We start from the raw sequence: 56,603 nt of genomic DNA, 5'->3' as shown, positions 1-56,603 counted from the left end.
TCTATGCCGAGGGCAAGGTCGGGCGCGAGGAACTGTTGGCAAGCGAGATGGGCAGCTACCATTCGCCCGGCACCTGCACCTTCTACGGCACCGCCAATTCGAACCAGATGATGATGGAGATGATGGGTCTCCACATTCCCGGCGCGGCTTTCGTGCCGCCGGGCGCGAAGCTGCGGCAGGAGCTGAGCCGCAAGGCGACGCATCGCCTGACCGAGATCGGCAAGTCGGGCGAAGATTTCCGCCCGCTGGGCCGCGTGGTCGACGAAAAGGCGATCATCAACGCGGCCATCGGCCTCCTCGCCACAGGCGGTTCGACCAATCACGCGATCCACATTCCCGCCATGGCCCGGGCCGCCGGCATCAAGTTCGACTGGACCGACCTTGCCGAGCTGTCGAGGGCCGTGCCGCTGGTCGCACGCGTCTATCCCAACGGATCGGGCGACGTGAACCATTTCCACGAAGCGGGCGGCATGGGTTATGTCATCGGCACGCTGCTGGACGAGGGGCTGGCGCATGGCGACATCCTCACCGTCGCGGGTGGCGGCTTCGAGATGTACAGCCGCGAGCCCGTCATGGATGGCGACGCGCTCACTTGGCGCGATCCCGGCCCGAGCGGCGACACCGAGATGCTGCGCCCGGCTTCCGAGCCGTTCGAGGCCGATGGCGGAATGCGTCTCGTCGAAGGCAATCTGGGCCGCGCCTGCTTCAAATCCTCCGCGGTCAAGCGCGAGCGCTGGACCATCGAGGCGCCGTGCCGGATCTTCGAAGACCAGCCGAGCGTCAACGAGGCGTTCAAGAAGGGCGAACTCGACCGCGATGTGGTCGTGGTGGTCCGCTATCAGGGACCGCGCGCCAACGGCATGCCCGAACTCCACAAGCTCACCCCCGCCCTCGGCGTGCTGCAGGACCGCGGATACCGCGTCGCGCTTGTCACCGATGGGCGGATGTCGGGCGCGAGCGGCAAGGTTCCGGCCGCGATCCACTGCACGCCCGAAGCCTTGGGCAGCGGACCGCTGGCAAAGCTGCGTGACGGCGACATCGTTCGCGTCTGCGCCGAGACCGGCACGCTCTCGACCACCGCCGATCTCGACACCCGCGAGCCGGCGCCCGAGCCGCAGGCCGACAGCGGCATGGGCCGCGAATTTTTCGCCATGTTCCGCAGCAACGCCGACGGCGCCGAACAGGGCGCCTCGTCGATGCTGGCCATGGCGGGATTGTAAGGAATGACGAGGCTCGCAAAGAGCCCGAGGGGAGAATGATGGAACTGGTAAGCGTCGATATCGGCGGAACGCACGCGCGCTTCTCGATTGCGACCATCCACGAGGATGGCACGATCACGCTGGATGAGCCGGAGACGATCCACACCAAGGATCACGCCAGTTTCCAGACCGCGTGGGAAGATTATCGCGACCGCAAGGGCGGCAGCCTGCCTTCGCGCGTGGCCATGGCGATTGCCGGGCCGGTGGGCGGCGATGTCATCCGTTTCACCAACAACCCGTGGATCATTCGCCCCGCGCTGGTGAAGGAAAAGCTCGGCGTCGAGAGCTATTGCATCGTCAACGATTTCGAAGCGGTCGCCCATGCGGTGGCGCGGGTCGGAGACGACCAGTTCATTCACCTGACCGGCCCCGACAAGCCGCTTGCCCCGACGGGCCGACTCAGCGTGCTCGGCCCCGGCACCGGGCTTGGCGTCGCCCATCTCTATCGCGAACCCGACGGCACCTACCGCGTGTCGGCGACCGAGGGCGGGCACATCGATTTCGCCCCGCTCGACAGCATCGAGGACGCGATCCTTGCCCGCCTGCGCAAGCGCCACAACCGCGTCTCCATCGAGCGCGTGGTGTCCGGCCCGGCGATCTCCGACATCTACCAGACGCTCGCCGCGATGGAGGGCAAGCCGGTCGCCGAAGAGGACGATATCGCCATCTGGACGCGCGGGCAGGAGGGCAGCGACAGCCTCGCCGCCGCAGCCGTCGACCGCTTCTGCCTTTCGCTGGGCAGCGTGGCAGGCGACATCGCGCTTGCGCAGGGCGGTTTCGGCGGCGTCGTGATCGCGGGCGGGCTCGGTTACCGCATACGCGAGACGCTGGTGAAGTCGGGATTTGCCGAACGTTTCAAGGCCAAGGGCCGCTTCCAGGAGCTGATGGCGTCGATCCCCGTCAAGCTCATCACCCATCCGCAACCGGGCCTATTCGGCGCGGCTGCCGCCTATGCGAGGGAACACGCATGACCCATATCGCCGACATCATGCAGACCGCGCCGGTCATTCCGGTGATCGTGGTCGACGAGATGGAACACGCCGTGCCGCTGGCTCGCGCTCTAGTCGCAGGCGGATTGCGCGTGCTCGAAGTCACCTTGCGGACCCCCGCCGCGCTTGATGCGATCCGCGCGATGAAAAAGGTCGACGGAGCCATCGTCGGCGCGGGCACCGTGACCAATCAGGAAGAGCTGGCCGCTGCCATCGACGCAGGCAGCGAATTCATCGTCTCGCCCGGCCTTACCGAGCCGCTCGGCAAGGCGGCGATCCGCGAAGGCATCCCCTTCCTGCCCGGCATCGCCAACGCTGGCGACATCATGCGCGGGCTCGATCTGGGCCTCACCCACTTCAAGTTCTTCCCCGCCATGGCCGCGGGCGGCCTGCCTGCCCTCAAAGCGCTCGCTGCGCCCTTCGGCCAGTGCCGCTTCTGCCCGACCGGCGGGATCACACTGGAGAACGCGCCCGACTGGCTCGGCTTCGATCCGGTGTTGTGTGTCGGCGGCAGCTGGGTCGCACCCCGTAGTGCGGTGGATGAGGCAGCGGTCGAAAAGGTCGCGCGCGAGGCGGCAGCGCTGGGCGGTTAACCCGTCCTTCGCGGGTTTTCGGGAGCGAAGGTCCATACGACATCGTCGCCGACGACGCGCCGGGCCTGAATCCCGCCAATATTGACCGGGCGCTCGTCGAGCAGTTCGTCCACCATGCGCCGCGCTTCGCTGCGGGTCAGCGTGGCGCCCAAATCTTCGCAGAACAGCTTCACAACTTCGGCAAGGAAGACCGGCCGGTCGACGCCTGAGCGCGCGAACGGGCGATAGCGATGGGGAGCGCCGTCCTCGTCTTTCGCCCGTACCCATTCTTCCAGTGCCATGCCGTCGATGTCGTCCTGCATTTCGGCGAGATAGCGGGCCGATCCGGCCAGTCCCTCGACATCGATGAAGTCCACCTCGGCCAGCCCCTTGCGCATACGCACGCGGTCGAAGCTCTCGTCGAGGTTGGAAGGGTCGGCGGCGACGGGAAAGCCGCTGTCTCGCGCGATGTCCTCCAGCGCCGACCGACGCCATGGCAGCAGTGGGCGCAGGACGATCAGGTCGCCCTCACCCAGCGACGTCGCCGCCCTTACCGCTGCAAGCCCCGATAGCCCGCTGCTGCGGTTGGCGCGCATCAGAAAGGTCTCGGCCTGATCGTCGGCATGGTGAGCGGTCGCAATGTAATCGAGCGAGCGCCGTTCCGCCCATTCCGCCAGCGCCTCGTACCGCGCGTGCCGGGCCTCGGCCTGCACATTGCCGTGCGGTATGGTCACGGAGAGTGTCTCGTGCGGCATGCCCAGCGCTTCGCAAATCCGCGCCGCATTCCGCGCCTCTTCGGCGCTTTCGGCGCGCAGTCCATGGTCGACCGTCGCTGCCTCGACGCTCCCGGGCAGCGCCTCTACCGCTAGAAGCAGGAGCGCCAGACTGTCCGGCCCGCCCGAGAACGCGATGCCCATTTTCTCGCCCTCGTCGAGCGTCCAGACGCGTGCCAGGTCCTGCCGGAACCGCTCTACCAGTTCCGGCGCCAGCGCCATCTTAGTTGCAGGTAACCTTGCTGCGCGCGGTCGCGTATTGACCCGACAAGCGGCCGGTGGCGAGCGCCGGATAGGTTTCGCCAAATTCCGACAGAGCGATGCAGGCGCGACCCGTGTCCTTCAAGGCAATCATCGCCTCGGCGAGGAACAGCAGGCTGTCCCCGGCGCGCGCACCGTTCTTGTCGGCCTGATAATTGCGCAGGAACCACGGCGCTGCCTCGGTCGGCTTGCCATCGTCGAGATAGGCGCGGCCGAGCAGGTTGCGGCCATAGCTCACACGCGAATGATTGGGGTGCTGTTCCACGAACAGGGTCAGCTGCTGCTGGGCTTCGGGAAAGAAGCCGGCGTCCCACAAGCGGAAGCCATAGGAATATTCATCGTCGCCGGCATCGCCCGTAGCGGGCTTGGTGATTGCCTGGACAGCCGCGACACGCGCCGGATCGGGGGCGGCTGCGCGGGTCGTAGCTGCGGGCGTCGCCGGCGATGTCGTGGAACTTGCCGGATTGGCGGCGGCCGAAGGCGTGTTTGCAGGAGTCACGGACGGAACAGGCGCCTTGGCGGCCTCTAGCGCCTCCACCCGTTCTTCAAGCAGGCGCATGGCGTTGGTGCCCACCTCATATTGCGCAGTCAATCGCTGAAGCTGGGTTTCCAACGCATCGAGGCGGGCGAGAATGTCGGTCACCGCCGTAGTCGATGTCGCTGCAGGCTGGGCCGGATTTGCAGTAGCTGCGGGTGCCGTGATCTGCGGCTCGAAATACCGCCCGTCGCCGCCCGGAAAGACCTTGCGCTGGAGAGCGCGGACTTCGGCTTCCAGCTTGCGGATGCGCGTTTCGTCGCTGTCCTGCGCCATGGCGGGCATGGAAGTGGCGATAAGGGCCATGGCGATCCCGCCGAGGCCAAAGGCGCGTGCGCTGCGTGCGATCATGATAGGTGCGTGCTCCCGTTTGGAGAATTCATGGTGACAGAAATGGCCTAGCCCCGCGAAGCTGTCGAGGGGATGAAAGCGGATATCCGCCGCTGGATGGAAGCCAAGATCAAGTGTCGCTGGGCGTGGCGGCGGTCGCCGGAGCAGCTTCCGCTTCGGGCTCGTCACGGGCGAGCAGCGCTTCGGCCGTTACCGGGACATCCTTCACCACCGTATCTTCCTCGGTCAGCTTGCGAACGCTGCGGCCGCCGATGGTAATGGCGAGCGCATAGGGACGCCCGGTCCAGATCTGCGGACCTTCGGCATCCTCGGGAATGGTGAAGCTGTCGCCTTCGGCCATCTGCGCTTCGAAGAGGCGCGTGCCGCTGGCGTCGTAGAACTTGACCCAGGTATCGTCCATTTCGCTGGTGAACACGACGGGGCCGCCGGTCGGCTGCGGCGCGGGCGTCGCAGCCTGCTGGGGCGCTTCGTTCGCAGCGACCTGCGCTTCGGGGTCCTCCAGCGGTGCGGGGCCAAGGCCGGGGGCGAAATAGCTCGAATAGAAGGCGTAGACGCCGCCCAGCAAAATCACGGCGGCGAGCACTGCGAACCACGCGAGGCCGCGACCGGGAACGCGTGCCGGGTCGCCCGGCTCGAACTTGGTCGGCTTCTCGACCGCGTTGGGATCGCCCTCCGCCAATTCCTCGCGCACATGGTCGAGCACGTCCTTTTCGTCGAGGCCGAGCGTGCGCGCATAGGTGCGGGTGAAGCCGATCGCATAGGTCCGCGAAGGAAGCGCGGAGAAATTGCCCGCCTCGATCGTCTCCAGATGACGCTTTGGTATGCGCGTTTCGGCAGCGACCTGATCGATGTCGAGCCCCTTGGCCTCACGCGCTTCGCGCAAGCGCTCACCAACGCGCTGTTTGGGCGCGGGCGTGTTTTCGACGATGCCGTCTTCTTCTTCCATGCGAATCCCGAATACCTGAAACCCCGCGGGTGTTCCCGCTCCGACTGGGTTTGTTGAGAAAGACGCCGGTCGCGCTTGTCAACCTGCTCGCCCCAGCCCTATGCGCGGGAAACCGACGAATTGCGCGGCAAAAGAGACGAAATCAGTCGAGATCGATGTCGTTCTTGACTGCCCATTCCGTCAGCGCAAGGCGCATGTCGAGCGGCGGGCTCATCAGCCATTGCTGCATCTGGGTCTTTAGATCGGGCAGATAGACCTTGCGCACCAGTTCCTTGATCGGGCCGACAGCTGCCGGCGTGATCGAAAACCGGGTGTAACCAAGTGCCATCAGCGCCAGCGCCTCCAGTCTGCGCCCGCCCATCTCCCCGCAGACACCGACGCGCACTTGGCTGCCCACGACCTGCTTAGAAATTCGCGCCAGAAAGCGCAAGATTGCCGGACTGAGCCAGTCGTAACGCTCGGCCAGCTTGGGATTCGCACGGTCGGCGGCGAAGAGGAACTGGGTGAGATCGTTCGTGCCGATCGAAATAAAGGAGACTCGCGGCAAAAGCAGGTCGAGCACCTCGGCGAGCGAGGGGACTTCGAGCATGCAGCCGTATTCGATCGTCTCGGGCATGAGCTTGCGCCGGTCGCGCAGCCAATCGGCCTGCTCCTCGAAAATTGCCTTGGCGGCATCGAATTCCCACGGCTCGGACACCATCGGGAACATGACCGAAAGCTTGCGGCCGGCCGCCGCCTCCAGCAGCGCGCGCGCCTGCGCCTTGAGCAGGCCGTCGCGTTCGAGCGAAAGACGCAGAGCGCGCCAGCCCATCGCGGGGTTTTCGTCCTTTTCCGCCGTATCATTGGCAAGATAGGGCACTGCCTTGTCGCCGCCGATGTCGACCGTACGGAAGACCACCGGCTTGCCATCGGCGGCATCGAGCACGTCGCGATACAGCCGCTGCTGGCGTTCGCGCGCCGGGAGAGTTGATGAGACGAGGAACTGGAATTCGGTCCGGAAGAGGCCGATCCCGTCGGCGCCGGTCAGCTGCAGCGCGCTGACATCGTCGCGCAGGCCCGCGTTCATCATCACCGTGATCCGCGTGCCATCTCGGGTGAAGGGTTCGACATCGCGCAGTTCGGCATATGTGGCGGCGCGCTCCTTGCTCTTGGCAAAGCGCGCGTCGAAGGCCTCGAGCAGCGGCTGAGAGGGACGCAGGGTGACGGTGCCCTTGTCGGCATCGACCAGCACCGGGTCGCCTTCGGACACGCGCGAGCGAACCCGCGGAACCCGGCCAAGAACTGGGATACCCATGGCGCGTGCCACGATCACCACGTGCGCCGTCAGCGATCCCTCTTCCAGCACCACGCCCTTGAGGCGCCGCCGATCGTATTCGAGCAATTCGGCCGGGCCGAGATTGCGCGCGAAGAGGATGGTGTCGCGCCGCAGCCCCTGGCTGGCCGCCGTGCCGAGCTGGCCCGAAACGATGCGCAACAGGCGGTTGGACAGATCCTCCAGATCATGCATCCGGTCGGCCAGCAGCGGATCGTCGATCTCGCGCATGCGCATGCGGGTGCGCTGCTGGACGCGCTCGATGGCGGCTTCGGCGGTGAGACCGCTGTCGATCGCCTCGTTGATGCGGCGGCTCCAGCCCTCGTCATAGGCGAACATCTTGTAGGTCTCGAGCACCTCGACATGCTCGCCGCCCTTGCCGAATTCCGGCTCGCGGCCCATCGCGTCGATCTGGTCGCGCATCTTGTCGAAGGCGCGGTAGACGCGCTGGCGTTCGGCCTCGATATCCTCGGCCACCACCTGATCGATCTCGATCCGCGGCTGGTGGAACACGGCTTGCCCTTCGGCCAGCCCTTTCACCAGCGTCAGCCCTTCGAAGACTTCGCATTCGATCGAGACTTCGTCGAGGTCGATCGCTTCCTGGTCATCGACCAGCTCCTTGTGGGCGATCAGTTCGCTCAGCACCATTGCGGTGGTCTGCAGTGCCTCGATCTCGACATCCTCGTAGCGGCGCGGTTCGACATGCTGGACGCAGAGCACCCCCACCGACCGCTCGCGGTAAACGATGGGCACGCCGGCAAAGGAGTGGAACTTTTCTTCGCCCGTTTCGGGGCGGTAAAGGAAGTCGGGATGCGCCTTCGCCTCGGCCAAGTTCAGCGTTTCGATATTCTTCGCGATCGTGCCGGTGAGGCCTTCGCCCACAGCCATGCGCGTGACGTGGACCGCCTCCGGGTTGAGACCATGGGTCGCGTAAAGCTCCAGCTCGCCATCGCGCAGCAGGTAGATCGAGCACACCTCGCTCGTCAGGCTGTCGGCAATGATGTCGACCACGCGGTCGAGTTTATGCTGGGCGTGATGACGTCCGGCCATGACCTCGTGCAGGCGCGTGAGGATCTGGCGGGCGGAAGCGGCAGCTGACATGGGGCCAGCTATAGCAAAAAGTAAGGGCAGCGGAAGCGGGGCGAACGAAGCAAATTCTGTCCGCCCCGCTAGCGCTATCGCTAGCGCGCCTCAGTTGGCGGCTATTTCTTCCTTAAGCCTGAGCTTCTGCTTCTTGAGCTGCTGGATCATCGCGATGTCGGGCGAAGGCCTTGCCTGTTCGCTGTGCAACCGGGCTTCGAGCCCTGCATGCTTGGCCTTGAGTGCGGCGACATGGGATGATTGCATAGGTTAGCTCCTTCTTACGGTTTCGACCCCGTTGGAAGCGACTCGTGCATCGCGGCACGCGCCGCCTTTCAGTATCAAACCATAGCTTGGCGAATTTACAAACCCCCGTAGAAACGCCATGCGACAAAGCGAGATACGGGGACGACGACGGTGAACGAGCAGGAACTTCGCAAGCGCCTGGAAGCGCTCAAGAGCGAGCACCGCGACCTCGATGTCGCGATCGCGGCGCTGAGCGAGGCAGGCGATGGCGGTTTCGTCGACCAGTTGCAGATCGCGCGACTGAAAAAGCGCAAGCTGCAACTGAAGGACCGGATTTCGGCGATCGAGGACAATCTCATCCCCGACATCATCGCTTGATCACCGTTCCACCACGGGACACCGCATCCGGAAACCTTGGGCTTGCGGAGCATTCGCGGTACCTTCACGTTTACGATGGATATGGACCGCACGATTCACGAACAGGTTGTCGAAGACCTCTATGCCGAAGCGCTTGCGCTAGCGGACGAGGCGCGCGCCGTGTTCGACCTCCGCGACGAGGCGAGCCATGACAACACGCCCGACGAAGTGCGTATCGCGCTTTCCATCGAAGGGCTGCGCACCACAACGCGGGTGATGCATGTCCTGGCATGGTTGCTCAACCAGCGCGCTTATCACGCGGGCGAGCTGACCAAGCTGCAATTGCTGCGCCACGGGACGCTAGGCGAAGAACGCCCCTCCGACCCGGCGAACATGGAAAAGCTGGAACTGGCAACCCGCGCGCTGATCCGCGACACCGAGCGGCTCCACGCCCGCGTCGCGCGGCTCGACGAAGAACAGCGCCAGATCGAAAGCGCGAAAGACCCGGTCAGCGACATGCAGGGCCGCATCGCGCAGGCTTTCGCCGGCCGTTAAGCGACCGATAGAGCGCGGGCGTAGCGCGCCAGCCGGTCCTTCCTAACCTCTTCTGCCATATCCGGGGTGAACACCCGCGTTTCGCCGCGCATAGCCTGCGCAGCCTCTTCCAGCGACGCATAAATCCCCGCGCCCACGCTGGCGCAAATCGCTGCGCCCAGCGCAGTGGTCTCGACGAAATCGGGACGCTCGACTTCGAGATCCAGAATATCGGCAAGGTCTTGCGCCATCCATTCATTCGCGCTCATCCCGCCATCGATCTTGAGGCTGGTCCAGGCCGCGCCGTCGCCGGCAAAGGCGGTCGCGAGGTCGTGCGTCTGATGCGCCATGGCCTCCAGTGCTGCGCGGGCAATCTGCGCCCGTCCGCTGGCGAAACTGAGACCTGAGATCACGCCTCGCGCATCGGGCTTCCAGTGCGGCGCGCCAAGCCCGGCCAGCGCAGGCACGATCACCACCTCGCCGCTGTCCTCGATGGAGCGCGCCAGTTCTTCCGTCTCCGCCGCGCTGCCGATCAGGCCGAGCTGGTCGCGCAGGTACTGGACGAGGCTACCGGCTACGAAGCAGGCGCCTTCCAGCGCATAAGTCCGCGTGCCGCTCGACTGGTGCAGCACCGTGCCGAGCAGGCGATGTTCGGAGCGCGGGATGTTCTGCCCCTTATTGGTCAGGACGAAGGCCCCGGTGCCATAGGTCGCCTTGGTTTCCCCGAAGGAGAGGCAGCCTTGACCGATCGTGGCCGATTGCTGGTCGCCCACCAGCCCCGAGATCGGAATCGCCCGTCCCAGCCACTCGGCCCCGCATTCGGCAAGCCGGCCATGCGTGTCGACGACCTTGGGAAGGCTGGCGGCCGGCACGCCGAAAAGCTCGCACAGCCCAGCGTCGAACTGCGCGCCGTCGAGCGCGAGCAGCAGCGTCCGGCTAGCGTTGCTGGCGTCGCTTACATGGGTGCCGCCCGACAGCTTGTAGACCAGCCAACTCTCGACTGTGCCGAAGGCCAGACGCCCTTCGTCGGATGCGCGCTTCACGCGTTCGTCGTGGTCGAGCAGCCAACGCATCTTGGTGCCGGAAAAATAGGGATCGAGCAGGAGGCCGGTGCGCTTTTGCACCTCGGCCTCGTGCCCCACGTCCTTCAACCGCGCGCAGAAATCGGCCGTGCGCCGGTCCTGCCACACGATTGCGCGCGCCAGCGGCTCGCCTGTCTCGCGGTCCCATGCGACCACGGTTTCGCGCTGGTTGGTGATCCCGATGGCCGCGATGGCCTCTGCGCCATCGCCGACCGCCTCGCGCATGCAGGCGAGCGTCTTGTCCCATATCTCGGCCGCGTTGTGCTCGACCCAGCCGGGCCTGGGGTAATGCTGCGTCAGTTCCGCCTGCGCAACGCGTTCCATGCATCCCGCTGCATCAAAAACCATCGCCCGTGTCGAAGTCGTCCCCGCGTCGAGGACCAGAATTTTCTCTCCCATGCGCTCCTCCCTATCGACAAGCCGCGCCATTCGCTACAGGCTTGGCCCATGGCAGGCCCTCCCCCCAAACCCTGGCCCACGGGCGAAGCGATGCAACTGGAACCGCTGGTCCGCCGCGTGCTCGCGCCCAATCCCTCGCCCTATACCTATACGGGCACGCAGAGCTATATCGTCGGCATCAGCGATGGCTGCGCGGTGATCGATCCCGGCCCGGACGAAAAGGAGCACCTGCTCGCGCTCGACGCCGCCATCGGCGAGGAACACGTCTGCGCAATTATGTGCACGCACACCCACCGCGATCACTCGCCCGCCGCCAAGACCCTTGCGGCAAGAACCGGCGCGCCCATCGTCGGCTGCGCGCCCCTGGTGCTCGACGATAGCGGTCCGCGTGCCGATGCCAGTTTCGACCGGACCTACGAACCCGACCGGGTGATGGAGGATGGCGAGGCGATGACCGGCCCTGGCTGGACTCTGCGCGCCGTGGCGACACCGGGCCATGTCTCCAACCATTTGTGTTTCGCGCTGGAAGAGAGCGGCGCGGTCTTTACCGGCGACCATGTGATGGGCTGGTCGACCAGTGTGGTGGTCCCGCCCGATGGCGACATGGCGGACTATATGGCCAGCCTCGAAAAGCTCTACGCGCGCGAGCAGGATACGGTCTATTATCCCGCCCATGGCGAGGCGATCCACAAGCCGCGCCAGCTTGTGCGCGGGATGATCGGCCACCGCCGCCAGCGAGAGAACCAGATACTGCGCCACCTTGCCGAAGGTCCGCACGAGGCAGCCGATTTCGTGCCCAAGATGTACAAGGGTCTGGACGAGCGCCTGCACGGGGCGGCGAAAATGTCGGTCACCGCCCATCTCATCGATCTGGAACGCCGCGGCATAGTGCGGCGTTCAGGCGATATATGGCAGATGATCTGAACGAGCGCGCGAACCAGGCCCACCCGAAGGCGGAACGAAGTCCTTCGCTCGCCCGCGTGCAGGCGGTTCCGTGGTTGATCGCCATAATGCTCTTCGCGCTCGCCGCATGGCTTGGCTGGCGCGCCTTCATCTACAAGGAGGAAGGCGATCCGGTGGCCAGCGCCATGCTCGCTTTCGAGAAGCAGAATTCGCTGACCGTTTTCTCCAGCCGCTTCGAAGTGGTCGCCGAAAGCGTCGACCGTCGCGGCGTGCTGAATATCGATTTGCTCGAAAGCCGCCAGGCCTCGGTCATCCCGGCGACGGTCGAATACCGGCTTGACCTCAGCAGCATGGACAGCGACCGCCTCACTTGGGACGAGGATAGCGAGACTTTGGGCGTGGTCCTCCCCGCCCTTAAGATTTCGCGCCCCAATCTCGACGAAGGCGCGGCCAAGACCTTCACCGAAGGAACCTATGTCAGCCGCGACGCCAGTGCGGACCTCGCCCGCAACAATTCGCAGCAGGCCGAGCGCAAGGCCGCTGCTTTTGCCAAGAACCCGCAAGTGCTCGCCATGGCGCGCGAGGCTGCGAAGGAGGCGGTGCGGCAGAACCTAGCCATCCCGCTGCAGGTGGCGGGGTACGGCGATGTCACCGTCGACGTGCGTTTCGATGGGGAAGCCGCACCCGAATAGCTTGCGCCTGTATTGACCTTCCCGCCATCCCGCACGATAGTCCGGCCATAACAAAAGACATCATGGTCGCTCGTTCCTGGGGGGGAGTTTACGAGAATGGCTACTAACGCCGCCGCGCCGCATGACACCGCAATCCGCGGAAATACGCGCTTTTTCACCATCATGGCCTTTGTGATGAGCTTCATCATCGTGGCCGGTTTCGTGGTCAACCTGGCCTTCGCACGCTCGAGCTTCGACGTGCCCTGGCCCTATCATGTCCACGGTATCATCTTCATGTCCTGGCTCGGCATCTATTGCGGCCAGCATGTCACCGCCTCGACCGACAACTGGTCGCTGCACGCGAAATTCGGCAAGATCGCCTATCTCTGGGTCCCGCTGATGGTCATCGCGGGCACGATGATCATGATCGTCGTCGCACGGCGCACGGGCGGCCCGTTCTTCTTTCATGTCAGCGAGTTCCTGTGGAGCAACACCTTGCTCGTCTGGCTCTTCGGCGGCCTGACCTTCTGGGCCCTCATGCGCCGCCGCTACACCGGCTGGCACCGGCGGCTGATGCTGTGCGGCATGGCAATCCTGACCGGTCCCGGTCTAGGACGCCTGCTGCCCCTGCCGCTGATGATCCCCAATTCCTGGCTCATCACGACCATCGTCACCATGATTTTCCCGGTGATCGGCATGATCGTCGACAAGCGCAAGCTGGGCCGCGTCCACCCGGCCTACTGGTGGGGTCTCGGGCTCTACATCGCGGTGTTCACCGTCTCGATGCTGATCGCCTTTTCCTCGTTCGGCATTGCCGTGACCGAGCAGGTCATTGCCGGAACATCGGGCGCAGAGCGCCCGATGGAGGCGTTCCTGCCACCCGGTTTCACCATGTAATCAGAAGTCGGGGCAAGGAACCCCCTCGCCTCGCCACCCGTTAAGTCTATAAGCGCTCACAAAGCCAACTGACGGGACAAACAATGACCGCCGAAACCAGCCTTCCGACCGGCGAAGACCTCCTCGCCGCCATCGATCGCCTCCGTAAGGAGAAGAACGCGATCATCCTCGCACATTACTACCAGAGCGCGCAGATCCAGGATCTTGCCGATTTCGTGGGCGACAGCCTCGAACTCAGCCGCAAGGCAGCTGAAACCGATGCCGACGTGATCGCCTTTTGCGGCGTGAAATTCATGGCCGACACAGCCAAAATCCTTAGTCCTGAGAAAATCGTCGTTCTGCCCGACATGGATGCCGGCTGCAGTCTCGAAGACAGTTGCCCGCCTGAAAAGTTCAAGGCTTTCCGCGAAAAGCATCCCGATCATATCGCGTTGACCTACATAAATTGTTCGACCGAGGTGAAAGCGCTTTCCGACATCATCGTCACCTCTTCCAGCGCCGAGACCATCATCAGCCAAATTCCCGAAGACCAGAAAATCATCTTCGGCCCCGACCGTCATCTGGGCAGTTACATGAGCCGCAAGTTCGGCCGCGAGATGCTGCTGTGGCCGGGCGTTTGCATCGTGCACGAGGCCTTCAGCGAGACCGAGCTCCTGAAGCTGAAGGCGCAGCACCCCGACGCCCCGATCGCCGCGCATCCCGAATGCCCGCCAACCATCGTCGAGCATTCCGATTACGTCGGCTCGACAAGCGGCATCTTGCAATTTGCAGAAACGTTTGAAGGCGACACGCTCATCGTCGCGACCGAGCCGCACATCATCCACCAGATGGAAAAGGCGCTGCCCGAAAAGACCTTCATCGGCGCGCCCGGAGCGGACGGCAACTGCAGCTGCAACATCTGCCCCTATATGGCGCTGAACACACTGGAGAAGCTCTACAAGTGTCTCGACACGCTTAAGCCGCGCATTGAAATCGAGGAAGGGCTACGGTTGAAAGCCAAGCAGAGCCTCGACCGGATGCTCGAAATGGCCAGCGGGACGATTGGCGGAGGCGATTTGGGCCGGGTTTGATGCCGAAATATCAAGTTCGGTTAGAGGGCCGAGATTTCCCAGCGCGTCTTTCCGACGACGGGAAGTGCCTTGGCTTCTTCACCACGCGCGTGGTCGAGGCTGATGATGCGGAGGCTGCTGAATGTCTCGCTGTCAATCTTGTGCGCGATGAACTCTGGGACTTAGTCGGACGGCCCCAAGAGGGCGATTCCACCTCGATGATCGCACTGGACGACATTTCGATTGTCGATGACCAGTCGGATGATGGCCCTGGTCACGGCTTCACATGGTTTCCGATAGACGAGGAAGAGTAGGCAACCCTTCCCCACCCTGCGCGTTATCCCCCTGTCCGCAATCGTAGGGGAAATGCGCGCTTTGGCTGCAACGGGGCCACTCAAAGGAATTCGCGACTGGGTGATTCACCGGCTGGTGGCCAATTACTGGTCGCTGCCGCTGGTCGCCGTGATCGCAGCGCCGCTGGTGGGGACGCTGGTGCTGTGGGCCGACCGCGCCTTTGCCGGGCGCTGGCTCTTCGAGCACGGCATCACCCTGCTTGTCGCGGGCGACACGGCGCAGGACCTCGCCATTGCCGTGGTCGGGGTGAATGTCGCCCTCCTGACGCTCTACTGGTCGGTCACGCTGATCGTGCTGACGCTGGCCACGGGCAATCTCGGCGTACGGCTAGTGGATCGCTGGCTCGACAAGGGGCTGGTGCGCCTGTCGATGGCCGGGCTGACTTTCTGCCTCATGTTCTCGATCATCGTGCTGATGCGCGTCGATCCCGAAGCGCCCTTGGCGCAAATGCCCCATTTCGCGCTGACCACGATGTTGGCCCTCGAGCTCGTCAACATCGCTATGCTGGGCGTTGCCATCCACGATCTGGGACGCACCATGTTCGTCGACCGTTCGATCGCGCATCTCGGCGCCGATGCGGGCAGCGTGGCGATCCCGATCATCGAGGGCGAGCCTTTCGACGGCGAGTGGCAAATGACCATCCCCTCCAGGCGCGAAGGCTATATCGAAGGCATCGACTTGGCCGCCATCGCGGAGGAACTGGGCGACGACCAAGGGGCCGTGCGCTTCTGCGCCGCTCCCGGCCAGCACGTGATGGAAGGCGAACCGCTGGTGCGCTTTGCCACGGCCAACCCGGACGAAGACTGCATTTACAAGGCCATACCCATCGGCGAATTCCGTTCCTCCGTGCAGTCGACCGTCTATCAGGTACGCCTGCTGGTCGAGGTCGCCGCGCGGGCGCTGTCGCCGGGCATCAACGATTTTTACTCCGCCATCGCCTGCGCCGACCAGCTCGCCGCGGCGATTTCCGGCAACGCCAGCCTCTGGGTCGAGGACGGAAAGGTAGCAGCTTGGAAGGACGCGCCGCGCTTCGAATTGCCGGGCCAGGACTTTCGCGGCCTTTTCGGCGCCCCGCTTAATCATTTCCGGCAGGCGGCGGCCGACTATCCCTCCGTTTCGATTCGCACGATCGACAATTACGCCCGGCTCTGCGCGCTCATGGCGCAGCAGGACTGTCCCGCCGGCCTGCTGCGCTACCTGCGCCAATGCGCCGAGGAACTGCGCGACCACGCTATGGCGAACGCCGAGCAGGAGATCGACCGGCGCGACATCGCCGAGGCGTTTTCCCAGTTCGACCAGCCACCCTCCAGCCTGAAGCGTGTCGCATGACCGCACGCCTTAAAGCGATCTGGGCGAGCGTAAACGCCAGCTACTGGTTTCTGCCCGCGCTGTTTTCGCTGGCCGCCCTGTTGCTGGCCAGTCTGACGATCTATCTCGACCGCAGCGGCTGGGCCGATTTCCTCAACGATGTCACCTGGCTCCAACCCGCCCGACCCGACGGGGCGAGCAATATGCTCACTGTCATTGCCGGCACGATGATGGGCGTCGCTTCCACCGTCTTCTCGATCACAATCGCCGCGGTCGCCTATGCCAGCGGCAATTACGGACCGCGCCTCCTCACCAATTTCATGGAGGATCGTGGCAACCAGTTCAGCCTGGCGACCTTCATCGGCACTTTCGTCTATTCGATCACCGTCCTGCGCACGGTGCGCGGCGAGGACGAGCGGCCCTCGAACATCGAAGACGCGGTGGCCTCCGCCCTGCCGGGCTTCGTGCCGCAACTGTCCCTGCTGGTCGCCTTCGGGCTGATGCTGCTGAGCGTGGCGGTGCTGGTCTATTTCCTCAACCACATCCCTTCCTCGATCCGGGTGAACAACGTGCTCAAGGGCATCGGCGCACGCTTGCTCGAGGAAATCGAGGAACTTTTCCCCGAGGACAACACGGGCGGACGCGCGCATTCGGCGCCTGACGGCAAGGCCATCACTGCGCGCGACACCGGCTATGTGCAGGCAATTGCCTTCAAATCGCTGGAGGAGCTGGCGAAGCGCGAGAACGGCAAGCTCAAACTGGCCGTGCGCACCGGCGACTTCGTCCATCCCGAAGTCACAATCGCCTATTGGGCGGAAATGGACGTGGTCGAAGATTGCCCCGATGACGAGGTGCGCGCCGCCTTCACGCTCGGATCGATGCGCACGCCGAGCCAGGATATGCAGTTCCTGATCGACGAGCTGGCAGAGATCGGCCTTCGCGCCCTCTCACCTGGCATCAACGACCCTTTCACCGCCGTGACTGCGGTCCACTGGCTGGGCGCGGCAACCGCGGAACTGGCGCGGCGCAATTTGACGCGCAGCTATGCGCAAGAGGATGAGGAGCCGCATCTCATCCTGCTGGAAGACGATTTCGCGCATTTCGTCGCGCGCGGTTTCGGCGCGATGCGCAGCGGCGTGGCGACCAACCGGATTGCTGCGCTGGTGACCTTCGACGCGCTGATCGATGCAACCTCGACGCTCGACGACGAGACCCGTCGCGCCATCATCATGCAGGAGGGCGACCTCCTCGCACAGCAGGCACGCGAGCACCTCGTCGGCCCTGAGCTCGAAGCCGTCGAAGCGCGATACCAGCAGTTCCTCAATCGGGTCGAGCGTTAGGCACACGTGCAGGCGGCGCCGTGCGCGCCAGCAGCAGGGCTGCGGCCAGAAGCGCCATGCCAAGTACGTCCAATGGCACCAGCCTCTCGCCGAAAACGAACCAGCCGACTGTTGCCGCCACCGCCGGCTGGGTCAGCAGGGCCATGCCGATGATCAGCGGCGGGAAGTGCTTGAGCGAATAGACCAGCAGGCCCTGCCCGATGAACTGGCTCGACAGCGCCAGCAGCAGCACCGGCGTCCAGCCCGCTTCGCCCGGCCAGACCGGCTCTCCCGCCGCGACCGCCATGCCCAGCAGCAGCGGCGACGCAACGAGGCACACCAGCAGCAGCACGCTCCACTGCCCCAGCACGCCTCGCGCCTTTTGCGCGGGCAGCAGGTAAAAGGCGTAGCAGAGCCCTGCAAAGAGGCAGAAAAGGTCGCCCACGAAGGTCGCAGTCGAGATCTCGAGGCTGCGCCCCAGCAGGATCGCCGCGCCGGCCAACGCGGCCAGCACGCCCGCGCTTTCGCGGCCGGAGGGCGCACGGCGCAGGGCGATGAGGCCCCAAAGCATGAGGATCACGCTTCCGGAATTGCCGAACAGCACCGCGTTGCCGAGCCGCGTCTCTTCGATCCCGACGTGCCAGGTGGCGATGTCGAGCGCGAAGAACACGCCCGCCACGATGGCCAGCAAAGCGAGCCGCCTGTCGAACGGTCCGGGCGCGCGGCCTCTCCACGCAAGGAAGGCAATCAACGGGATCGGGAGGAACAGCCGCCAGAAACCGGCCGACACTGGCCCCGTATCGGCAAGCCGCACCAGCCAGGGCCCGAGCGCCAGCGCGACATTGCCCGCGATCAGGGCGGCAAAGTGCCAGGCGCTGGCCTGAAAGCCATTCTTGTCCGCCGCGGTGCTTGTCTCGCCCATGACCGCCCCCTAGCTCTTGGGCCACACAAGGCAAAGGAAACCACCTTCCATGCACGAAAAACTGCTCGAACCGCTCACTCTCGGCGCCATCGAGGCGAAGAACCGGATCTTCATGGCCCCGCTCACTCGTGGCCGCTCGACCCAGCCCGGCTCGGTCCCGAACGAGATGATGGCGACCTATTACCGCCAGCGTGCGGGCGCCGGCCTGACCATTTCCGAAGCCACCGGTATTAGCGTCGAAGGCCTCGGCTGGCCCGCCGCGCCGGGGATCTGGAGCGATGCGCAGACCGAGGGCTGGAAGCCTGTCACCGAAGCCGTGCATGAGGAAGGAGGCAAGATCGTCCTCCAGATGTGGCACATGGGCCGCCTCGTCCATCCCGATTTCCTCGGCGGCATTCCGCCGGTTTCGGCCAGCGCCACCAAGGCACCGGGTCACGCGCACACTTTCGAAGGGCGCAAGGATTACGAGCAGGCGCGCGAGCTTTCGAATGGCGAGATCGCCCGCGTGGTCGAGGATTACCGCCACGCCGCCGAAAACGCGAAAAAGGCCGGTTTCGACGGCATCCAGCTCCACGGCGCGAATGGCTACCTCGTCGACCAGTTCCTGCGCGACAGCACGAACCTGCGCGAAGATGACTACGGAGGTAGCCCCGAAAACCGCACCCGTTTCCTGCGCGAAGTCCTGACCGCGCTGGTCGATGTTTGGGGCGCGGACCGAGTGGGCGTGCGCCTCTCGCCCAATGGCGAAACGCAGGGCTGCGACGACAGCGACCCGCCCGCCACCTTCGGCGCGGCGGCAAAGGTCGTCGAAGACCTTGGCCTGGCCTTCCTCGAACTGCGCGAACCCGGCCCCGAAGGCACCTTCGGTTCAACCGAAGTGCCAAAGCAGAGCCCGCTGATCCGCAAGGCCTATTCCGGTCCGCTGATCCTCAACAGCGACTACACGCCCGAACAGGCCGTGGCCGATATCGAAGCCGACCGCTGCGACGCCGTGAGCTGGGGCCGCGACTTCATTTCCAACCCCGACCTGCCCGAACGCTTCCGACTGGGCGCCCAGTTGCAGCCCAATGTCAACGTGCCGCAAAGCTGGTACCTTCCGGGCCCCGAAGGCTACATCGATTACCCGATGCTAACCAACCAGGTCGATATTGCGGCGGGATGATTCGCACCTGATCTGCGGGCGCGTGCATCCGGCTTGAGGAGATGTATCGCATGCGCTCGTGGCTTCTGGTCCCGGCGGACAAGGAAAAGGCGCTTAAGGAAGCAAGCCTCGCGCGCGCCGACGTCGTCGTGCTCGATATGGCCCGCGCCGCGAGCGACGAGGCCAAGCTCCACACGCGCCTCACCGTCCGCGACTGGCTGATGTCGCACCGCCAGCAGGTCACCTCCTCACGCGCCTTTTCGCGCTGGGTCCGGATCGGCCCCGTGTCGAGCCCCCAGTGGCGCAGCGATATTGAGGCGGCGCTGGAAGGCGCGCCCGATGGGGTGATGCTGGCCGAATGCAGCCATATCGAGGAGGTGAAGAACCTCGCCGCAGCGCTCTACGAACTCGAGGGCCGTGCAGGGATTCGCGCGAACAGCACGCGGATTGTGCCCGAACTGGGCGCCAGTCCGGTCGCGGCGCTGGCTCTGCGAGCCTTTGCCGAGGAACTGCACCCGCGTGTTTCGGGCCTGACCTGGGATCCGGCGGCGCTCGGCCGCTCGCTCGGCGCACGGCGGATGCGTGGTCCCGGCGGCCTGTGGACCGATCCGCTGGCGATGGTCCGCGCGCAGGTCCTTCTTGCCGCCCATGCGCAGGGTCTGGAAGTGCTGGAAGCGCCGTTCCGCGATCGCCGCGACGAGGAGGGGGCAGCGCGCGCCTATGCCGCCGCGCGGGCGGACGGGTTCACCGGCATGCTCGCTATCCATCCCTCGCAGATCGAAGGCATCAACGCGGCCTTCCGGCCGACCTCCGACGAAATCGCCGAAGCGCGAGAGATCGTCGGCCTTTTCGCGCTCAACCCGAACGCCGGCCAGGTCGGCTTTCGCGGGCGCCATGTCGGGCAAAAGGAACTGGCACAGGCCAAGGCCTTGCTCGGCGAGGAATAAGCGACCTATTCGCCGGACGTGTCGTCTTCCGGCGCGGGCTCTTCCGCCGCAGCGGGGGGCGTTTCTTCGGCCGGCTCGGCAGCCGCGGCAGGTTCGGCGGGTGACGCCGCCTCCCCGCCAGTCTCCCCGGCCCCGCCCGCTTGCGACGGCGATTGCGAGGTCACCGTGTCGAGCGGCAGCATGTCGTCGCTGATCGTACCGCCGAGAACTTCGCCGCGCGCATCGAGATTTTCCTCCGTGCCTTGCGGGGTTTCGGCCTGTTCGCCGCAGGCCGACAGCGCGACGCAGCAGGCTGCGACAAGCAGCGAACGGATCGGGGGTTTGCGAATCAGGGGAGACATGCGGGTTTTCCTTCGAGCGCGGAAAGGAAATCGCCCGCGCGGTTCATCAACGCCTTATCGAACTCAGGCGGCGCGATGTCGAGGCCGAGCTTGGCAAGGCTCGTCACGCCGAATTCCTCGATCCCGCAGGGCACGATGCCGGTGAAATGCGAGAGGTCCGGCGCGATGTTGACGCTGAAACCGTGCATGGTCACCCAGCGCCGCACGCGCACGCCGATCGCACCGATCTTGGCCTCGCGCCCGTCCACATCGCGCGTCCAGATGCCGATCCGCCCCTCGCTGCGCCAACATTCGACGCCGAGATCGCCGAGCGTGGCGATAACCCAGCCTTCCACCGAATGGACGAAACAGCGCACGTCCCGGCCGCGGGCCTTCAGGTCCAGCATGAGATAGCCGATCCGCTGGCCGGGCCCGTGATAGGTGTACCGCCCACCGCGCCCCGCTTCGACCACTTCGAAACGCGGGTCGAGCAGTTCGGCACCATGCGCGCTGGTCCCGGCGGTGTAGACCGGCGGATGTTCGAGCAGCCAGACCATTTCCTTCGCCTCGCCCTCGGCAATCGCGCGGTTGCGCGCTTCCATCTCGGCTAGCGCCTCGCGATAGGGGACCTGCCCCTCCTCGCGGCGGTATTCGATCGTTTCGGGGAGTTCGGCGGTCATCGGCGATTGCGTGGCGATTGTGCGTGCGCTTATCAAGACCCAACGATAAGGGACCCCATGATGAAATTCGATCTCGACACAGGATGGCGCGACGTGAAAAGCCTCGCATCGGAAAACCGCACGCTGCTGACGTCCATCGCGGGGATGTTTATCTTTATCCCGCTTGCGGTTGCACTGATCCTGCTACCAACCATTGCAGAAGTCCCCCAACCACCGGAAGGGGCGGACATGGAAGCAGTGTCGAAGGCGATGTCTGCCTTCTACGCGGAAACCTGGTGGGTGCTGATCATAGTCCTTGCGATCGTCACCACAGGACAATTGGCCATGCTGGCACTACTCGAGCGCAAACCGAACCCGACCGTTGGCGAGGCTATCGGCGTTGCCGGCAAAGCGCTCTTTCCTGCGCTGCTTACGCTGTTCATGCAGTCCCTCCTAGTGCAGCTGGCAATGGGTTTAATTGTCGCGGCCACGACGCTTACCGGCCTTGGCGCGCTGGGCTTTTTCGGCGTGATCGCCGCGCTTGTGCTGGGGTGGTATCTGACGACCCGCTTCTCCCTGATTTTGCCGATCATTGCCGGAGAGGGGCAATTGAACCCCATCGCAGTGCTCGGGTCATCATGGCGCCGCACCAAGGGCAATGGCGGCCGCCTGCTTGCTTTCTACCTGCTGGTCGGACTTGCCCTTGCGATTTGCGCCTTTGTTGCGCTCATGCTTTCCGCTGTCGTTCTGGCGCTGTTTGGCCAAGCGATCGCGCAAACTGGCGGTGTCATCGTCGCCGCCTTTCTGATTGCGATCGGGGTGGCAATCTTCACCCTTGTGCTAGCGGCGGCGCACCGCCAACTCCTGCGGCTCGAGCGTGGGCGCAACCCTGCGGCCTAGGCAGCAGGGTTCTTCGGCTCCTTCCAACCCCAGAAGAGCTGGCAGGGAAGGACGTTGAGCGGTTCGAAACCGCTTTCGATCCGCTCGAAATTGCGCGCCATGTAATCGCGCGCCCTGGCCGAGAACTGGTAGACCAGAAACGCGCCGCCCGGGCGGATCACGCGATAGGTCGCATCGGCAATGGCCGGCCCCACGTTCTCAGGCAGGGTCGAGAACGGCAGGCCGGAAAGCACGTAGTCTGCGTTCTCGTGCCCATGCGCCTCGACGATCGCCTCCACATCGGCAGCGGAGCCGTGGACCGCGCTGAAGCGGCTGTCACGGAAATGCTTCTTCAAATAGTCGATATAGAGCGGGTTCGTGTCGATCACGATCAGCTGCCCGTCACGCGGCAGACGGTCGAGCACGGCCTGGCAGAAGGTGCCGACGCCCGGCCCGTATTCGACGAAAACCTTGCACTCGTCCCACTTCACCCGTTCCAGCATCTTGCGGATGGTGAAGCGCGAGGAGGGGATAATCGAACCGACCATGCGCGGCTCTTCGAGGAAGCCCTTGAAGAAGACGCCCCACTGGCCGAACAACCGCGCCGCGCGCTGCTTCATCGTGCGGCGCTCGATCGCACCCAAGCCTTGTTGACCGGACAACCCATTTCCTCTCGCTGACCCTAAACCAGGTCGCAGGGTTTGGCAGCAGCCCACGGCCATTGCAAGCGATGGGGCACAGGCCTAGCGGGTTATCCATGGCCGATGTCGATCCCAAAGCTGCCGTTACGGCGCCGCCGCCCGCCCGGCCGAAGAGCATCTCGCGCGAGCGCATGGTGCTGCTGTTCGCGGTGATGCTGACCACGGCGGCGGGCAATACGGCGATGCAGTCGGTCATGCCCTCGATCGGCACCGCTCTCTCTATCGACGACGTCTGGATCAGCCTTGCCTACAGCTGGTCGGCGCTGCTCTGGGTGCTCTGCGCGCCGATCTGGGCCGAGCGTTCCGACCGGCGCGGGCGCAAGGCGATGATGGCGGTGGGCCTCATCGGGTTCATCGCCTCGATGGCGTTGTGCGGCCTTGCGCTCTGGCTGGGTCTCATCGGCATCCTCGGCGGGACGGCAGCGCTGATTGCTTTCGCCATTGCGCGCAGTCTCTATGGCGGGTTTGGCAGCGCGGCGCCGCCAGCGGTGCAAGCCTATGTCGCCAGCCGCACCCCGCGCGCCGAGCGGACGCAGGCGCTTTCGCTGATTGCATCGAGTTTCGGTCTCGGCACGGTTATCGGCCCGGCGCTGGCGCCGCTGATGGTGCTGCCCTTCGTCGGGCTGACCGGACCCTTCATCATCTTTGCGCTGATCGGCTTCGCCACGCTGATGGCGCTGCGGCTGCGCCTGCCCAACGACGAGCCGCAATTTCCTGCACGCGGCCAAACTTACGACGCGCCCTATGCCGGTGGGGGCACGCAATCCTCCCACGCCGAAGACGACGAAGACGAGGAAGAAGTCGAACCGCACAAGCTGCGCTGGTTCGAACCGCGCCTGCGCCCCTGGGTCACGGTCGGCCTGATCGGGGGGCACGCGCAGGCGATGGTGCTGGGCATCATCGGTTTTCTCGTGCTCGATCGGCTCGGGCTGCGGGCCACCCCGGCTGAGGGCACGGGGCCGGTCGGCCTCGTCCTGATGTGCGGGGCGATTGCCACCCTGCTCGCGCAATGGGGGCTGATCCCGCGGCTCGATCTGGGTCCGCGCGCGGCCACGTTGTCGGGCATCACGATTGCAGCCGCTGGCGTCGCCTATCTGGGCGTTGCCGACAACCTCCATGCCATCGCGCTGGCCTACGCCATCGCCTCGCTAGGCTTCGGCCTTTTCCGCCCCGGCAGCACGGCGGGCACCTCGCTGGCTGTGACGCGGGCGGAGCAGGGGCAGGCTTCGGGCATCACGGCGAGCGTTGCGGGCGCGAGCTTCATCTACGCGCCCGCGCTCGGCGTCTGGCTCTATGGCCATTCCGACTGGCTCGGCTTCGGCCTGATCGTGGCGCTATGCGCGGCCGTGTTTATCTATGGCTGGGGCGCGCTGCAACGCGACAGCACGCTCACCCGCGAACGCCGCTAAAGGATTTCGAGGACAGTATCCTGCGGGCGGCAGAGGCGCGCGCCCTTGTCGGTTTCGACCAGCGGCCGTTCGATCAGGATCGGGTCGGCGACCATGGCGGCCAGCACTTCGTCCGCGCTCGCATCGGGCAGGCCGCGGTCCACCGCATCGGTCCCGCGTATCCGCAGGCCCTCGTTCGGCGTGATTCCGGCGTCCTTGTAAAGCTGCGCGAGCTTCTGAGCCGTCGGCGGGTCCTTCAGATATTCGACCACCTCCACGTCCACCTTCGACAGGCTTTCGAGGATGGCGAGCGTCTTGCGCGAGGTGCCGCACTTGGGATTGTGCCAGATCGTGGCCTTCATATCGGGTCTCCTTTGCCACCCCCGCTAATCGACCCTTGCGATGAGAGAAAGCCACTCTCGCGATTTTTTAATGCGCGAAAGGCAGATTCGGGGTTGAAAATGCGAATGGTTCTCAATAGCAGGCATTCAGCAATTGATAATCATTCGCAAGAACAGAAAGCCCTTTATGAAGCCCTTCACCCGTGCCGCTCTCCTGCTCGCCGGAACCGCCATGGCCGCACCCGCCATGGCCAGCACCGCGAGCGCCGACGGCCAGCCCGAACGTGACTACCTGCCTTCCGACATCGTGGTGAAAGGCGAGCGCGCGGACGATTACGGCACCGACGATGGCTCCACCGCCACCAAGACGCCGACCCCGCTCATCGACGTGCCGCAGGCGGTCAGCTTCATCACCGAAGACCAGCTGGAAGACCAGGCCGTCCACCAGCTCGGCGATGCGCTGCGCTATGTCCCCGGCATCAGCATGGAAACCGGCGAAGGCCACCGCGATGAGGTATTCATCCGCGGCCAGGAATCGACCGCCGACTTCTATATCGACGGGCTGCGCGACGACGCGCAATATTATCGCTCCCTCTACAACATCGAGCGGGTCGAAGTCCTCAAGGGCGCCAACGCGCTGATCTTCGGCCGCGGCGCCGGTGGCGGCGCGATCAACCGCGTGGCCAAACGCGCCGAGTTCCAGTCCGCCATCAGCGGAGAAGCCTCGGTCGACAGCTTCGGCGCCTTCGCCCTGCTCGCCGATGTGAACCACGCCGCCTCGGACAGCCTCGCCCTTCGTCTCAACGCGACCTACGAGGAATTCGACAACGACCGCGACTTCTACGAGGGCCGCTTCATCGGCATCTCGCCGACGCTGACCGCAGCTCTGGGCCCGGACACCACGCTCTACGCGAGCTACACTTACGACAATGACGAGCGCGTCACCGATCGCGGCGTGCCGTCGCTGAACGGCGGTCCGCTGACCGGCTTCGACAGCACCTTCTTCGGGGATCCCGATTTCAACTTCGCCACGGCCGAAGTGAACATCGCCCGCCTCCGCGTCGAGCACGCGTTCAACGGCGGCCTCTCGGCTAACGCCAGCCTCCAGTTCGCCGATTACGACAAGGCCTATCAGAACATCGTACCGAGCGGCACCGACGGCACCGACGTGTTCCTGGGCGGCTATCGTGACACCACCGTCCGCCGCAACTGGATCGGCCAGGCAAACGGCATTTGGGAAGCCGGCACCGGCACCATCGAATCGACCCTGCTGTTCGGCTTCGAGGCCAGCAGCCAAGACACGCAGAACGCGCGCCAGACGGTCAGCTTCGACGATGGCGATCCGCTGACCACCGATGACAACGCCACCCCGCTGGCAGAGACGATCTTCATCCCGGCCTACACGCTCAACCCGACCTCGCGTTCGCGCGACAGCCAGCTTTCGACCCTGTCCTTCTATGTGCAGGAACAGCTGCAGATCGGCGACTATATCGAGCTGGTCGGCGGCCTGCGCTGGGATCGCTTCGACCTCGAGACCATCGACCTCATCAACGGCGTCGAAGGCGACCGTGTGGACGAGGAATTCAGCCCGCGCGCCGGTGTGATCGTCAAGCCCACGCCCGACCTGTCGATTTACGCCAGCTATGCGCAGAGCTTCCTCCCGCAGGCGGGCGACCAGTTCCTCGTACTCTCCCCCGACAGTGCGCAGTTCGAGCCGGAGAAGTTCACCAATTACGAAATCGGCGCAAAGTGGGCTCCGCTCAGCAATGTACTGGTCTCGGCCGCGCTGTTCCGACTGGAGCGCACCAATATTCGCGCAACCGACCCGGCCGACCCGACGCTGTCCGTGCTGGCCGGCGAGAGCCGTGCGGAAGGTTTCGAGATCGGCGCGGTCGGCGAAGTCACCGACTTCTGGAAGGCCAACCTCGGCTACACCTATCTCGACGGCGAACTGCTGAACGACAACGCGTTCGGCGATGCGGGCCAGCGCCTGCAGCAGCTTCCCCGGCACTCGATCAGCGCATGGAACCGCTTCGACGTTACCGACACGATCGGCTTCGGTCTCGGCGTGATCCACCAGTCGGAGCAATTCGCCAGCTTCTCGAACGATGTCGTCCTGCCCGCCTACTGGCGTGTCGACGCGGCGGCCTTCTACACGGTGAGCGATCGCCTGAGCCTACAGGTCAATATCGAGAACCTGTTCGACGAGACCTATTACCCGAGCGCCCACGGCGACAACAACATCCAGCCCGCCGACCCGTTCAGCGCGCGCTTCGGGGTTCGCTTCGAGCTCTGATCTGCCAGGAAGATAGGCAAAGTGAAACGGCGGCCGGCAACGGTCGCCGTTTTGCGTAGGGGTTTAGTCGCGTTCGGGTGCGGAAGGCGGCGCGCTGAGCGCGGGCACTTCGGCCGCTGCATCTTTGGCGCTGATACCCGGCGACGGGGCAGCGCTGATCCGCTCCTGCCGGCGCGCCACCCGGCCCGCGCGCTGGATGGCGCGCACCAGTCGCGGATAGACGCCGCAGCGGCAGATGTTCGGGATGGCGGCCTTGATCTCGGCCTCGCTCGCACCGGGATTGCGGTCGATCAGCGCAGCCGCCGCCATCACGATACCCGGCGTGCAGAACCCGCACTGGATCGCCTGTTCGGCCACCAGCGCCTGCTGCACCGGATGGGTGCGGTCGCCCGACAGCCCTTCGATCGTCTTGATGAAGCGCCCTTCCGCCTCCGCAATGGTGACGAGGCAACTGCGCAGCGGCTCGCCGTCGATATGGACGACGCAGGCCCCGCAATCGCCATTGCCGCAGCCGTATTTCGTGCCGGTCAGATTGGCAGCGTCGCGCAGCGCCCACAGCAGGGGCGTTTCGGGGTCCATCAGGAATTCGATGGGACGTTCGTTGACCGTCATGCGCGACATGGCGGTGCCTTCGCTTCAATGCGCGGGAATGTCGAGAGGGCTTAGCTCTTCCAGCTGTCGTCGATCTTCGACACGCGGCGCTTCCACGCCTCGAAGTCGAACAGGCCTGCCCCGCCCTGCGTCTGCATGGTGGACAGGTCGCGCTGGTGCACGTCGACCACCTCCTGCTTGACGATATTGGGTTCGCCCTGGCTCAATGTGGCAACCTGGATTTCGCAGGCGCGCTGGAGCGCCCACATCTTCACGAACATGCCGGGGATGGTCTTGTCCATAACCACGGGGCCGTGGTTGCGTAGCATCAGGATCGAATGATCGCCGAGGTTCTCGACCAGCCGGTCGCCTTCCTCGGGGCGCACGGTGACGCCTTCGAAATCGTGATAGCCGATCTGGCCCTGGAAATTGCAGGCGTAGAAATTGGTCGGCAGCAGCCCGTCCTTGTGGCTGCACACCGCCATGGTGGCGGTGGTGTGGACGTGGCAGATGGCGGTCGCCTTCTCGCCCAGATGCTTGTGGAAGTGCGCGTGCTGGGTGAATCCGGCCTTGTTCACCATATATTGCGACTGGCCTACATTGTTGCCCTCGACATCGATCTTCACGAGGTTGGAGGCGGTCACTTCATCATAGAGCAGGCCGAAGGGGTTGATCAGGAACGTGTCCTTCTCGCCCGGCACCGCCACCGAGATGTGGTTGTAGATGCTTTCGCCCCAGCCGAGATGTTCGAAAATGCGGTAACAGGCGGCCAGATCCTGGCGGACCTTCCATTCTTCTTCGCTGCATTCGAACTTGGGTTTCATCTGGGTGGCCATGGCGAACTCTCCTGTCGGTCTCTCTTTGCAACTTCTATCGCACGGGGAGGCCGTGTGCGGCAAGCGCCTCGCCCGTCAATCGGCGCTTCCCAACCGCGCCCCGCCCCGCTAGCGCGCTGGAACAATGAGCGAGACGGCCAAACTCACCCGCGGGAGCATACGCCGCCATCTCGTGACGCAGACACTGCCAATGATCGTCGGCGTGGCCGCAATCATGTCGGTCGGGCTGATCGACGCCTATTTCATCGGCCAGCTGGGATCAGCGGAACTGGCCGCCGTCAGCTTCATCTTCCCCATCATCATCGCGCTCTCCAGCCTCGGTGTCGGCGTGATGGTCGGGATCAATTCCGTGATCTCGCGGGCGCTGGGCGAAGGCGATGTGGAGCGAGCCGAGCGGCGGGCGAATTTCGGCGCGATCTTCGCGCTGACCGCCGGGGTGTTCCTTGGCCTGACACTGTTCCTGCTTCTCGATCCACTGTTCCGCCTGATGCAGGCGAGCGACGAGTTGATGCCTCTCATCACCGAATATATGCGGCCCTTCTCGCTCGGCATGCCGGTGCTGCTGCTGCAGATGGGGCTGAGCGGCGTGCTGCGCGGACAGGGCGAGGCGCGCTACGTCTCGCTGATTTCGATCACCTATTCGGTGGTAAACTGGATACTCGACCCGATCCTCATCACCGGCGCGCTGGGCTTCGAGGGGTTCGGCGTTGCGGGCGCGGCCTATGCTTCGATCATCGGCTATGGCGTCGCCTGCGTTATCGCGCTCGTCTTCATCAACCGCGCACAGCTGGCGATCCACCCCTCGCTCATCCGCCAATGCGATATCGCCGCCTCGGGCGGCGCTATCCTCAAGGTAGCCGGACCGGCTGCCTTTTCCAACGCCATTAACCCCGTCGGCCTTTCCGTGCTCACCGCCCTCCTCGCCAGCCAGGGCGAAGCGGCGATTGCGGGCTTCGGCGCGGCCGGGCGCTTGCAAAGCTTCGCGGTCGTCCCGCTGCTTGGCCTGTCGGGATCGATCGGGGCGATCATCGGGCAGAACTGGGGCGCGAACCGCGCGGACAGGGCGCGCCGGGCGATGTACTGGGCGGGCCTCTTTTGCATCGTCTACGGCCTGGCCATCGCCCTTGTGCTGTTTGCCTTCGGAACATGGTTCGCCGACTTCTTCACCGACGATCCGGAGGTCATCGAGGAATTCTCGCGCTACCTTGCCATCTCGGTCTGGGGCTATGCGGGCTTCGGCCTGCTGATCGTGGGCAACGGCGCCCTGAACGCGGTCGACCACGCGCCTTACGCCTTGGCGCAGAGCGCGGCGCGCGTGTTCCTCGTCATGATGCCCTTTGCCTGGGTCCTGCGCACAAGCTGGGGTGCGGAAGCGATTTACGGGGCCGAACTGGTCGCCAATCTCGCCGGCGGAGCGCTGGCTGCCTATGTCGTCTGGCGAGTGCTTGGCGGCCATGAGAAAAACTCCTTACCGCTTCCAACGAAACGTTAACCATCCTCGTGCATAGCGGACCCTAAGAAGAATTGGGGGTCCAAGACCAATGGATGAATTGCTGGCCGATTTCGTCGCGGAAACGCGCGAGATGCTCGAACAGAGCGGTAGCGAGCTGGTCGCATGGGAAGCCGATCCGTCGGACAAGAAGCGCATCGATACGATTTTCCGCTTCGTCCACACGGTGAAGGGAAATTGCGGCTTTTTCGACTTTCCGCGGCTCGAGCAGCTGAGCCATGCGGCCGAAGACGCGCTGGCCGAATGCCGCGCCGGCCGCCGCGAACCCGACAGCGCGCTGGTAACGGCGGTGCTCGCCATCATCGACCGCATTTCGGAAATGACCGACGCCATCGAAGCGGGCGAGGATTTCCCCGCCGGCGGTGACGAGGCGCTGATCGCCGCGCTCAGCCCCGATGCCGAGATCGAAGTCCAGAGCGATGTCGAAATCGTCGAGGAAACGCTGGCCGAGGCTCCGGCCGAAGGCGATGCGCCCGCCGCCCCGACCAAGGCCCCGCGCCAGACCGTCCAGCGCTCGATCCGCCTGCCCGTCGACCTGCTCGACGAGGTGATGAAGGGCGTTTCCGACATGGTGCTGGCGCGCAACGACCTTGCCCGCCGCCTGCGCGAAGCCGGCGAACAGCCGACCATCGACGGCCCCTTCGAACGCCTGTCCGCCATCCTTGCCGATGTGCGCAATTCGATCACCCGCATGCGCATGCAGCGGCTCGAACATCTCTTCTCCTCGCTCCCGCGCCTCGTGCGCGACCTGTCGAATGAGCTCGGCAAGCAGGTGATGGTCGACTTCGAGGGCAGCGAGGTCGAACTCGACCGCGAGATGATCGAGATGGTCCGCGACCCGCTGACCCACATCATCCGCAACGCTATCGATCACGGCCTTGAAACACCCGCAGCCCGGCTCAAGGTCGGCAAGCGCGAGATCGGCCTGCTGAAGTTCGCCGCTCGCCAGTCGGGCAACCAGATCAGCCTTGTCATCACCGATGATGGCGGCGGCATCAACGTGGACAAGGTCGTCGCCAAGGCGATCGCCAACGGCCTTTATTCGCGCTCTGAAATCGACAAGATGTCGGACAAGCAGAAAGAGAACCTTATCTTCGAACCCGGGCTGTCGACGGCCGAACAGGTCAGCTCGGTCTCCGGTCGCGGCGTCGGCATGGACGTGGTTCGCTCCAACATCGAGCGCGTGGGCGGTTCGATCGAAGTGTCGAGCAAGCCGGGCGAAGGCACCAGCTTCCACCTCCAGCTGCCGCTCACCCTGTCGATCATCGCCGCGCTCACCGTGGGTTCGGGCGACCAGCGCTATGCAATCCCGCGCAGCTATGTCGAGGAAATCGTTTTCGGCAATTCCAGCCATGTCGAATTCGCGCAGGCCGGCGACCGCCGCCTCGTGACCTTCCGCGGCCAGCGCGTGCCCTGCCTTGCGCTGGGCGAAGTGCTCGGCGGCGAAGCAAACGAAACCTGCCGCTGGGAAGACAAGACGCTGATCCTGGTGCGCCTTGCCAGCGGCGATGTCTTTGCGCTCGCGGTCGACCGGGTGTTCGATCACGAGGACGTGGTGGTCAAACCCATCGCGCCCGCCATCATGGAAACGCGCCTTTACGCAGGTACGACCCTGCTCGACGATGGCCGCCCGATGATGCTCATCGACCTTCCCTCCATCGCGCAGATGCGCGGCATGGTCGGCGGCGTGCGCACCAAGCCGGTCGGCATCGAGAAGGAAGAACGCACCCAGAAGAGCAAGGCCGTGCCAGTCATGCTGTTCGCCGGTCTCGACGGCCGTCACCGCGCCGTACGCCTCGAACTGGTCCGCCGAATCGACACGATTTCCCGCGAGGCAATCGATATCGAGGGCGACCGCGCCCAAGCGGTCATCGATGGCGAGATCATGACGCTGGCCGGACACGACACCGGCCCGCTGCCCGAGGAACGCTGCCGCCTGCTGCGCCTTTCGGACGGCGAGCACGAGCTGGTCTATGCGGTCAAGGAAGTGCTCGACGCCGCGGACATCACCGACGATGTCGTGCCGAGCGAAGCGGACACCGCCATCGAGGGCGTTACGCTCATCGGCGGCAAACCGATCCCGCTGCTCGACGGCCACGCAGTCTTCGCCCGCTACCGTGCGGCGCGCAAGATCGACCACACGCTGACCTGCCGCATCCCGGAAGGCAGCGAATGGGCGCGCACCATTCTCGAACCCTTGGTGCAGGCCGCCGGCTATCGCATCGCGGGCGAGGATGACGAGGTCGAAGCCGATCTCGCCATCGCGCTCGCCGAAGACGCAGCCCCGATCACGGCCGGCGCACGCGAGACCATTCGCCTGCGCCCCGAGCCCGAAGATGCGGGCGACGACACCATCTACCGCTACGACCGCGACGCGCTGCTCGCCGCGCTCAAGCGCATCCGCACCGGGAGGGCGGCATGAACGAACTGCTTCTGATGTGCACGATCGCCGGTCGCCGTGCGGCGATCCCCGCGATCGAGGTCCAGTCGGTGATCGAGGTGGAGAATATCACCCCCATCCCCGGCACACCCGATTTCATCCTCGGCCTGACGGCCCTACGCAGCCAGGCGCTGACGGTCATCGACTGTTCGCTGGCGCTGGGCCTCGAGGAGACCGCCGAGCATTCGGAACGCCGGGCCGCCGTGGTCGAGTTCGAAAGTCACCTCTACGCGCTGCTGGTCGAGGAAGCGCATGACGTTGGCGAAACCCGCAGCGAACCGGTCGCGGTTCCGGGCGGTTTCGGCGAAGGCTGGCAGCGCGCCGCGTGCGGCATGGTCGAGACCGACGGCGGCCCTACGCTGCTGGTCGATATCGAACATCTCATCTCAGGGCCTCTTCGCGAGGCAGCTTAAGCGATTGGTTACCGCCTGCCGGTATAAGGGGCAGGCAAGTGAAGGGATCACGAGAAATGAAAACCTGTCTTATCGTCGATGATTCGCGCGTTATCCGGAAGGTGTCGCGCCATATCCTCGAAACCCTCGGCTTCACGGTCGACGAAGCCGAAAACGGCCAGGAAGGCCTGAACAAGTGCCTCGAGAGCATGCCCGAAGTGGTCCTGCTCGACTGGAACATGCCGGTCATGACCGGTATCGAGTTCATCCACGAACTGCGCAAGCACGAAGGCGGCGACAAGCCCAAGGTCGTGTTCTGCACCACCGAAAACGACGTCGCGCACATCCGCGAGGCGATCAGCGCCGGCGCCGACGAATACGTCATGAAGCCGTTCGATCACGAAACGCTCCAGATCAAGCTCCAACTCGTCGGCATGGCCTGATCCAAGAAGGAACGGATTCGTGGTGACCGCCCTTAGATCTCTGAAAGCGGCCCCGCCGAATCCCAATCCCGCGCCCGGCTGCGTGCGGGTGATGCTGATCGACGATTCGCTGACCGTGCGGACGATCTTCTCGCGCATGATCGAGCGTCAGGACGACATGACGATCGTCGCCAGCGCAAGTTCAGCCGAACGCGGCCTGATGGAGCTGGGCAGCCACCGGACAGACGTGATCCTGCTCGACCTCGAGATGCCCGGAATGGGCGGTCTCGAGGCGCTGCCCAAGCTGCTCAGGGCTTCGCCCGACACCAAGGTGCTGGTCATTTCCTCGCTGACCGCCGAAGGCGCGGAAGCGACGGTGGCGGCGCTGCGCATGGGCGCGGCCGACACCATGCTGAAGCCGCGTCCGGGCGGCTTCAACGACGACTACCGCGACCAGCTGCTGGGAAAGATCCGGGCGCTCAAGGGCCTCGCCCCGCACGAACAGCCCAAGCGCGCCGCTCCCCGCCCGGCCCAGCGCCGCGCGGGCAAGCGGCCTAAGGTCCTCGCCATCGGGGCGTCAACGGGCGGCATCCACGCGCTGAACCTCTTCCTGCGGCAGGTGCCGAAGAACTTCGACCTGCCGATCCTCATCACGCAGCACCTTCCCGCCAGCTTCATCCCCGTCTTCGCCAGGCAGATGGAAATGGCCGCCGGTCGCGAGGCCGTGCTGGCCGACGAAGACGTCGAGATCACGCGCGGGCGGATCGTCATTGCGCCGGGCCATGGCCACATGGTGGTGCGCAGGAAAGGCACGCGCCACGTCACCGGCCTCGCCTTCAATCCTGTCAAGAGCGGCTGCACGCCTTCGGTGGATCCGATGTTCGAAACGCTGGCCGAGGCCTGTGACGGCCATGTCGCCGGCATCCTTTTGTCGGGCATGGGCCGCGACGGGACCGACGGCGCCGATGCGATCATCAACGCCGGCGGTTCGATGTACGCCCAGAGCGCGGACACTTGCGCGGTCTGGGGCATGCCCCGCGACATTACCGAACGCGGACTTGCTACCGCCGTTCTCCCGCCGGCGGAACTCGCCGACAAAGTCCTTGCAAGCGTTGGAGCCGATGCATGGCGTTAGAAGACGCTTCCCACAAGATTATCGCTGACCTTCTCGAATCGCGTACCGGACAGACCCTTACCGAAAGCCGCCGCTGGCGCATTTCGACCGCGCTTTCGGGCCTGTTCCGCGAATTCGGCATCGAGAATGTCGACCAGCTGGCCTGCATGCTCGAACGGCCCGGCGAACACCGCCTCGCGACCCGCGTGGTCGAGGCGCTGCTCAACAACGAGACCTATTTCTTCCGCGATCACAACTACTTCTCGACGCTGGCCAACACGGTCCTGCCGGAACTGGCAAAACGCCGCGCGGACAGCCGCAAGATCTCGATCTGGTCGGCCGGTTGCTCGACCGGGCAGGAGGTCCTGAGCCTCGCCATGACCTTCTGCGAACAGCCGGGTCGCTGGGCGGATTGGAAGATCGAGATCCTCGGCACCGATGTATCGAGTAAGGCGATCGAGCAGGCGCGCACCGGCACGTTCTCGCAGTTCGAAATCCAGCGCGGCATTTCGGTGGCGCAGATGCTGAATTTCTTCTCCGAAACGCCCAAGGGCTGGAAGGTCGCCGACAAGGTGCTCGGCATGACCCGTTTCGAACAGCGAAACATCCTCGATTATCCGCCGGCGCCGGGACGCTTCGATCTCGTGCTGTGCCGTAACTGCCTGCTCTATTTCGACCCCGAGACGCGCCGCAACGCCTTCGAGCGACTGGCGACCGGGATCGCAGCCGACGGCTTCCTGATGCTTGGCGCAGGCGAGACCGTGGTCGGCCAGACCGACCGTTTCGAACCGGCGCCGTTCGGATCGGCGATGTACGTGCCCAAGGCCGCGATCCGTTCGGGTTCGGTGCTTGGCGACACGCTGCCCCGCGCAGCCACGGCCTGACTCAATTTCCTCGCCGCCCTCACCCGGCATCGCCAAGGTAAATATCGGGTTTACCGTTAATTAGCGAATGCGCGTTAGCGGTGGCGAGGATCGAATGGATATTGCCATCGAGGGGGATTCTCGCGTGCGTTCACATACGGATTTGGCTCAGCAAAGCACCCGCGTGATGATCTTCGCGCCGCTCGCCTCGCTTGGCGGGATCGTGGGCGTCACGGCCTTGCTCGCCCTGTTCGGACCGCAGGTCGGGATCGCCTCCATGAAGGCGGTCCTCGGCGGGGGTTTCGTCGCCCTCTTCGCCAGCATCGGCGGGTTTGCCGTGATGGGCCTCAAGCACCTGAAGAAGCTGGAGCGCCTGTCGAACAGCGACGCGCTCACCCTCCTGCCGAACCGCCGCGGGCTGCACCGCGATATCACGGACCTCATGTCGCCCGATCACGAGGTCGCGCTGGCGATCGTCGATCTTGACGGGTTCAAGATCATCAACGACCATTACGGCCACGTGCTGGGCGATGCGACGATCAAGGAAATCGCCCGCATCCTTGCCGATATCTGCGGCGAGGAAGCGCGCATCTACCGCCTCGGCGGAGACGAATACGCCGTCCTGATGAGTGGCGAGCTTGCCGGCACGCTGCTCGAAGGTCATTGCCGCCGGATCATCGAGCGGCTCGCCAAGTCGATCAAAGTGGACAACCGCCGCTTGACGCTGGGTGCCAGCATCGGGCTTGCCCGCAACGCGCCGGGGCAGGGAGTCACCTCTTCCGAATTGCTGCGCCGCGCCGATGTGGCGATGTACGCCTCCAAGCGGGGCGGCAAGATGCGCTGCACCTGGTTCAATGAGGCCTTCGACCGCAGTCGCGAACAGATCAAGCAGCTCGACGACGAACTGCGCCAGGCGCTCTCGCTCGGCGAGTTCCGGATGCATTACCAGCCGCTCGTCGACAGCACGACGCGCAAGGTCGTTTCGGTCGAAAGCCTGCTGCGCTGGGAACGCCCCGACGGCAAGTCGATCGGCCCCAACACCTTCATCCCGGTGGCAGAGGAATCGGGCCTGATCAATCCGATCGGCCTGTGGGTCCTGCGCCAGGCGTGCTGCGACGCGCTAGAATGGGAAGGCGTGACGCTATCGGTCAATATTTCCGCCGCCCAGTTGCGCAATCCGGAATTTCCGATCCAGCTCGGCCATATCCTCGAAGAAACGAACTTCGATCCAGAACGCCTCGAACTCGAAGTGACCGAGACTTGCCTCGTGCTCGACCCGGTGGTCGCCGAGCGCAGCCTCAACCTCATCCGCGGCTTCGGCGTCAGCGTGGCGCTGGACGATTTCGGTACGGGCTACGCCTCGATCGGCTTCCTGCGCCAGTTCCGCTTCGAGAAGCTGAAGCTCGACCGCAGTCTCGTGGTGCAGGCGAGTGAGGACGATTCCAGCCGCGCCATGATGCTCTCCAGCATCACCATGGCCCGCGCAATGAAGATGGAAGTCACCGCCGAGGGCGTGGAAACCGAAGACCAGGCTGACATGGTCCGCGCTGCCGGGTGCGACCAGATCCAGGGCTGGCTCTATTTCAAGGCCATGCCGGCCGACCAGATCAAGCAGCATCTCGGCCGTGAAATCGACGGTGTGGATGCCAGTGAAGACAGTGACCCGGGGGTCAAGGTAGCATGAACATGATGGCTCAGGACTTCGACCAAGCCGTGGTCGACTCCAGCAAATACTATTCCGACGAGATCGCGGAAGACCGCGCAATCCTCGCCGACATTGGCGCTGGAAGCGAAGGGCTGGGCGGCAAGTTCGCCGACCTTTCGATCGGCAGCAAGCTGAGCCTAGTGGCGTTCGCCAATATCGGCGCGGTCGTTTTCATCCTGCTGTCGATAGTGATCGGCGGATGGACCGCCGTGGAGCTGCGGCACGAACGGATGCGTATCTCGGAGATGCTGGTGCTTTCCAGCGAGATGCGTTCGGGCACCGACGAGGTGCTCCTCAGCATGCAGCGCTTTGCCTACTCGGGCGACACCGCCGCGCACGCCAACGCCAAGGCTTCGCTCCAGAGCGCGCGCCGCGACCTCAACGCGCTGGAAAAATCGGCGCGCACCTATGCGCCCGACCAGATTGGAACCATCGGCGAACTGCGCGAAGGCCTCAACGTCTTCGTCGCGGACCTCGCTCGGCAGGCGGAAGCGACCGACGGCATGGCGCGTGCCCTCGCCGCCGAATCGTCACTGCAGCATGGCGCGCAGTTCGCCGAGCTGAGCAAGGAGCTGAAAACCGGCCTGTTCCGCCAGGGTGAAGCCAGCGATGCGGCGGGCGAAACCACCATCGTCTGGCTCTTCGTGGCCTTCTTCACAGTGGCGATCCTCGGTATCGGCCTGATCCTCGTATCCACCCGCGTGATCGCCCGCGACATTTCGGGCACGGTGAGCCAGCTGACCGATGCCTCGGAACGCCTCGCGACGGGCGACAAGTCGATCCAGATCCCCGGCCTCGAACGCCGCGACGAACTGGGCGGCCTTGCTCGCTCGCTCCACGTCTTCCTGCGCGCCGCCTTCCGTTTCGAGCGGATGGCCGAGGAAAAGGAAGCGCTTCGTGCGGAGCGGGGTCAGGACCTCCAGCGTCTCGCATCGCAGTTCGAGAACACCGTGGGCGAGGTCGTAAACGGCGTCGCGGCCGCGTCCAGCCAGCTCAATTCGACCGCTGCAGCGATGGCCGCCAGCGCAGAACAGGCGACGCACCAGACCGGCAATGTCAGCCACGCCATGGAACAGGCATCGGGCGGGGTCACCGCAGCTGCGGCCGCTTCGGACGAGTTTGCCATGTCGATCGGCGAGATCAGCCGCCAGGCCTCGCACTCGGCCGAACTCGCCCGCAAGGCTTCCGACGATGCCGAAGGCGCGGACGAGACAATTTCCGCCCTCGCTGCTTCGGCCGAACAGGTCGGCCAGATCGTCGAGCTCATCCAGTCGATCGCCCAGCGCACCAACCTGCTCGCATTGAACGCCAGCATCGAGGCCGCACGTGGCGGCGAAGCGGGCCGTGGGTTTGCCGTGGTGGCCAGCGAGGTCAAGGAGCTCGCCGCGCAGACCAGCCGTGCAACCGAAGAGGTGGCCGAGCAGATCCAGGCCATGCAGGCATCGACCGGTGCCAGCGTCAACGCGCTGCGTTCGATCGGCGACCAGATCAAGCAGCTCGAAACCACCGCCATCTCGATTGCCAGCGCGGTCGACCAGCAGTCCGTCGCAGGTCAGGACCTCGCGCGCAGCATTGATCTGGCCGCGCGCTCCACCGACGAAGTCTCGGGCAGCATTACCCAGGTGCGCGAGGCCAGCGTGGCTACAGGCGCCGCCGCCAGCCAGGTGCTCGGCTCGGCCACCGCACTCGAATCGCAGGCCGGCGTGCTGCGCCAGCAGGTCGACGAATTCCTACAGCATGTAAGGGCCGCCTGACCGGAAAACCATAAAGGGGGCAGGCGTAAGCGTGGGGAGCAAGATGTCGTGAACATACAGAGCGGATTTATCGAAAGCGAGTTGAGCCAGGAGATTGCCGAGGTCGGGGGGACCTATAGCTCGAACATTGAGGAGCATTCCGGCCTGTCCGGATGGTTCATGGCCAAATCGCTCGATGCAAAGGCCAAGATTGCCTCCTATTTCACCCTCGGCGGGCTGTCGGTGGTGTCAGCTGCTGGCCTCGTCAGCCTCTCCAGCCCCGCTGTGGCGAACATCGCCTGGTGGACGATCCTCACCGTCTTCGCCCTCTCGGTAGTCGGCGGCGTCCTCAGCCTGCGCTTTATCCTTGCCAATGTCATCGCCCCTTTCCGCCATGTGGCCTGCGAAATGGGACGCCTGGCTTCCGGCGCGCGGGACATCGATGTCGGCAACACGGCACGCCCCGATGAAATCGGTGATCTTTCGCGCTCGCTCGAAGTGTTTGCCAAGTCGGGCCACAAGCTCGACGAGCTCTTCGCGGGCCGTAAAGCGGCTTCGGAACAGCGCAAGCAGGAGCTGATGCTGCTGGCGGACAGCTTTGAGAAGACCGTCGGCGACGTGGTCGGCGGGGTTGCCGCCGCTTCGAGCCAGCTCAACGCCACCGCGAGCTCCATGGCCCAAGCAGCGGAGCAGGCCTCCGGCCAGGCGAACGACGTCAGCCACGCCATGGAGCAGGCCTCGGGCGGGGTCACCGCAGCCGCGGCCGCTTCAGACGAATTCGCCATGTCGATTGGCGAGATCAGCCGCCAGGCCTCGCATTCGGCGGAACTCGCCCGCAAGGCCTCGGACGATGCGGAAGGGGCCGACGAGACCATTTTCGCCCTCGCTGCTTCGGCCGAACAGGTCGGCCAGATCGTCCAGCTCATCCAGTCGATCGCGCAGCGCACCAACCTGCTCGCATTGAACGCCAGCATCGAGGCTGCGCGTGGCGGCGAAGCGGGCCGCGGGTTTGCCGTGGTGGCCAGCGAAGTGAAAGAACTCGCCGCCCAGACCAGCCGCGCGACGGAGGAAGTCGCAGAGCAGATCCAGACCATGCAATCCTCGACCGGTGCCAGCGTCAATGCGCTGCGCTCGATCGGCGACCAGATCAAGCAGCTCGAAACCACGGCCATCTCGATCGCCAGCGCGGTCGACCAGCAGTCGGTCGCAGGTCAGGACCTGGCGCGCAGCATCGACCGCGCCGCGCAGGGCACGGACGAGGTTTCCACCCACCTTTCGAGCATGCGCGACACCAGTATGGCGGCCGGAGCCGCCGCCAGCCAGGTGCTGTCCTCCTCGAGCGATCTCGAACACCAGGCGACGACCCTGCGCGACAAGGTCGACGAATTCCTGTTCCACATCCGCGCGGCGTAATCTCCCGCGCGCGCTAGCAGGGGGCGGCCCGGCGTATAGCCGGTGCCGCCCTTTTTTCTATTCCCACCAATAGGGCAGGCGGCGGTCGTCGCCGGTTTCGACCTCGTTCATGGTCCGCGCATCGTAGAGGCGGCCGCCGAGCATGACCTGCGCTATATCGTCCGAGTTCTGGATATCCTCGGCCGGATCGGCGGTCAGCACGACGAGGTCGGCCAGCTTGCCCACTTCGAGGCTGCCGATATCCTGGACCATGCCAAGCGACTTGGCCGGTTCGATCGTACCCGCGCGCAGCGCCTCCACCGGGCTCATGCCGCCACGTACGAAGCTCCACAGCTCCCAATGCGCCGCGATGCCCGCCTGCTGGCCATGGGCCCCGATGCTGACCTTCACGCCGCGCTGGGCCAGCTTCTTGGCTTCGCGCGCCGCATTGTCATCGACAAAGGCCCATTCGGGAGCCGTGATGCGCCGTCCGGTTTGGGCCAGCAGCATCTTCGGCGGCGTATGAACGAGCAGCGGATTGTCGAACACGTCGGTCGCCTGCCGCCAGTAGGGGTCGGCGGCCAGTCCGCCATAGGTCACGGTCAGCGTCGGCGTGTAATTCGTATCCGAACCGCCGAACATCTGCAGCACGTCTTCGTACATGACATCGACCGGGAGATTGTGCTCGACGGTGGAATTGCCGTCCGCGACGAGGTTCATGTCCATGCCGAAGAGCGAGCCGCCCTCAGCCACCACGAGCATGTTCTCGGCCCGCGCGGCGGCCACGACCTGCTGGCGTTGCTCGCGCCGGGGCTGGTTATAATTTTTCACGCTGATGCCGCCCTGCGCCTTGATCCGGCGGACATGGGCGAGCGCATCCTCGTAGCTGTCGATCCGGGCATAGACGCTCGGCGCCTTGGCCCCATAGATGATCTCGCCAGTCGAGAAGATGCGCGGGGCGAGCAGATTGCCCGCCTGCTGGCGTTCGGCCGCTGCGAAGATCATGCTCGCCGAAGACGAGGGATCGTGCAGCGTCGTGGTGCCCATGGCGAGGTTCTGGACGAGCGACCAGTTCTGTTGCGGGATCAGGTCGCCCACCCCTTGCGCGCCATGCGCATGGGCATCGACGAGGCCGGGGATGATGGTCCGCCCGCTGGCATCGACCACTCTCGCACCCGAGGGAACCTGGACCGATGCCGCCGGTCCGATCGCGGCGATCCGGTCGCCTTCGATCAGGATCGTGCCGTTCTCGATCGTGGCCGCGCCCTCGCCCGCCATGGTGTGGATGCGCGCGCCGGTGATGGCGACCACGCCGCTGCGCTTGTCGGCGCGGATCGTGCGCGCCAGCGAAGTGCCGCGGTCGGGCGGCGTGAATTTCGGCGCTTCGTCGCCCGGCGCGCTCGGCGTAAGCGCGGCGGTGCTGGCGCGGTAGAGCACGGGGCCCATCGACCAGTGAAGCGTCGAACCGTTGTCGGCCCAGCCGATGTAATCCGCCCCGCCCTTGCTGACCTTTGTCACGGGCAGCGAGCTTGCTTTCTCGCCAACGGTAACCGTCTGCCCGCCGGGCAGCAGCGGCATGGCGAAGACCTCGTAATTCTGCCGGAAGGCCACGTAGTCGCCGCGCGGGCTCACGCGGAAATCATTTGCGAGATCGCCCTGCGCGTGGACGCGGCGCGCCTCCCCGTCGAGATCGGCGGAGATCAGCTGCAGATTGCCCTCTGCTCGCGCGAGCATGAAGATGCGGTCCTCGTCCGCGCCGAATTGCGGGGTCGACGTCTCGCGCGCGACAAGGCGCGGCGTGCCCCCGCTAGCGGAAACCGAATAGACCCCCTCGTTCTCCGAATAGGTCGGCGAGGTCAAAAAGCCGCCGCCGCGCTTCTCGAAGACGATGGTGTCGCCATCGGGCGAGAATTGCGGAACCGCGTAGTGCCCTTGCTGGCGGGTGATCACGCGCTCGTTGCGGCCGCGGGCATCGACCGTGACGATGCGGCCAAGTCCGGCATCGGTCCAGCGCACGAAGGCGATCCGATCCCCGTCGCGCGACCAGGCCGGCCACAGCTCGAGACTGTCATCGCTACCGGAAATGAGGCGGCGGGGCGCGGCATCGCTGCCCACCGGCTTCACGTAGAGCTTGCCGAGGCTTTCGAAGACGACCGTACGACCATCGGGCGAAACGCTGGCGAAACGCGGGATTTTCGCGGTGAAACTGTCGGGTGCGACATCGATCACCGGGTGCGGCGCTTCGGCCACCATGCGCGTGTCGGAGATGCGGAAGGGGATGACATCGGAGCCCGAGCCATCGGCAGCCACGCGGTTGAGCTTGCCGCCCGCCCAGACGACCATGCTTTTCCCGTCGGGCATCCAGTCCATCATCGGATAGACGCCGTAGACCGCCCAGGTCTCCTGCAGGTCGAGGTCGAGCGCGCCGTAGATCATGCGCTCTTCGCCGGTCGAGAGGTCCTTTACCCAGAGCTGCGACTGGTCCTTGTCGCGGCGCACGAAAGCGATGCTCCTGCCGTCGGGCGACGGGACCGGGCGCACCGCGCCACCATAGCCCCCGACCGCCGTCGTCACTTCGCCGGTGTCGATGTCGTAGCGTTCGATATTGAAGATGCCCTGCGTCGAATCCTGCGCGTATTCGAAGGTCGCGCCGGGCGTGATGTTGCGGGTGTAGTAGATCGCGTTGCCGTCGGGCGCGTAGATCGGCTCGCCCAGCTCCTTCTGCACCGCTTCGCTGGCGCGCTTGACCAGTTGCACGCCGCCCCCGCCCGAGACGTGGTAGAGCCAGATTTCACCCGTGCCGGCGCTGCGCTGGGTGGTGAAGTGCTTCTTGGCGACGATATAGCGCCCGTCGGGCGACCAGCTGGGCTGGTTGAGCAGGCGGAAGTCTTCCATGGTGACCTGCTGCTTGTTCGAGCCATCGGTATTCATCAGCCAGATGTTGTCACCCCCGCCACGGTCCGAAATGAATGCGATGCGCGAGCCATCGGGCGAGAAGCGCGGCTGGATCTCCCACGCCAGTCCTTCGGCGATGCGCGTGGGCGTGCCGCCGGAAACGGGCATGGTGTAGATATCGCCCAGCATGGAGAAAGCCAGCGTGCGACCATCGGGCGAGACGGCGACATCCATCCAGGTGCCTTCGTCCGTGTCGATGGCCACCTCGCGCATGGTCGCGCCGCGCGGAGCGGTGATGTCCCATCCTTCGTCCTTCGCCTCCTCGCCCGCTATCGGCACGGTTGCCGGGGCGGCATCGACCGCCTCGCCGCTGCCTTCCGGCGGCAATTCGTCCTGCGAGGCGTCGACCTCCTGCTCCTCGACCGGATTGGGGCTCGGTTCAGGCTCCTGGTTCTGCGCGAAAGCAGGTGCGGAACCCGCGCAAAGCACGAGCGCGAGGGCGGAAGCGATGCTGGTTTTCATGTCTCTTAGCTCTCCCCTAGAGAATTGCTGGGAGGCTTAGACCGACCAGCGCCGGATTGGCAAACGCCCAATCGACGAACGCCTAACGGGCGCTGGCACGCTCCACCAGCCGGACGGGGACGCGGCGCTCGATCCGCTCGCCCTCTCCCGCCAGTGCCGTCTCGACTAGGAGGCGTCCTGCTTCGGCAAAGTCCGGCTCGACTGTGGTAAGCGGCGGATTGCTGAATTCGCCCGAGCCGAGCCCGTCGAAACCGACCACACCAAGCGTACCCGGCACGCTGATGGCGCGCGACGACAGTTCCTCCAGAGCGCCCAGCGCCATGGCGTCGCAGGCGAAGAAGAGACCGTCGAACTTGCCGCCGCCATCGCAGAGCTGGCCGATCGCGTTGCGCCCCTGCGACACGCGGTCCTCGCCTTCCGAAACGATTGGATCCTGCGGCTGCAGTCCGGCCTTCTCCATAGCGCTGCGATAGCCTTCATACCGTTCGCGAAACTGTTTCTGCGAGGAATTCGGATCACCGACGAAGACGATGTCCTTGGCGCCGCCCTTGATGAGCCGCTCGACCGCGATCCGGCCGCCATCGAGATTGTCGGACCGTACCCAGACCGCATCGTCGAAGGGCGAGCCCCAGAACGCGATGGCGCTGCTGGTGCTGGCGACCTCGCGAAAATAGTCCCAAGCGGGGGTGTTGGTCGCCGTGCCGATCACCACAACGCCATCGGCCTGCCGCCGGCCGACATAGTGGCCGAACAATTCCTTTTCCTTGGCCTGGAAGGAAACCAGCGCCTCGTAGCCCCGCTCGGCCGCGGCGGCGCAGGTGCTGCCCAGCAGACTGTAGTAGAAGGGATTGATCGCGGCCGGACCCTGCCCGTCGCGGCCGATCACGACGATGGCGATTGTCCCGGTTTCGCCCTTGCGCAGGCCGGCGGCGCGCATGTTGACGTGATAGCCGAGTTCGGCGGCCGCCTGCTCCACGCGGCGGCGCGTCGCCTCTGTGATCGTTTCCGAACCGGACAAGGCACGGCTGACCGTCGACTGGCTCACCCCTGCGCGCTCCGCCACGTCGATCGACGTGACCCTTTGCGGACGCCCGTTACCCTCTTTCGTCATGGCATCTCCTCAAGACCCTTCTCGCCCTAGCCGATGGATCGAGACAGTGCGAGTATCATCCGGCAGTCGATGCTGCCTTGACCAGCGATCGGTCAAACTCAGTTTCACCTCGCAACTTACACTTTGCATGCAGCGCGGCTTAGGTTAGTCTCGCCCGCATGGGTGAGAGACCAGCAAGCAACCGAGCCACCGATTTCGACGTCCTGATCGTCGGCGCTGGCATATCCGGCATCGGCATGGCCGCGCATATGAAGGAAAAGGTGCCCGACCATTCCTTCGCGATCGTGGAGCGGCGCGAGAATCTCGGCGGGACCTGGGACCTGTTCCGCTATCCCGGCATCCGCTCGGACAGCGACATGCACACGCTGGGCTTCGATTTCGAACCGTGGAGGCACGAAAAGTCGATCGCCGACGGGCCGGCCATCCTCGACTATCTTGAGCGGATCGTGGACGAGCGCGACATCCGTCGCCACATCCGCTTCGATCACAAAGTCGTCGCCGCCGACTGGCGCGGGGCCGACGCGCGCTGGCATGTCACGCTGGAAACCGCCGACGGCGAACGCAAGATCCTGACCGCCAACTGGCTTTATCTCGGCTCGGGCTATTACGATTACGACGAGCCCTACGATCCCGGCTTCGATTTCGGCGCGTTCGAGGGGCAGGTGATCCACCCGCAGTTCTGGCGCGAGGATCTCGACTACGCAGGCAAGAACGTGGTTGTCATCGGCTCGGGCGCGACGGCCGTAACCATCGTGCCTTCGATGGCAGACAAGGCGGCCAAAGTAACCATGCTCCAGCGCACGCCCACCTGGATGTTTTCGCGTCCGGCGAAGGACGGCTTTGCGAATTTCCTGCGCAAGGTGCTGCCCGAAAAGCTCGCCTATCGCATCACCCGCTTCAAGAACATCAAGCTGCAGGACATCGGCTTCAAGCGCGCCCGCGAAAAGCCGGAAAAGGTCAAGCAGTTCCTGCACAAGAAGATCACCAAGATCATGGGCAAGGACTATGACCTTGCGCCCTTCACCCCGCCCTACAATCCGTGGGACCAGCGCCTTTGCCTCGTGCCGGACGACGATCTCTTCGAAGCGATCAAGTCCGGCAAGGCCGATGTCGTCACCGGCCAGATCAAGGCCTTCGAGGAAGGCGGCGTGCGGCTTGCCGACGACCAATTCCTTCCCGCCGATATCGTGATCACCGCGACCGGGCTGAAGCTGGCCGTGGCTGGCAAGATCAGACTCTCGATGGAAGGCCAGCCGGTCGATCTCGCGCAACGCTTCTATTACAAGGGCTGCATGTTCTCCAACGTGCCGAACCTTGCGGTTGTGTTCGGCTATCTCAACGCCAGCTGGACGCTGAGGGCTGACATCAATTCCGATTACGTCTGCCGGGTGCTCGACCTCACCAAGCGCATGGGGGTCGATATCGCCGTCCCGGTCCTGCCCGAAAACCACGGGCTGGAAGAGGACGACATCTTCGATTTCTCCTCGGGCTATATCCAGCGCAGCAAGGCGATCATGCCGAAGAACGCGGTCGAATATCCGTGGCGTCTCAACCAGGAATACGTCCTCGACCGCAAGCGCATGGCGAGCGACCCGGTGGACGACGGCATCATGGGCTTTCGCCGCAAGGGAGCCAACGCGCGCACCGAGGATGAGAAGCTCGAAGCTGCAGAGTAGCTTTCCGCTTCCGGCCCCGTTACGAGCATCGGCATGACTGATCGCATCTACACCGCCGGCCTCGTCGTGATCGGCGACGAGATCCTTTCCGGACGCACGCACGACAAGAATATCGCGCAAGTTGCCAGCTGGCTCCAGGTGCAGGGCATCCGCCTCTCCGAAGTGCGCGTGGTGCCCGATGTGCTTGGCAAGATCATCGAGGCGGTGAACGCGCTGCGCGAAGGCTATGACTACCTTTTCACCACCGGAGGGATTGGGCCGACGCATGACGATATCACTGTCGATGCGGTATCCGAAGCGCTCGGCGTGCCCGTGATCGTCCATCCCGATGCGCGCGCAATCCTCGAGAAATACTACGCCGACAAGGGCGGGCTCAACGAGGGCCGCCTGCGCATGGCGCGCACGCCCGAAGGCGCGGAACTCATCCCCAACCGCATGTCGGGCGCTCCCGGCATCCGTATCGGCAATGTCCACCTGATGGCCGGTGTGCCGCATATTACCGCAGGCATGCTCGATGCGCTTACCGGCACGCTGGAGGGCGGCGCGCCGCTGATTTCGGAGACGGTGGGCGGTTTCATCCCCGAAAGCGAAGTCTCGACCCTGTTGCGCGAAGTCGAGAAAGCGCATGAGAGCTGCCAGATCGGCAGCTACCCCTTCTTCCGCGAAGGACGCGTCGGGTCCAATTTCGTCATCCGCTCGACCGACCGCGCCGAACTCGACGCCTGCATGGCCGCGCTATGTGACAGGCTGGAGCGGGCGGGCTTCGGCTTTACCCACGGCGGAATCTGACCGGCCCTTGCGCGCCAAGGCAGCGGGACTAGCTTCGCGGGTCGATGCTCTGGCTTCTCGTCCTCGGCCTGATTGTGGCCTGCGCCCTCCTTTTCCAGCGCCTGCAACGCGCGGAGGAACGTCTGTCGCATCTCGAGGAACGGCAGGACGAACAGGCCTGGCGCATTCTTGCGCTGGCGGGGACCGAGGCGGCCTCCGCCCCGCAGCCGAGCGAGCCAGCCCCGCCCGAGCTGGATAGCGAGCCGTCACCTCAAACGCCTGCGGTCACGCTGCGCCGGTTGGAAGAGCCAGCGGAGGTGTTCGATCCCGGTCCACCGGAGCCCGAGCAGCAGCCGGAACCGTCTGCTGCGACGGGGCCGACGGTCGAACCGGCCACCGCGCGGTTCCGCTTCGACTTCGAGGAAATCTTCGGCCGTCGCCTGCCCATCTGGGCGGGAGGTATCACGCTGGCGGTCGCGGGCGTATTCCTCGTGCGCTATTCGATCGAGCAGGGCCTCCTGACCCCGACGGTGCGCGTGGCCCTGTCGTTCCTCTTCGGCACTGGCCTCCTGGCAAGCGCGGAGCTGGCCTATCGCTTCGAGGACCGCGTGCGCGACGAGCGCGTCCGGCAGGCGCTTGCCGGGGCCGGTCTCGCGACGCTCTACGCCGCTTTCTACCTCGCCGGGACCCAATACGCGCTGATCGGCCAGACCTTCGCCTTCCTCGGTCTCGCGGGCGTTACCGCGCTCGCCATCTTCCTGTCTTATCGCTTCGGGCTCCCGAGCGCGGTGCTCGGGCTGGTCGGAGGCTTCGCCGCGCCCGCGCTTGTGGGCGGCGAGGATGCGAACCTCCCCATGCTGGCGCTCTACCTCGCGCTGGTGACGGGCGGGCTGACCCAAACCGCCAACCGCCAGCACCGCTCATGGCTCGGCCTCGGCGCGCTCGCGGGCGGGCTCGGATGGGGCGCGCTCCTGCTGCTCGGCGGCGATTACGCTTTTGCGGATATCCTCGCGCTCGGCCTCTATTTCATCGTCCTCGGCACGCTCGTCCCTGCCTTGCTCGAGATCGAACGGTTGGAGCAGCCCATACGCCTTGCTGCGGCAGGGCTTGCCGGCTTACAGCTTGCCGTGCTGATCGATGCCGGAGGCTACCAGCCCCTCGCCTGGGGGCTCTACATGCTGCTCGGCGCGGCGCTGGCGTGGTTCGGCTGGCGCAGACCGGACATGCGCGCGGGCAGCACCATGGCCGCCGTCATCGGGATCGTCCTGCTGCAGCTCTGGCCCTCGCCGGAGCCGGTTTCCTTCGCGCTGGTGGCGGCGAGCCTCGCTGCGCTTTTCGCGGCGGTCCCGCTCGCCCAGCTGCGCTGGAAGGACGGTGGCGCGCTCGAGGCCCTGAGCGTCGCAGGGGTCGCGCTCGCAATCGGCCTCGTGACGCTTTGGACCTTCGAGACCTTCGATCGCGATGCGCTGCGGTTGTGGGAGGGGTTCGGCCTGATTGCCTTGGCCGCCCTGCCCGCCGCTGCCGCCCTCGTTCTGTGGGAGCGTAAGGTGAAGGGCGAACTCGCCGCCAACCTCGCCAGCGCCAGCCTGCTGGCCTTCCTTGCGAGCGTCTGCCTGCTTCCCGATCCCGCCATGCCCTTTGCCGCCAGCGCAATTGCGACGGGCCTCGCTGTCCTGTTGCGCGAGCGAGCGAAGGACAGTCGCTCGCTTTTGGCCCTCCTTTGGATGGGGGCCATCGGTACGTTCCTGACCCTGCCGATCAGCGACGCGCGCCTCACCGAGATCGAAACGCTGTTCGAAGGCCTCGGCGAGGCATCGATCCTGTCCTTCCTGCGCTGGCTGGCCGTCGCCTTGCCCTTCGCCGTCATGGCGTTCTTCGGAGCTGCAGGCCGTCGCCGGGCCGTCGCGGAGTTCCTTGCCGGGCTGATCCTCTTTGCCGCCCTGGCGCAGGTTCTTTCCCCCATCGTGCTGGTCTGGGTGGCGGCAGCGCTGGTGGTGGGCCTGTGCATCGGCTTGCCGGAGCGCTCCTTCGCAGCGCTCGCCCTTATCGCCTGTATCGCGCTGTGGGCGCTTTCTCCCATCGGGGAGTGGCTGTCGGGAGCGACGATGGCGCTCGGCAGCGAGCCTATGCTGGTCACCGACCTTCCCCGCTTGCGCGAGGTGCTTGGCTTCATCCTTCCGCTGGCCATCGCGCTCGGGACAGTGCGCGTGCAGCTACCGGCGTTTTCGAAACGCGGCCTGCCGCTGTTCTGGATGGCATTGCCGCCCGCGCTTCTCGTGGTCCACACGCTGTTCAAGCAGCTGTTCCGGATCGACTCCCTTCCGCACTTCGCGGACATGGGGCTGACCGAGCGGACCGTGTGGCAGGCCCTGCTGCTCTGTATTGGCTGGGCTGTCTGGGCGAGATTGAACGACCGCGTTTTCGCGACCCTGTTCGCGGCTGCATCCCTCGCGCATTTCCTGTGGTTCACCGTGCTGCTTCACAACCCGCTGTGGGACCATCAGGCCGTCGGCTCCGTGCCGATCGCCAACCTCGCCTTCGCCGCCTATGCGGTTGGCATCGCAGCCTTGCTGTCCGCGCGCCGCTGGTGGCCGGAATGGCGACGGTTTACCGACAGCGTCACGATGGTGCTCGCGACGCTTGGGGCGATGACGCTCCTGCGCCAGGGTTTCGCAGGCACCTTCCTCGATACGCTGCCCATGTCGCAAACCGAGGACCTGCTGCGCTCGTTCGTCGGCATCCTGCTTGCGGTGGCCTTCCTGCTCATCGGCAGCGCGAGGGGCGAGCGGTTGTGGCGCGTCGGTTCGCTGGTGCTGATGACCGGCACCGTGCTCAAGGTGTTCATCGTCGACACTGCAGGCCTCGAAGGTCTCCTGCGTATCGCCAGCTTCGTGGCCTTGGGCGCGAGCCTGATCGGCATCGGCTGGTTCTACTCGCGCCAGCTGAAGGCCGTGCCTGCCGAACAATGAGAAAGGGCCGGGAGTTCCCCCCCGGCCCTCTCAAATCCTAGCCGTGTAGGAAAGTGCTTACGCGCTCAAGTAGCGCGAAGCGCGGTAGCGCAGATATTAGGCACCCTCGACTTCGCCGAGATCGACCTTGAGGCCGGGACCCATCGACGAGGTCAGCGTGACCTTGCGGACATACTTGCCCTTGGCGCCCGACGGCTTCGCCTTGACGATCGCGTCGGTGAGAGCCTTGAAGTTGGTCTTCAGGTCTTCGTCCTTGAACGAGAGCTTGCCGATGCCGGAGTGAATGATGCCCTGCTTTTCCACGCGGAATTCGACCTGGCCGCCCTTGGCGTCCTTAACGGCCTGTTCCACGTTCGGCGTGACGGTGCCGAGCTTCGGGTTCGGCATCAGGCCCTTGGGGCCGAGAACCTTACCGAGACGGCCGACGACACCCATCATGTCCGGGGTCGCGATCACGCGGTCGTAGTCGAGATTGCCGTTCTGCATGTCTTCCATGAGATCTTCGGCACCGACCTTGTCTGCACCTGCAGCAAGAGCCTTCTCGGCGTTGTCGCCCTTGGCGAACACGGCGACCTTGACGTCCTTGCCGGTGCCGCTCGGGAGCGAGACCATGCCGCGGACCATCTGGTCGGCGTGGCGCGGATCGACGCCGAGGTTCATCGCGACTTCGACGGTCTCATCGAACTTCGCCTTGTGCTCGCGCAGCGTGGCGATGGCCTCGTCCACGGTGTACAGCTTTTCGCTGTCCAGCTTCGCGCGGACCTGCTGGTTCTTCGTCTGCTTTACCATGTTCTTAGCCCTCCACCACTTCGAGGCCCATCGAACGCGCGCTGCCTTCGATGATCTTCATGGCCTGGTCGATATCGTTCGCGTTGAGGTCGACCATCTTGGCTTCGGCGATTTCCTTGATCGCGCTCTGCTTGATGGTTCCGGCCGAAACCTTGCCCGGCTCCTTCGAGCCCGACTTCAGCTTGGCAGCCTTCTTCAAGTAGAACGATGCCGGCGGCGTCTTGGTGACGAAGCTGAACGAGCGATCGGCATAGACCGTGATCACGGTCGGGATCGGAGCGCCCTTTTCAAGTTCCTGCGTTGCGGCGTTGAACGCCTTGCAGAATTCCATGATGTTGACGCCGCGCTGACCCAGCGCCGGGCCGATGGGGGGCGACGGGTTTGCGGTGCCTGCGGGCACCTGCAGCTTGATATAGCCTTCGATTTTCTTGGCCACGATTGGCCTCCTTTCACACTGTCGGCCGCCTCTTTTGAGCTGGCCTCATGTTGAGCGGTCGAGCGGCTTGCCGTGAGGCAGTCCTCCCGCGTGGAATCCCGAACTGTCGCTTGGGAAGGCGCGCACATAGCGATTCTGCCCGTAAATGCAAGCCTGCGCGCGCCTTGTAGGACGCCATTTGGATTGGCCCGGCGCAGTCCCGACAGGATGGAGCGGGTGGAGCACGGTCTTGCGGCAAAATCCAGTCCGTCGGCCATGCGGAAATGAGCGGGCGTCGGGAAGCAAGCGAGGCGAGGCAAGGTCATACCTCCACCCTATTCGCCCGGGCCTGCGTAGGAAAACGGATGACCAGCGCAAAGTGCGCTTCCTTTTTTTTTCTCGAAGCGTTAACAAATGACCGGTAAGAAATTCGGGACTTTTCAAGGGGGACGCCTTCATGTTTCGTATCGCCATCCAGGTGAAGGAACTCATCTCCAGCAACGTCACCAGCGCGATCGACAGCGCTTCGAACCCGGCCAAGATGCTGGCGCGCCTGCAGCGCGAAATCGAAGAAGCTCTCGTCAGCCTGCACGGTGAAGTATCGAAGGCCCGCCGCCAGAAGGACCGGCTCGAAAACGAGCTGACACAGGCCGAACTGCGCGAAGCCGACTGGTCGGACAAGGCCCAGATCGCCATGGACAACGGGCGCGAGGACCTTTCCCGCCAGGCATTGTTGGCTCGCGAGGATTGCCGCGCCGGCATCGAGCGGGTGAAGCAGGATATCGACCGCCTTTCCGCCGACATCACCGAAATGGAAGCGGCCACGCGCGAGCTCGAGAACAAGCGCGAGGACGTGCGCCAGCGCCACGCGGGCCAGACGGCTGCCGATGGCAACGCCAGCGGCAGCGTTTCGGGCAGCGGCTATGCCAGCCGCACCGAACGCCGCATGGACCACATCGAAACGCTTGAAAAGCGCACCGCCTTCGCCACCGAAGACAGCGCGCCATGCCGCGGCAACGCCTCGGTCGAACGCGAGATCGAGGAAATGCGCCGCAACCGCAAGATCGAGGACGAACTCGCAGCCATGCGCTCGAACGAAACCTCCGCGCCGGCGAAGAAACCGGCAAAGAAGGGCGGAAAACGCAGCAAGGCCGCGTGATCGCCACGAGATCGAATGATAGGGCGGTGCCGGAAGGTGCCGCCCTTTTTCGTTGGCGCGGCAGAACGGGAGAGATTCGGCCATGATCAGCGACGACCGGCAGCGTATCGGCTGGGGCTATTTCATCCTCCAGATGCTGACCATCGGCGTTGTCTATTTCGCCTGTTCCATTCCGGCAGCGGCGATCTGGGGCGAACTCGACGCGAATGGTCAAGCCACCATCAGCTCCACCGGCGCGGCCGTTTCGGTGGCATCGAGCATGGTCGGCGGCCTGCTTGTGGCATGGCTGTGGCTTCGCCGCGACGGCGCGCTCGCGCAGGCCTGGAACCTCCGCACCCCGCCCGAAGGCTGGCCCCGGACCCTTCTCGTCGCCGTGCTGGCAACCGTGGCGATCATCGGCTGGTTCACACTGGGCGCCATGCTGGCGGAGACGGTCGGATTGGCCGTTCCGGACGTTGAGGAGGTGCTGGGCTGGGTCACGCAGAGCCGGTTCCATTTTATGCTCTGGATCGTGCTGGTCGCCCTGTTCGCCGCCGGACTTGGCGAGGAATTGCTGTGGCGCGGCTATCTCATGGACCGGCTGGAACGGCTCCCCGGCCTCGCCGGCAAGGCGTGGCCGATCATCATCATACAGGGCGCGCTGTTCGGCCTGCCCCACGCCTATCAGGGCTGGGGCGGCATGATCATCACCGGCGTGGTGGGCCTCGGCCTTGGCTGGTTGCGCTACAACCGCGGGGGCAACCTGTGGGCGCTGGTTCTGGCGCACATGGCGGTCGATGTGATCATGATGAGCCTCGCCTATGCCGACCGCCTGAGCACCCTGCCGCCGACCTGAGCTCTTTTCGCGTAGGCAGCGCCCTATCAGGAACCCCGGATCGAATTTTCGGTTTGTGAGTCCGGGTGGGACTTGTCGGCCTCGTCAAACTAGCGACGGGCATCGTCTCCGCCATCACGGCCGTGGTCCTCTTCCGCCTGATCCCCACGCTGGTCGCCTTCCCCTCTCCGGGCCAGCTTGCCGATACGAACGAGCGCCTGCGCGCGGAAATCGAAGCCCATAAGCAGGCGCTCGCCTCGCTCGAGGCGCAGGTCGCGGCCCGTACCGGGGAGTTGAGCGATCTCAACGCCCGCCTCTCCGTGCAGGCGCGCGAGGCGGTCCACCGCAGCGCCAACCTCCTGTCCGTCGTCGGATCGCTGACCAAGCAGAGCGCCCGCGAGCACGAGCGAACCGAGGATTTCATCGACACGCTGATGGGCCGCATCCGCTCGCTCGCCATGGCGACCTCGACGGTCATGCGCGGAAGCGAGGAATATTCGGGCGATCTGTTCGCCGTGGTGCGCGAGCAGCTCGAACCCCTGATGCTGGCCTTTCCCGACCGCGTCACCTTGTCGGAGGAGCGGATCGCCATCGCCCCCGAAGCGGCGCAGCAGATCAGTCTCGCCGTGCACGAACTCGCCACCAACGCCCAGAAATACAGCCTTGCGGAAAACGAGGCGGTCCGGATCTCGGTCGACTGGGCGGTCAGCGGCCATGGCGAAGAGCAGGTCTTCACCTTCGAATGGCGCGAAACATCCTCCGGCGTTGCGACATCGGAGAATCGACCGGAGGGCGAAGGCTTCGGCCTGAAGCTACTGACCCGCATCGTGCCGCAGATGCTGCGCGGGGAAGCGACACGCACGCTGGACGCCGGGCAATTGCTCTATCGGCTTAGCGCGCCCGCCTCCGCCGTGCTCCCCGATCCCGGAGATCACAAGTCGAGTCAGTTTGCCGCCCGACTGGTCGACGACACTTTCGGCATGTCCTGAACCGAGCAGCGCCGGGCCACCCGCGCCGACCCGGATAGCGGATACGAAAAGGGGCGCCGTCCGGTCAGGATTGCGCCCCGTTTCGATAGGCCGGAAAGGCCGGTCTTACTTGACCAGTTCGACCTGTTCGAATTCGAGCTCGACCGGCGTGGCGCGGCCGAAGATCGAGACCGAGACCTTGACCTTCTGCTTGTCGAAATCGAGTTCCTCGACAAGGCCGTTGAAGCTGGCGAAGGGCCCGTCGAGCACCTTGACCTGGTCGCCGATCTCGTAATCGACCGAAACCTGCTTCTTGGGCGCGGACTTGGCTTCTTCCACACCGCCGAAATAGCGCGCAGCTTCCTTATCGGAAATCGCCTGCGGCTTGTTGTTGTTGCCGAGGAAGCCGGTCACCTTGGGGGTGTTCTTCACGAGGTGGTAGACGTCGTCGGTCATGTTGAGCTTGGCCAGCACGTAGCCGGGCATGAACTTGCGTTCGATCTGGACCTTCTTGCCGCGCTTCACTTCAGTGACGGTTTCGGTCGGGACCTGAACCTCTTCGACGCCTTCGGACAGGCCCAGGCGCTCGGCCTCGGCGATGATCGAATCGCGGACCTTGTTCTCGAAACCGGAATAGGCGTGGATGATGTACCAGCGTGCCATGTGTTCTCGTTACCCTTTTGAGGTCAGGCCAGCGTCAGCAGCCAGCGCACCACGGCACCGAACAGCGAATCGACGCCGAGGAAGAAAAGCGAGAGGATGATCATCATGATGAACACGAAGATCGAGATCCGCACCGTTTCCGGCCAGGTCGGCCAGACGACCTTGCGGCCTTCGGTCTGGACCTGCCGGATGAATTCGGCGGGGGAAGGCTTGCTGCCCCTGGCGACCTTGGTTGTCTTGTCGGCGTTGTCGGCCATGATCGGTATGCTCTCGCGAATGAACTTTGTGTCGCTTCCGGGATGGGGGCCGCGCCGCCCCGATACAAGGTCGGGAGGGGCTTTTCCTTCATCGATGTCGGAAGACGGGAAGCCATTTAGGCCGCGCGCAATAAAAACGCAAGCGGTGGAGACCGGCGCGATTGCCGCTTTCCAAGAGCCCCTTGCCTAGCTAGCGTGCGCGGCTTGAATTCGAGGGACGCTTGAGGGGAATACAAGAATGGCCGCTACTGAAGCCGGCTCGGTCAGCCTGATCGATCGCGTAACCAATATATCCGACTTCATCTGGGGCGGGACGTGGAACGGGGAAGCCCTTCCCTGGCTTTCCGTAGGCGGCCAGCCGATTCCTCCGATGACGCTGATCCTGCTGGGGATCGGCATGTGGATCATGATCGGCCTGCGCTTCTATCCGATCCTCAATCTGGGCAGTGCCTTCAAGGGCCTCTTCAAGAGCCGCAAGGGCGAAGGCGAGGGCGAAATTTCGCCTTTCGCCGCGCTCTCGACCGCGCTTTCGGGACAGGTCGGCACGGGCAACCTTGCCGGTGTCGCCACGGCCATCGCGCTGGGCGGACCGGGCGCGATCTTCTGGATGTGGATTACCGCACTCGTCGGCATGGCGCTGGCCTTTGCCGAAGGATCGCTGGCCATCCGCTACCGCGAAAGGACCAGCGACGGCGTCTATCGCGGCGGTCCGATGACCTACATCATGATGGGCCTGGGCAAAAAGTGGACCTGGCTCGCCATCGTCTTCTGCCTCGGCACGCTGTTCTCGGCGCTGGTGACCGGCAACTCGATCCAGGCCAACGCGATTGCCGACGGCATGAACGAATTGTTCGGCGTAGAAGAATGGATCGGCGGCCTCGTCACCGCAATCCTCGTGTTCATCGTCATCATCGGCGGCATCAAGTCGATCGGCAATGTGGCGGAGAAGGTCATCCCCTTCATGGCCGCTGCCTATATCGTGATGGCCGTGCTCGCGCTGATCCTCAACTTCGGCGACCTGCCGGCGACCTTCGCGCTGATCTTCGACGGTGCGTTCAACCCGCAGGCGGCCACCGGCGGCTTCGCCGGTGCCGCGATCATGCTGGCGATCCGTGCCGGTGTGGCCCGCGGCCTGTTCTCGAACGAGGCGGGCCAGGGTTCGACCCCGATCGCCCACGCGGTTGCGCAGACCAACGATCCGCAGGCGCAGGGCCGCATGGCGATGCTGGGCACCTTCATCGACACCATCGTGATCTGCACCATGACCGCGCTGGTCATGCTCACCGTGCAGGGCGATTTCACGGCCGGCGGCGAAACGGTCCGCCATGCGTGGAATTCGGATCTCGAAGGTTTCGCCATGACCAGTGGGGCCTTTGCCGCGGCGTTCCCGCTGCAAGTGTTCGGAGTCCCGATCGGTACGCTGATCGCCAGTCTCGCGCTGATCCTGTTCGTCTTCACCACGCTGCTGACGTGGAGCTATTACGGCGAGCGGGCGATCACCTTCATTTACGACCGTATCCCGGGATCGACCCGCGGCGGCGAGAAGGTGCTGCACATGATCTGGCGCGTGCTGTGGTGCGTGGTGATCTACCTCGGCTCGACGCTGGACCTGACGCTGGTCTGGCGCATGGGCGATATCTCCAATGCGGCGATGGCGCTGCCCAACCTGCTGGCGCTGGCGCTGCTGTCGGGCGTGGTGTTCAAGCTCGCGAAGGGCGACAGGACCGCAGGACCCACCCACACAGCCGTCACGCCCGAGGAGCCGGAGGAGTACTAGGCTCCTCCCACCTCACCTAGGGGCATAAAAT

General features: G+C 64.8%; 52 protein-coding genes (1 of these 52 running past the window's edge). 33 read left to right on the top strand and 19 right to left on the bottom strand.

What is annotated here, in order from left to right; translation table 11 throughout:
* The 3 genes in view from edd to eda are tightly spaced (at most 35 nt apart) and all read left to right on the top strand, a layout consistent with a single transcriptional unit that may run on beyond the window.
* A protein-coding gene (edd, locus tag ED21_RS13600) for a phosphogluconate dehydratase (RefSeq protein WP_034922799.1) crosses the window boundary here: on the top strand, positions 1-1,220 show its 3' portion. The gene continues 595 nt to the left of window position 1, outside the view; 1,220 of the gene's 1,815 nt are visible here — the last part of the coding sequence; the start codon falls outside the window, past its left edge; it ends in the stop codon at positions 1,218-1,220.
* Between the two features lie 35 nt (positions 1,221-1,255).
* Complete coding sequence (glk, locus tag ED21_RS13595) at positions 1,256-2,230, top strand: glucokinase (protein WP_006834509.1); 975 nt, start codon at positions 1,256-1,258, stop codon at positions 2,228-2,230.
* Positions 2,227-2,841 (top strand): bifunctional 4-hydroxy-2-oxoglutarate aldolase/2-dehydro-3-deoxy-phosphogluconate aldolase, encoded by a 615-nt coding sequence (gene eda, locus ED21_RS13590; protein WP_006834508.1) that lies wholly within the window; start codon positions 2,227-2,229, stop codon positions 2,839-2,841. The genes glk and eda overlap by 4 nt, the downstream gene beginning before the upstream one ends.
* Here the strand turns inward: eda and tilS are convergent.
* From tilS to ED21_RS15245, 5 genes are all read right to left on the bottom strand, one after another.
* A complete protein-coding gene (gene tilS / locus ED21_RS13585) occupies positions 2,838-3,815 on the bottom strand; it encodes a tRNA lysidine(34) synthetase TilS (protein WP_006834507.1) in 978 nt (325 codons plus the stop codon). The two genes, eda and tilS, sit on opposite strands and share 4 nt — an antisense overlap.
* 1 nt (position 3,816) lies before the next feature.
* Positions 3,817-4,740, bottom strand: coding sequence for a tol-pal system YbgF family protein (locus ED21_RS13580; RefSeq protein WP_006834506.1), 924 nt, complete (start codon positions 4,738-4,740; stop codon positions 3,817-3,819).
* A 109-nt stretch (positions 4,741-4,849) separates the two neighbouring features.
* Complete coding sequence (locus ED21_RS13575) at positions 4,850-5,686, bottom strand: RodZ domain-containing protein (protein ID WP_006834505.1); 837 nt, start codon at positions 5,684-5,686, stop codon at positions 4,850-4,852.
* A 142-nt stretch (positions 5,687-5,828) separates the two neighbouring features.
* Positions 5,829-8,099, bottom strand: a complete 2,271-nt coding sequence (gene ptsP, locus ED21_RS13570) for a phosphoenolpyruvate--protein phosphotransferase (RefSeq protein WP_006834504.1) — start codon at positions 8,097-8,099, stop codon at positions 5,829-5,831.
* Positions 8,100-8,189: 90 nt separating this feature from the next.
* Entirely contained in the window at positions 8,190-8,345 is a 156-nt protein-coding gene (locus tag ED21_RS15245) for a YdcH family protein (RefSeq protein ID WP_006834503.1), read from the bottom strand.
* Between the two features lie 150 nt (positions 8,346-8,495).
* Here ED21_RS15245 and ED21_RS13565 point away from each other — a divergent pair, with 150 nt between their 5' ends.
* Together ED21_RS13565 and ED21_RS13560 are read left to right on the top strand one after the other, a co-directional pair.
* Positions 8,496-8,702 (top strand): YdcH family protein, encoded by a 207-nt coding sequence (locus tag ED21_RS13565; RefSeq protein ID WP_006834502.1) that lies wholly within the window; start codon positions 8,496-8,498, stop codon positions 8,700-8,702.
* A gap of 81 nt (positions 8,703-8,783) precedes the next feature.
* A complete protein-coding gene (locus ED21_RS13560) occupies positions 8,784-9,236 on the top strand; it encodes a DUF1465 family protein (RefSeq protein WP_233995769.1) in 453 nt (150 codons plus the stop codon).
* Here ED21_RS13560 and ED21_RS13555 read toward each other — a convergent pair.
* Positions 9,233-10,696, bottom strand: a complete 1,464-nt coding sequence (locus tag ED21_RS13555; RefSeq protein WP_034922819.1) for a glycerol kinase — start codon at positions 10,694-10,696, stop codon at positions 9,233-9,235. The genes ED21_RS13560 and ED21_RS13555 overlap by 4 nt on opposite strands.
* A 48-nt stretch (positions 10,697-10,744) precedes the next feature.
* Between ED21_RS13555 and ED21_RS13550 the strand changes: the two genes are divergently transcribed.
* From ED21_RS13550 to ED21_RS13520, 7 genes are all read left to right on the top strand, one after another.
* Entirely contained in the window at positions 10,745-11,620 is an 876-nt protein-coding gene (locus ED21_RS13550; protein ID WP_006834499.1) for an MBL fold metallo-hydrolase, read from the top strand.
* The gene (locus ED21_RS13545; protein ID WP_006834498.1) at positions 11,605-12,291 is read left to right on the top strand and encodes a DUF4230 domain-containing protein; all 687 of its coding nucleotides are present in this window, start codon (positions 11,605-11,607) and stop codon (positions 12,289-12,291) included. The genes ED21_RS13550 and ED21_RS13545 overlap by 16 nt, the downstream gene beginning before the upstream one ends.
* Before the next feature lie 96 nt (positions 12,292-12,387).
* Entirely contained in the window at positions 12,388-13,167 is a 780-nt protein-coding gene (locus tag ED21_RS13540; RefSeq protein ID WP_006834497.1) for a hypothetical protein, read from the top strand.
* A gap of 83 nt (positions 13,168-13,250) precedes the next feature.
* The gene (nadA, locus tag ED21_RS13535) at positions 13,251-14,237 is read left to right on the top strand and encodes a quinolinate synthase NadA (RefSeq protein ID WP_006834496.1); all 987 of its coding nucleotides are present in this window, start codon (positions 13,251-13,253) and stop codon (positions 14,235-14,237) included.
* Positions 14,237-14,530: a hypothetical protein gene (locus ED21_RS13530; RefSeq protein WP_006834495.1), complete on the top strand. Its 294-nt coding sequence runs from the start codon at positions 14,237-14,239 to the stop codon at positions 14,528-14,530. Before nadA ends, ED21_RS13530 begins: the two co-directional genes overlap by 1 nt.
* A gap of 52 nt (positions 14,531-14,582) precedes the next feature.
* Positions 14,583-15,899, top strand: coding sequence for a DUF2254 family protein (locus tag ED21_RS13525; protein ID WP_083800470.1), 1,317 nt, complete (start codon positions 14,583-14,585; stop codon positions 15,897-15,899).
* The gene (locus ED21_RS13520; RefSeq protein ID WP_006834493.1) at positions 15,896-17,218 is read left to right on the top strand and encodes a DUF2254 domain-containing protein; all 1,323 of its coding nucleotides are present in this window, start codon (positions 15,896-15,898) and stop codon (positions 17,216-17,218) included. Before ED21_RS13525 ends, ED21_RS13520 begins: the two co-directional genes overlap by 4 nt.
* Here the strand turns inward: ED21_RS13520 and ED21_RS13515 are convergent.
* Positions 17,199-18,119: a DMT family transporter gene (locus ED21_RS13515; protein WP_006834492.1), complete on the bottom strand. Its 921-nt coding sequence runs from the start codon at positions 18,117-18,119 to the stop codon at positions 17,199-17,201. The genes ED21_RS13520 and ED21_RS13515 overlap by 20 nt on opposite strands.
* 49 nt (positions 18,120-18,168) lie before the next feature.
* Between ED21_RS13515 and ED21_RS13510 the strand changes: the two genes are divergently transcribed.
* Complete coding sequence (locus ED21_RS13510) at positions 18,169-19,281, top strand: alkene reductase (RefSeq protein WP_006834491.1); 1,113 nt, start codon at positions 18,169-18,171, stop codon at positions 19,279-19,281.
* Positions 19,282-19,331: 50 nt separating this feature from the next.
* Positions 19,332-20,207 (top strand): CoA ester lyase, encoded by an 876-nt coding sequence (locus tag ED21_RS13505; protein WP_198005867.1) that lies wholly within the window; start codon positions 19,332-19,334, stop codon positions 20,205-20,207.
* A gap of 5 nt (positions 20,208-20,212) precedes the next feature.
* Here ED21_RS13505 and ED21_RS13500 read toward each other — a convergent pair whose 3' ends face one another.
* Positions 20,213-20,548 carry a hypothetical protein gene (locus tag ED21_RS13500; protein WP_006834489.1) on the bottom strand — a complete coding sequence of 112 codons (336 nt, stop codon included), beginning with the start codon at positions 20,546-20,548 and terminating at the stop codon, positions 20,213-20,215.
* On the bottom strand, positions 20,536-21,207 hold the full coding sequence (gene lipB, locus ED21_RS13495) for a lipoyl(octanoyl) transferase LipB (protein WP_006834488.1): 672 nt from the start codon (positions 21,205-21,207) through the stop codon (positions 20,536-20,538). Before lipB ends, ED21_RS13500 begins: the two co-directional genes overlap by 13 nt.
* Before the next feature lie 57 nt (positions 21,208-21,264).
* On the opposite strand from lipB, the gene ED21_RS13490 reads away from it, so the two are divergent.
* Positions 21,265-22,086 (top strand): hypothetical protein, encoded by an 822-nt coding sequence (locus ED21_RS13490; RefSeq protein ID WP_006834487.1) that lies wholly within the window; start codon positions 21,265-21,267, stop codon positions 22,084-22,086.
* Here ED21_RS13490 and ED21_RS13485 read toward each other — a convergent pair.
* Positions 22,083-22,685: a class I SAM-dependent methyltransferase gene (locus ED21_RS13485; protein ID WP_050784784.1), complete on the bottom strand. Its 603-nt coding sequence runs from the start codon at positions 22,683-22,685 to the stop codon at positions 22,083-22,085. The genes ED21_RS13490 and ED21_RS13485 overlap by 4 nt on opposite strands.
* Before the next feature lie 137 nt (positions 22,686-22,822).
* Here ED21_RS13485 and ED21_RS13480 point away from each other — a divergent pair, with 137 nt between their 5' ends.
* Entirely contained in the window at positions 22,823-24,175 is a 1,353-nt protein-coding gene (locus ED21_RS13480) for an MFS transporter (protein ID WP_006834485.1), read from the top strand.
* Here ED21_RS13480 and arsC read toward each other — a convergent pair.
* Positions 24,172-24,516, bottom strand: coding sequence for an arsenate reductase (glutaredoxin) (arsC, locus tag ED21_RS13475; protein ID WP_006834484.1), 345 nt, complete (start codon positions 24,514-24,516; stop codon positions 24,172-24,174). The genes ED21_RS13480 and arsC overlap by 4 nt on opposite strands.
* A gap of 166 nt (positions 24,517-24,682) precedes the next feature.
* Between arsC and ED21_RS13470 the strand changes: the two genes are divergently transcribed.
* Positions 24,683-26,791: a TonB-dependent siderophore receptor gene (locus ED21_RS13470; RefSeq protein ID WP_006834483.1), complete on the top strand. Its 2,109-nt coding sequence runs from the start codon at positions 24,683-24,685 to the stop codon at positions 26,789-26,791.
* A gap of 63 nt (positions 26,792-26,854) precedes the next feature.
* Here the strand turns inward: ED21_RS13470 and ED21_RS13465 are convergent, their stop codons facing one another.
* Both ED21_RS13465 and ED21_RS13460 read right to left on the bottom strand, forming a co-directional pair.
* Positions 26,855-27,412 (bottom strand): (2Fe-2S)-binding protein, encoded by a 558-nt coding sequence (locus ED21_RS13465; RefSeq protein WP_006834482.1) that lies wholly within the window; start codon positions 27,410-27,412, stop codon positions 26,855-26,857.
* Between the two features lie 41 nt (positions 27,413-27,453).
* Complete coding sequence (locus tag ED21_RS13460; protein ID WP_006834481.1) at positions 27,454-28,218, bottom strand: class II aldolase/adducin family protein; 765 nt, start codon at positions 28,216-28,218, stop codon at positions 27,454-27,456.
* 124 nt (positions 28,219-28,342) lie between these two features.
* Here ED21_RS13460 and ED21_RS13455 point away from each other — a divergent pair, with 124 nt between their 5' ends.
* The 9 genes from ED21_RS13455 (at position 28,343) to ED21_RS13415 (ending at position 39,810) form a co-directional block, all read left to right on the top strand.
* Positions 28,343-29,710 (top strand): MATE family efflux transporter, encoded by a 1,368-nt coding sequence (locus tag ED21_RS13455; RefSeq protein ID WP_006834480.1) that lies wholly within the window; start codon positions 28,343-28,345, stop codon positions 29,708-29,710.
* 49 nt (positions 29,711-29,759) lie between these two features.
* Positions 29,760-32,150: a chemotaxis protein CheA gene (locus tag ED21_RS13450; protein ID WP_006834479.1), complete on the top strand. Its 2,391-nt coding sequence runs from the start codon at positions 29,760-29,762 to the stop codon at positions 32,148-32,150.
* Complete coding sequence (locus ED21_RS13445) at positions 32,147-32,581, top strand: chemotaxis protein CheW (protein ID WP_006834478.1); 435 nt, start codon at positions 32,147-32,149, stop codon at positions 32,579-32,581. Before ED21_RS13450 ends, ED21_RS13445 begins: the two co-directional genes overlap by 4 nt.
* Positions 32,582-32,637: 56 nt before the next feature.
* Positions 32,638-33,003, top strand: coding sequence for a PleD family two-component system response regulator (locus ED21_RS13440; protein ID WP_006834477.1), 366 nt, complete (start codon positions 32,638-32,640; stop codon positions 33,001-33,003).
* A 19-nt stretch (positions 33,004-33,022) separates the two neighbouring features.
* Positions 33,023-34,117, top strand: a complete 1,095-nt coding sequence (cheB, locus tag ED21_RS13435; protein ID WP_156787487.1) for a chemotaxis-specific protein-glutamate methyltransferase CheB — start codon at positions 33,023-33,025, stop codon at positions 34,115-34,117.
* Positions 34,108-34,980 (top strand): protein-glutamate O-methyltransferase CheR, encoded by an 873-nt coding sequence (locus ED21_RS13430; RefSeq protein WP_006834475.1) that lies wholly within the window; start codon positions 34,108-34,110, stop codon positions 34,978-34,980. Before cheB ends, ED21_RS13430 begins: the two co-directional genes overlap by 10 nt.
* Positions 34,981-35,104: 124 nt before the next feature.
* Positions 35,105-36,643, top strand: coding sequence for a bifunctional diguanylate cyclase/phosphodiesterase (locus tag ED21_RS13425; RefSeq protein ID WP_233995768.1), 1,539 nt, complete (start codon positions 35,105-35,107; stop codon positions 36,641-36,643).
* A complete protein-coding gene (locus ED21_RS13420) occupies positions 36,640-38,418 on the top strand; it encodes a methyl-accepting chemotaxis protein (RefSeq protein WP_006834473.1) in 1,779 nt (592 codons plus the stop codon). The genes ED21_RS13425 and ED21_RS13420 overlap by 4 nt, the downstream gene beginning before the upstream one ends.
* Before the next feature lie 48 nt (positions 38,419-38,466).
* Positions 38,467-39,810, top strand: coding sequence for a methyl-accepting chemotaxis protein (locus tag ED21_RS13415; RefSeq protein ID WP_006834472.1), 1,344 nt, complete (start codon positions 38,467-38,469; stop codon positions 39,808-39,810).
* 57 nt (positions 39,811-39,867) lie between these two features.
* On the opposite strand, the gene ED21_RS13410 is transcribed toward ED21_RS13415, so the two are convergent.
* Both ED21_RS13410 and ED21_RS13405 read right to left on the bottom strand, forming a co-directional pair.
* Positions 39,868-43,206 carry an amidohydrolase family protein gene (locus ED21_RS13410; protein WP_006834471.1) on the bottom strand — a complete coding sequence of 1,113 codons (3,339 nt, stop codon included), beginning with the start codon at positions 43,204-43,206 and terminating at the stop codon, positions 39,868-39,870.
* Between the two features lie 82 nt (positions 43,207-43,288).
* On the bottom strand, positions 43,289-44,317 hold the full coding sequence (locus ED21_RS13405) for a LacI family DNA-binding transcriptional regulator (protein ID WP_006834470.1): 1,029 nt from the start codon (positions 44,315-44,317) through the stop codon (positions 43,289-43,291).
* A gap of 158 nt (positions 44,318-44,475) precedes the next feature.
* Between ED21_RS13405 and ED21_RS13400 the strand changes: the two genes are divergently transcribed.
* From ED21_RS13400 to ED21_RS13390, 3 genes are read left to right on the top strand one after another with little or no spacing between them, the layout of a single operon-like run.
* Complete coding sequence (locus ED21_RS13400; RefSeq protein ID WP_006834469.1) at positions 44,476-45,993, top strand: NAD(P)/FAD-dependent oxidoreductase; 1,518 nt, start codon at positions 44,476-44,478, stop codon at positions 45,991-45,993.
* A 33-nt stretch (positions 45,994-46,026) separates the two neighbouring features.
* Positions 46,027-46,782 (top strand): molybdopterin-binding protein, encoded by a 756-nt coding sequence (locus ED21_RS13395; protein WP_006834468.1) that lies wholly within the window; start codon positions 46,027-46,029, stop codon positions 46,780-46,782.
* 44 nt (positions 46,783-46,826) lie between these two features.
* Positions 46,827-49,730: a DUF2339 domain-containing protein gene (locus tag ED21_RS13390; RefSeq protein WP_006834467.1), complete on the top strand. Its 2,904-nt coding sequence runs from the start codon at positions 46,827-46,829 to the stop codon at positions 49,728-49,730.
* 96 nt (positions 49,731-49,826) lie between these two features.
* Here the strand turns inward: ED21_RS13390 and rplA are convergent, their stop codons facing one another.
* Complete coding sequence (gene rplA, locus ED21_RS13385) at positions 49,827-50,519, bottom strand: 50S ribosomal protein L1 (protein WP_006834466.1); 693 nt, start codon at positions 50,517-50,519, stop codon at positions 49,827-49,829.
* A gap of 4 nt (positions 50,520-50,523) precedes the next feature.
* Positions 50,524-50,955 carry a 50S ribosomal protein L11 gene (rplK, locus tag ED21_RS13380; RefSeq protein WP_006834465.1) on the bottom strand — a complete coding sequence of 144 codons (432 nt, stop codon included), beginning with the start codon at positions 50,953-50,955 and terminating at the stop codon, positions 50,524-50,526.
* Positions 50,956-51,391: 436 nt separating this feature from the next.
* On the opposite strand from rplK, the gene ED21_RS13375 reads away from it, so the two are divergent.
* The 3 genes from ED21_RS13375 (at position 51,392) to ED21_RS13365 (ending at position 53,896) form a co-directional block, all read left to right on the top strand.
* The gene (locus ED21_RS13375; RefSeq protein ID WP_006834464.1) at positions 51,392-52,093 is read left to right on the top strand and encodes a PspA/IM30 family protein; all 702 of its coding nucleotides are present in this window, start codon (positions 51,392-51,394) and stop codon (positions 52,091-52,093) included.
* An 82-nt stretch (positions 52,094-52,175) separates the two neighbouring features.
* Positions 52,176-52,928: a CPBP family intramembrane glutamic endopeptidase gene (locus tag ED21_RS13370; protein WP_006834463.1), complete on the top strand. Its 753-nt coding sequence runs from the start codon at positions 52,176-52,178 to the stop codon at positions 52,926-52,928.
* Between the two features lie 65 nt (positions 52,929-52,993).
* Positions 52,994-53,896, top strand: coding sequence for a sensor histidine kinase (locus ED21_RS13365; RefSeq protein WP_006834462.1), 903 nt, complete (start codon positions 52,994-52,996; stop codon positions 53,894-53,896).
* Positions 53,897-54,001: 105 nt separating this feature from the next.
* Here ED21_RS13365 and nusG read toward each other — a convergent pair whose 3' ends face one another.
* Together nusG and secE are read right to left on the bottom strand one after the other, a co-directional pair.
* Positions 54,002-54,538: a transcription termination/antitermination protein NusG gene (gene nusG / locus ED21_RS13360; protein ID WP_006834461.1), complete on the bottom strand. Its 537-nt coding sequence runs from the start codon at positions 54,536-54,538 to the stop codon at positions 54,002-54,004.
* A gap of 23 nt (positions 54,539-54,561) precedes the next feature.
* The gene (secE, locus tag ED21_RS13355; protein WP_006834460.1) at positions 54,562-54,795 is read right to left on the bottom strand and encodes a preprotein translocase subunit SecE; all 234 of its coding nucleotides are present in this window, start codon (positions 54,793-54,795) and stop codon (positions 54,562-54,564) included.
* A 238-nt stretch (positions 54,796-55,033) separates the two neighbouring features.
* Here secE and ED21_RS13350 point away from each other — a divergent pair, with 238 nt between their 5' ends.
* A complete protein-coding gene (locus tag ED21_RS13350; protein WP_006834459.1) occupies positions 55,034-56,572 on the top strand; it encodes a sodium:alanine symporter family protein in 1,539 nt (512 codons plus the stop codon).
* Positions 56,573-56,603: the final 31 nt, after the last annotated feature.

The organism is Erythrobacter sp. SD-21 (genome assembly GCF_000181515.1).
GTDB lineage: Bacteria > Pseudomonadota > Alphaproteobacteria > Sphingomonadales > Sphingomonadaceae > Qipengyuania.
Note: the sequence above shows the minus strand (reverse complement) of the source record. Positions and strands in the feature narration are given on the sequence as shown.

Excerpts from the sequence above, each read along its gene's own strand:
- glk (WP_006834509.1), top strand. The coding sequence starts at position 1,256 with ATGATGGAACTGGTAAGCGTCGATATCGGCGGAACGCACGCGCGCTTC.
- eda (WP_006834508.1), top strand. The coding sequence starts at position 2,227 with ATGACCCATATCGCCGACATCATGCAGACCGCGCCGGTCATTCCGGTG.
- tilS (WP_006834507.1), bottom strand. The coding sequence starts at position 3,815 with ATGGCGCTGGCGCCGGAACTGGTAGAGCGGTTCCGGCAGGACCTGGCA.
- ED21_RS13580 (WP_006834506.1), bottom strand. The coding sequence starts at position 4,740 with ATGATCGCACGCAGCGCACGCGCCTTTGGCCTCGGCGGGATCGCCATG.
- ED21_RS13575 (WP_006834505.1), bottom strand. The coding sequence starts at position 5,686 with ATGGAAGAAGAAGACGGCATCGTCGAAAACACGCCCGCGCCCAAACAG.
- ptsP (WP_006834504.1), bottom strand. The coding sequence starts at position 8,099 with ATGTCAGCTGCCGCTTCCGCCCGCCAGATCCTCACGCGCCTGCACGAG.
- ED21_RS15245 (WP_006834503.1), bottom strand. The coding sequence starts at position 8,345 with ATGCAATCATCCCATGTCGCCGCACTCAAGGCCAAGCATGCAGGGCTC.
- ED21_RS13560 (WP_233995769.1), top strand. The coding sequence starts at position 8,784 with ATGGACCGCACGATTCACGAACAGGTTGTCGAAGACCTCTATGCCGAA.
- ED21_RS13555 (WP_034922819.1), bottom strand. The coding sequence starts at position 10,696 with ATGGGAGAGAAAATTCTGGTCCTCGACGCGGGGACGACTTCGACACGG.
- ED21_RS13550 (WP_006834499.1), top strand. The coding sequence starts at position 10,745 with ATGGCAGGCCCTCCCCCCAAACCCTGGCCCACGGGCGAAGCGATGCAA.
- ED21_RS13545 (WP_006834498.1), top strand. The coding sequence starts at position 11,605 with ATGGCAGATGATCTGAACGAGCGCGCGAACCAGGCCCACCCGAAGGCG.
- ED21_RS13540 (WP_006834497.1), top strand. The coding sequence starts at position 12,388 with ATGGCTACTAACGCCGCCGCGCCGCATGACACCGCAATCCGCGGAAAT.
- nadA (WP_006834496.1), top strand. The coding sequence starts at position 13,251 with ATGACCGCCGAAACCAGCCTTCCGACCGGCGAAGACCTCCTCGCCGCC.
- ED21_RS13530 (WP_006834495.1), top strand. The coding sequence starts at position 14,237 with ATGCCGAAATATCAAGTTCGGTTAGAGGGCCGAGATTTCCCAGCGCGT.
- ED21_RS13525 (WP_083800470.1), top strand. The coding sequence starts at position 14,583 with ATGCGCGCTTTGGCTGCAACGGGGCCACTCAAAGGAATTCGCGACTGG.
- ED21_RS13520 (WP_006834493.1), top strand. The coding sequence starts at position 15,896 with ATGACCGCACGCCTTAAAGCGATCTGGGCGAGCGTAAACGCCAGCTAC.
- ED21_RS13515 (WP_006834492.1), bottom strand. The coding sequence starts at position 18,119 with ATGGGCGAGACAAGCACCGCGGCGGACAAGAATGGCTTTCAGGCCAGC.
- ED21_RS13510 (WP_006834491.1), top strand. The coding sequence starts at position 18,169 with ATGCACGAAAAACTGCTCGAACCGCTCACTCTCGGCGCCATCGAGGCG.
- ED21_RS13505 (WP_198005867.1), top strand. The coding sequence starts at position 19,332 with ATGCGCTCGTGGCTTCTGGTCCCGGCGGACAAGGAAAAGGCGCTTAAG.
- ED21_RS13500 (WP_006834489.1), bottom strand. The coding sequence starts at position 20,548 with ATGTCTCCCCTGATTCGCAAACCCCCGATCCGTTCGCTGCTTGTCGCA.
- lipB (WP_006834488.1), bottom strand. The coding sequence starts at position 21,207 with ATGACCGCCGAACTCCCCGAAACGATCGAATACCGCCGCGAGGAGGGG.
- ED21_RS13490 (WP_006834487.1), top strand. The coding sequence starts at position 21,265 with ATGATGAAATTCGATCTCGACACAGGATGGCGCGACGTGAAAAGCCTC.
- ED21_RS13485 (WP_050784784.1), bottom strand. The coding sequence starts at position 22,685 with ATGAAGCAGCGCGCGGCGCGGTTGTTCGGCCAGTGGGGCGTCTTCTTC.
- ED21_RS13480 (WP_006834485.1), top strand. The coding sequence starts at position 22,823 with ATGGCCGATGTCGATCCCAAAGCTGCCGTTACGGCGCCGCCGCCCGCC.
- arsC (WP_006834484.1), bottom strand. The coding sequence starts at position 24,516 with ATGAAGGCCACGATCTGGCACAATCCCAAGTGCGGCACCTCGCGCAAG.
- ED21_RS13470 (WP_006834483.1), top strand. The coding sequence starts at position 24,683 with ATGAAGCCCTTCACCCGTGCCGCTCTCCTGCTCGCCGGAACCGCCATG.
- ED21_RS13465 (WP_006834482.1), bottom strand. The coding sequence starts at position 27,412 with ATGTCGCGCATGACGGTCAACGAACGTCCCATCGAATTCCTGATGGAC.
- ED21_RS13460 (WP_006834481.1), bottom strand. The coding sequence starts at position 28,218 with ATGGCCACCCAGATGAAACCCAAGTTCGAATGCAGCGAAGAAGAATGG.
- ED21_RS13455 (WP_006834480.1), top strand. The coding sequence starts at position 28,343 with ATGAGCGAGACGGCCAAACTCACCCGCGGGAGCATACGCCGCCATCTC.
- ED21_RS13450 (WP_006834479.1), top strand. The coding sequence starts at position 29,760 with ATGGATGAATTGCTGGCCGATTTCGTCGCGGAAACGCGCGAGATGCTC.
- ED21_RS13445 (WP_006834478.1), top strand. The coding sequence starts at position 32,147 with ATGAACGAACTGCTTCTGATGTGCACGATCGCCGGTCGCCGTGCGGCG.
- ED21_RS13440 (WP_006834477.1), top strand. The coding sequence starts at position 32,638 with ATGAAAACCTGTCTTATCGTCGATGATTCGCGCGTTATCCGGAAGGTG.
- ED21_RS13430 (WP_006834475.1), top strand. The coding sequence starts at position 34,108 with ATGGCGTTAGAAGACGCTTCCCACAAGATTATCGCTGACCTTCTCGAA.
- ED21_RS13420 (WP_006834473.1), top strand. The coding sequence starts at position 36,640 with ATGAACATGATGGCTCAGGACTTCGACCAAGCCGTGGTCGACTCCAGC.
- ED21_RS13410 (WP_006834471.1), bottom strand. The coding sequence starts at position 43,206 with ATGAAAACCAGCATCGCTTCCGCCCTCGCGCTCGTGCTTTGCGCGGGT.
- ED21_RS13405 (WP_006834470.1), bottom strand. The coding sequence starts at position 44,317 with ATGACGAAAGAGGGTAACGGGCGTCCGCAAAGGGTCACGTCGATCGAC.
- ED21_RS13400 (WP_006834469.1), top strand. The coding sequence starts at position 44,476 with ATGGGTGAGAGACCAGCAAGCAACCGAGCCACCGATTTCGACGTCCTG.
- ED21_RS13395 (WP_006834468.1), top strand. The coding sequence starts at position 46,027 with ATGACTGATCGCATCTACACCGCCGGCCTCGTCGTGATCGGCGACGAG.
- ED21_RS13390 (WP_006834467.1), top strand. The coding sequence starts at position 46,827 with ATGCTCTGGCTTCTCGTCCTCGGCCTGATTGTGGCCTGCGCCCTCCTT.
- rplA (WP_006834466.1), bottom strand. The coding sequence starts at position 50,519 with ATGGTAAAGCAGACGAAGAACCAGCAGGTCCGCGCGAAGCTGGACAGC.
- ED21_RS13375 (WP_006834464.1), top strand. The coding sequence starts at position 51,392 with ATGTTTCGTATCGCCATCCAGGTGAAGGAACTCATCTCCAGCAACGTC.
- ED21_RS13370 (WP_006834463.1), top strand. The coding sequence starts at position 52,176 with ATGATCAGCGACGACCGGCAGCGTATCGGCTGGGGCTATTTCATCCTC.
- nusG (WP_006834461.1), bottom strand. The coding sequence starts at position 54,538 with ATGGCACGCTGGTACATCATCCACGCCTATTCCGGTTTCGAGAACAAG.
- secE (WP_006834460.1), bottom strand. The coding sequence starts at position 54,795 with ATGGCCGACAACGCCGACAAGACAACCAAGGTCGCCAGGGGCAGCAAG.
- ED21_RS13350 (WP_006834459.1), top strand. The coding sequence starts at position 55,034 with ATGGCCGCTACTGAAGCCGGCTCGGTCAGCCTGATCGATCGCGTAACC.